Source organism: Vulcanisaeta sp. JCM 16161 (genome assembly GCF_001316285.1).
The window spans coordinates 57672-112752 of sequence record NZ_BBDO01000006.1; the positions used below are offsets into that span (position 1 = coordinate 57672).

A 55081-nucleotide genomic window follows, 5' to 3' on the forward strand; every position below is an offset into this window, starting at 1 on the left:
ATGAGGTAATAATCGAGAGAATAGGCGGACCTGAGGGTAGGGCTTATGGAGATCTACCGGGTGTTAGGTTTAGGGTTATAATGGTTAATGGGGTCAGCCTGAAGGCAATATTGCAAGGAAAGAAGCAGAAACCCGTTAGGTAATTTTTAACTTAGGATTAAGAGATCAGTATATTAACCCTCAGATCCTTGATTATCGTCATTACCCTGATCATCAGATCCTGTGTAATTGCCTCCATGCTTCTCCTCATGTTCACCTACGGGCTTTATCGTTATTAATGGCCTATTGATAACGTTAGGTGGTCCCTTGGGATTAGGCTTAACTGTGTAGTAGACGGTTATTGATACCGTGTAATTACCAGGCATTAAGTAAATGGTATGTTCATCCCTATGTAGGTTAAGAACCACCGTCTGATTGCCTATGGTTACGACAACCGTGAAATTACTAAACACATCATCTAAGCCTTCATGGTGAAGCTGAACCTTGAAATATCCGGAGGAATTAACGTATAAATATGCCGTGACTTTAGCCACGCCGCTCATCCCTGGTGTTAGGTTACCAAGGTTTATGTAGGCAGCAACGGTGCTATATGTTGGGGGTGGCGGTAAGAGTAAGTGGTAGCTTAGGTAAGCGAGTACGCCATTCATGTTGGCGGCAACGGCCATTCCGCTAAGGCCTGCTAGGAAGGCCAGCGCTATTAGTAACCAGGTCTTCATATTAAAAAGAGGAATTGATTGCAATTTAATAAAGGTTGCGCAATATAAGTATTTAAAGAGTCCTGCTATAATTGTTTGAGTGATGTTAAGGTTTCCGGGCTGATATTGATGAGATCACCCCTTACTGAGGTTTGAATTCTTTCAGTTCATCACTAAATACCCTACTAAATACGTTAAATGCCTCATCACCATAGAGACAAATGATTATCCTCTTAACACTCCTAAGGTTTGAAGCCTCCCTCTTGATCGCACGTGCCATTATCCTCGCCGCATCCTCATACGGACATCCAAATATACCTGTACTAATTGCTGGGAAGGCAATGCTCGTTAGGTTAAGTTCCTCAGCCTTCCTAAGGGAGTTTGTGACCGCGTCATCAAGCTTCTCAATGGGTTCAATACCACATCTAGGACCAACGGCGTGTATAACGTACTTAGCTTCAACCTACCCGCACTGGTCACAGCAACTCCGCCCACAGGAACTGGACCATACTTCCTAACCCACTCCCTGGACTCCTCCTGAATAACCCAACCGCCCTTCCTAACGATGGCTCCGGCAACACCGCCGCCATGTTCGAGATACGAATTAGCGGCATTAACAATAGCGTCAGCCTCAATTTCTGTTATATCGCCCTTAATCAACTCCACAGTGACTTCATTAGGGAACCTGAAACTGGGCATATACAATATTTAGTTTAATAAGGCGTCCTTATATGCATTAAAGTGTAAACTTATAACTGGCTACCTACAGTAACTGTAGGTAGCCAGTGCTCTTTGATCCAAAGCCTAAGGAAAGAAGAGAGGATTTGTTTGATCGAGATGATGAATTGAACAAGCTTAGGACCGGGCTTGGTTATCCAATCACTTTATTGCTTGGCATAAGGAGGAGTGGTAAGTCGTCATTAGTTAAGGTGCTTATGAGTGAGGAGAAAGACGCAATATGGATATACCTTGACCTGAGGAAGTATGAGGGCTATACGTACATAACCTATAGGCATCTATTGAACGAATTCGAGAGGGCATTAAATACTTGGCCGAGATTCCTGAGGGAATTACTGCGTGGAATTCGTGGGGTGATTATTTCGGGGTCTGGGTTCGAGATTAGATTAAGTTGGGGTAAAGATAGAGTTGAGCTTGCTGATTTATTTGATAGGTTGTCTAGCATTAGTGAGCGTGAAGGCCGTAGAATCGTAATTGTGTTTGATGAATCCCAGGAACTTAGGAAGCTGAAGGGATTTAATATATTGTATTCACTTGCCTATGCTTACGATAATCTTAAATTGAGCTTCATATTTACTGGGTCTCAAATCGGCATGGTTTATAGATTTTTAAGACTTAAGGATCCAGGTTCGCCATTGTTTGGGAGAGCAATGTTTGAAGTTCGCGTAAATCCATTTACGAGAGAGCAATCGATTGAGTTCCTTAAGACCGGGTTTAGGGAGGTTGGTATTTCCGTAAGTAATAGCGTAATTGAAAGTGCATATGATGAGCTGGGTGGTATACCTGGTTGGTTAACGTACTACGGCTTTAATTACCTGCAATTCGGCAATCATGAGGAGGCGATAAAGAGGACGCTAGAGTATGCAGTGCAGCTTGTTAGGCAGGAATTTGAGAACTTCCTTAGGGGTAGGGAGGAGCTAGAGAACGTTATTACGCCATAATGGTCTATGCAAGAACGGATGTAGGTGGAGCGATGTTAAGAGAATGCTAGAGGCTAGGGAGGGCTATCGCATCGATGATAAGAAAGTGACAGAGTTATTACAAAACCTGGTGGATTCATCATTTCTGGTTAAGGATGGTGACATCTATAAGCCAAGTGACCCATTGATAACTAGGGCATTCTAAATGCAATTCATCCAAATAGAGGTACCTTAGTACGCTTCGGCGGCTTGGGTACGGCAATCCATAAGGCACCTGATATAAATGCCAGTATAAGCACTATTAGCAATGCGTGTTCAAGGGCGCCGACTTCGCCGTAAATCGGCACGTAATATTGCGCGAGCAAACCCGTTATTAATGATCCAAGCACATTACCGCCGGTAACAGCGCCATTCCAAACAATCGATGTTGCCCAACTAACCTGCTCCCTTGGGAATAAGTCGCCGAGGACAGCCATTATTAGTGGGAAGTTGCTTAATACGAAGAGTATGGCGAAGAATGCGAAGATCAAGTTACCCGTGTATATGAAGGCTATGAATAGTATGGCAAAGGCGAATGTTGAGAAGGAGGCCATGAACCTCCTACCAACCCTATCACTTAACCAGCCGAGTATTGGTTGACCTATTATGGCTGAGGCAAGCAATATCGATAGGACCTCACCGTAGGTTATACTAAGTTTTATGCCAAGCACCTTATTTATGTATATGCCAAGGAATGTCTGTATACCCTGCCCAGCGGTATTCCTAAGCAATGTTATTAAGAATAGTAATATTATTAGCATTATTGATGCCTTAAGGGACCTGGAATTACTAGGTGGGTCTCTCCCGCCGTCCTTTCTTTCGTAAGCCTTAATATCGAATTTGTAAATACCATATAATAATACTACGAGACCCACAATAAAGGTTGTCAGGCGAGTAGCCATAAGTTATAAACGGCACTTACAGTACCTGCAAACACAAGTATTGACCCAATTAATGGGTATAGCGTCCTACCAAGACTCCCAAATGCGCCATTTATGCCCAGGCAGAGCCGGCGGTTCCACCATAGGTGGCCGATAATAATGCACTACCTATTGGGTGATAGTAGCGGCGCCTACACCGGCTATAACAACGCCTATATACACGAGGTATAGATTATGTATCAAGAAGCCTATTGCCGATAGCCCGATGGCGAATGCCCATAGGAACATGCCTAATGCCATGGCCCTCATGTGGCCACCAAGCCACTTAATGCTAAGAGGTACCAATGGACTCGCTATTGCTGATACTGCGGCATAGAGTGCTGATAATAATCCAATTATTGCATAGTTAATGCCCATTTGATTTAGGACAGGAAGTATTATGCCAGGTATTAGCCACATGTTTCCATCATTAATGAAGTGCCCTATTGATGTTAATCCAAGTATTGTCAACCTATCTCTGCCCTTCTCTCCTTGGATCATCAACGTTAGGGCTACCCTAATCCTTATTTAAACCAATCGCGTCTAGCGAGAATTCATGAAACGGGTAATGAACCACTAACAGGCGCGTAATGCACATAAATTAATCAATGCAGTGGAACACGATGGCGAAGGTAGTCTTCCTAATAATGAGTGATGACGTTAAGATGGATCTAGCACTAACGATGGCCGCAAATACGGTCGATACGAATAGGTATGAGGACTTCAAGGTTATCTTTTGGGGCCCTGCCCAGGAAAGGCTTCTGAGACTTGAGGGTCCTGCTAAGGATAATTTTGAGAAGTTGTTAAGGCTGGTGCAATTGATAGTGCATGCATTAATTATGCGAGGAATAAGGGAATAGACCAGCAGCTAACTAAGATGGGCATTAAATTGCACCCTGCCGGTGATAGGGTGGCGTATTACATAAACAATGGGTATCAGGTATTGGTATTTTAAGTTAAGTATATACTGAGGTTTCAATTAAACCCTCCTTAATTTCTCGATGTTCTCTAGATTTATTGCACCAAGCCTATTGCCACTCTGATCATATGCATAGACCTTATTATCCTCCTCATCACGCACAAGCTTATGCTTACCACTGCATATTGGGTATGTATCACTCAAACCACACATGCATATCCACACTGACTCACCACTTGATGTTTTATATTCGTAGGGTCCCTTTGCTGTGTGAAGTATTATACTCACGAAATTCGTACTGGGTAGTGCGCCATTAAAAGGGTTGTTACTAAGTTCGGGAATAATGATGAATTATTATTGATATAAAATAACCAATTCTTTACCAATTATTAACGAATACAATGCTTACTTAATCAAGTAATTCTCAAGATTAGGCAATTCCAATGGGGTTAGGTACTGAATTCTTAGTGCGGCGACCCTATTGCCTAGGTTACATGAATCTTCAGGCTTAGACCTCGTAATATACCAGCTATGTAGCTGCGTTAAATGCATCACCAGCGCCTATTGTAGTCACCACATTACCCACATTATGAGCTTGGCAATGCCTAATTAAGTCATTATGCACTAAAACGGCACCCTTACTACCCAACTTTACTACAGCAATAGCGTCAGAACCATGCATAGCGCTAACAAGCCCCGTTATATCACCAAATAACCTTCTCATCTCCTCCTCATTCATAAAGACAGTATTTACTGATTTAATTAGATCAATTATGAGGTCTTCATTGTTAATGGAGGGTCCCGTATCGAGGAAAACAGGTATTGGGCGTTCATGGGCGATTCTGGCGACTTCCACGAATGCATTAATAATGTTCCTCGTAAATGCTGCGTAAAAACCATTGATAAAAATGGTTCTTGAGACCCTAATAATATTCTCATTAATATCGCTGATTGTTAAGTCCTTACCCACTCCTAGGTAGCCCACGAATGCGTGCCCGCCAGTACCAATAATGTTATTGGATATTGTTGTGAAACCATGCACCCTTTTCATGAATCCTGTATACACACCATTATTACTAAGGTAATTAATGAGTATGTCTGAGAAGGGGTCATCACCAACCCTATCAATAACAGCGACTTTAAGACCGAGTTTACGCGCAACCAAGGCCGTTGTGCATGCACCACCTGGTGATAACGCGATTATATCGGATACAGAAACGTCACCAGCCCTAATTGGTAATTCCCTAACCCTATAATAAATATCCAAAACACAGTCAGAGATTATTACTAGATCAAATTTATCCTCATTACTTCTCATGTTCCCACGCACTAATGCTAATTCCCTTACCAGTCTCAACACCGATTAAGTACCAGACGAGGGAAGCTACGAAACCAACACCGAATATCGTAACCGCCAATGCTAGATACAAACTCACTGGCAGGTAAGACGACAGGAATATCACTGGTATCGAACCACCCAACGACATAACCCTAACAGCCGCAGTGTAGGAACCCCTGCGCCTCGTAATCCAATACTCAGATTTTAGCGTATCTTCAGTTAGGAAATACATATTTACGAGTATTGAGAATAATATGAAGAGCACCCAGAAGATGTATTGGTCATTTACGAGACCACTAATTAGCGATAGTATAAGTACTGAGGTAACTAGGGATCCTAACGATGAAATGAGTAACAGTAATTTCCTGCTAGTCCTGTCAGCGAACATACTTACTGGTATTCCAGAGATGAAGGATGCTGCCGAGAAGGCGAAGATAAGCCAATTAGTGAGACTGGGGAAGTAGTAGGGCCCGAAGGTTAACACCATTAATGTGAAACCAGCAGTATATGACCAACCGATTAAGCCCCCAATCACTACCCTAACTGGTAATGGTGGTAACCTTATGGATGTTCGATTACCCTCCTCTAAATTAAGCCCCTGATCCTCAGCAATTGGTCTCCTAGCCTGAGCCAGTATGGTGATTCGGGAATTAATGACCTAAGTAGGTAAAGCACTGGGATTATTACGAGTATTGTCAATCCAAGCGCAAGTTTTTGAAGCGTCACTGACGTTATGTTGGCCAGGGCCAAGGCCGCGGCCAAAGCGCCGCCGAAGTTCGTGAAGTTAAGTATTAAGTAGACGGCACGACTCCTAACACTGCTTGGGAAGTATTCATGGGATGAAATCATAACTGTATTATACTCACCACCAACGGCGAGCATTAATATGGCTATGGAAAATAGCAAGAATGCATAATTAATACTAAGTATTAGACTCAGGGAGCCCACTACGTACATAATCAACGATAAGTAAAGACTCCTTCTCCTACCAATGGCGTCTGAGATGGGCCCCATTATAGCACCGCCAATTAGTAACCATAGAGGTGGCCAGACGGATAGTAGGGCAATTAGAGTCCTCGGTACCGAGACCCAGTTGGAGGCTATGTAGGCTATGGAGTATACGTAAGCCTCAATTGTGGTGCTTATGGAAAATACCGTGAAAATTAACGCACGCACTTCATTCCATTTTTCGCTAATCATCATGATAGGATATCTATCCTATTTATAAATACTTCCCGGCATAAATCCACGAATGAATTAAAACATGATTTGCGCAAGGAATATTAACTAATCACGATCATTAATAAATGATGGATTTATCGTTAATTTTGGGTATTGTTGGGCCTATAGTTACTATAGTTACGATTTTGGGTACGACGCTTTATTGGCTTGGTGGTAAGTTTAGGGAGGTTGACATGAGGTTTCAGCAAATTAATGAGAGGTTTAAGCAGATCGATGAAAGATTCAAACAAATAGATGAGAGGTTTAGGCAGGTCGACGAGAGGTTCAGGCAAATCGACAAAAGGTTCGAGGAAATAGATAAGAGATTCGAAAAGATAGATGAACGCTTTAATGAAATAGATAAGAGGTTTGACGTACTCGAGAGAGATTTAAAGGGTTACGTGGACGCCAGGTTTAGTGAACTCAAGGGTTATGTCGATTTAAGGATTAATGAGTTGAAGGGTTATGTTGACTCAAAACTTAGTGAGTTTAGGAATTACATGGATGGAAGATTTAATAGGCTCATTAATGTTATTTCTGGCCAGAACGAGTTCATCACCGAGTTTCTCGGTTTTAGGGGTGTTCTTGATAGTAAGGATGTGAATTTTGTTAAGGCTACGCTGCGCAGTATGATTACAATGGCTACTAATCCACTTACAGAGGCTGAGAAGAGGAGATTACTTGAGCTCATTGATAAGGATGAGTTAACGCTTGAGGAGGCCGATGAATTGCTGCAGTTGGCTAGGAAGTTCGTCATGGAGTATGGTGATAAAGGACCTGATGTTTGGAAGTTGTTATGGTATGCGGCGGCAATGCACGGTATAACGCTTAGGAAACTTGAAGAGAAGAAGGCAAGGGAGGGTCAAGGGATGGGTTCCAGTGAATAGTTAGGGTTTTAATTGCTTAGGTTCGTTGGTTTTCTCGTGAAGATTAATCTTGGTAAGGATTGGGTTGACTTCGTGGTCGAGGGTGAGGATGATCTATACGTAATTTACCTGCTGATTGATCCAGGTGATGTCATTTATGGTTGGACTGTTAGGGAGTTTAGGGGTAGGGAGGGTTCCAGGGGTGAGAGGATTAGGATATATGTTGGCCTTAGGGTTGAGGAACTTGAGTACCACGCATTCAGGGGCACGCTTAGGGTTAGGGGCGTACTGATAGAGGTTCCTGAGTGGTTTGAAGGTGCCAGGGGTAGTCACCACACGATGGAGTTGACCTATGGACTTGAGTATAGGTTGGTTAAACCCAGCGGTATTGATAGGGAGTTCATAAGCAAGGTCCTGGAGATGTTCAGTGGCTCATCAATAAGTGTTTTATTGGTTTCCGTATCCATGGAGGAGGTCGCTGTTGCCCATATTCGTAGGTTTGGTAGGGAGTTGCTCGGGACAATATCAATACAGGGCGGTGGTAAGGAGGGCGAGGATTCACTTGATAGGTTTAGGAGGACACTTAGGAATGCGCTTACTCAGGTTAAGCAGTGGGTTCAGAGTAGGAGACCGACGCATATTGTGGTTGTCGGTAATCACATGACTTTGTCGATTGCTAGGGATGTAATTAATGAGGAGTTAGGCAGATTAGGATTACCGATCATTTATCATGAGCAGGGCGAGGGTGGTTTAGCAGGTGTTTATGAGTTTGAGAGGGTTGGTGTTGATGTTCTTAGGAAGCTGAATATAAGCCTTGGGCAGGAGTACGTGAACGAGGTATTTAATAGACTAGGTGCGGGTAATGGATTGGTTGCCGTGGGCTTCGACGAGGTTAGGAAGCGCTCGAGTTTGGCGCCGTTGAAACAATGATAGTCCTTGATGAGACATACAAGGAGAGGGGTGGTGAAATGAGGGATTTAATAAGCATGGTGCTTAAGACGAGAGCAAACCTTGTAATAATACCGCTAAGTACAGAGGGTGGTGAGAAGTTGAGAAGCATTGGTGGTATCGCCGCACTACTTAGGTTCCCTATTTCTTCTCAGCCTTAGTGCTTGTTCCGGGCAGTCCCTGGTTTATTATCTGCGTTATCTTATCATAAGCCTCCAGGATAAGTACCATGGATTTGACGAGTTCATTTATCCTATCGATATCCTTAGTCTCCTTAAGCTCGTTATTTATCATTACTAACCTCTCATAGAGTGTATCCCTAATGTCCATGAGACCGTACTTAATCATGACCTCCTTCTCCTCAGCGTCAGACCTAACAATAACTACAGGCCTATCACAGTTGGCGCAGTAATACTCACCAGTCTTAAGCCTAAGCAGTGGGGTTCCGCAGACTGGGCATGTGTAGCTGGTCAGCGTTGCCCCGGCTCTAATTAACTGAGCCATCTTCTTGGCGACCAAGTCCCTGCTACTAACACTCACGTTGCTAAAGCTAATGCAACCTGCTTATAAACCCAACGAAGCAATGCCCAAGTTAAGTATTTTAAGACCCTGATTGAGCTCTTCGCTAGTGATGAGTGACATGCCATGTGACTGGTGATCGATCCTGGGGTACCTGATTACACTTATAACTAAGGAATTAAGGTTAATAGGGCCTGTTTATATACGGCATCCGTGGAATATAGGGTATTTGGTAAGACTGGCGTTAAAGTATCCATAATAGGCATGGGCACGTACTACGACCCAGGCTGGATAATACTATCAAGACTCGGTATAAGGCCTGGCTACGGGAGAAAATTCAGGCTTTAAGGGTTGGCCTAGAGGGAGGCATTAACTTCATAGATACGGCTGAGATTTACGGCTCAGAACCACTGGTTGGTGAAGCCACAAAGGATTTCAATAGGGAGGAATTGTTCATAGCCACTAAGGTATGGCCGACACATCTTAAGTATGACGCCGTTATTAAGGCTGCGAAAAGAAGCCTTGAGAGACTGGGTGTTAAGTACATAGATTTATACCAAATACATTTCCCGAACAGGAGGATTCCGATCACGGAGACCATGAGAGCGATGGAGTACCTGGTCGATGCCGGATTAATAAGGTTCATAGGACTTAGCAACTTCAGTCTTAATCAAATTATTGAAGCCCAGAACGCGCTGAAGAAGTACGAGGTCGTTTCCATCCAAATGCCCTATAGCCTAATGGATAGGAGGATTGAGAGTGATATAATACCGTACGCAAGGAAGAACGGCATGGCTGTGATAGCCTACTACCCGCTTGGTCATGGTAAGCTCATCACTAGGTTTCCGAGGGATGCCCTGGAAATCATAACTAAGACTCATGGTCCAAAGACCGTGGCCCAAATAGTACTTAATTGGATTATTAGTAAGCATGAGCATGTATTCCCCATACCTAGGGCATCAAACCCTGACCATGTCAGGGAGAACCTGGGCGTTGCCGGTTGGAGGTTAACTGAGGAGGAAATTAGGTATCTTGAGGGTATTAGGTTCGTTTAGGTTAGGCGTCATTAATTCAAGCGCTTCAATTACGGCGTGTTAATACGTCTAATTAATTCAATAGGTAATGTCCTGAAATGGGTATGGCCGAGGCTGGTCGGTATTTACGGTAATAACTTATGACTTCATATGCTTCATAATGATGCAATGATGCGAAGAATATTGAAAATACTTAATGCGGAGATTAGGGAGGCTGTGTAGCTGGATGATGGTAATTATAGGATAGTCGTTGTTAAGTCCAATAAAGGTGCTTAATAGTCCATTGGCTTTGGCTGTGATCGGCGCTGATTTTAATACCTAGTTATATACGTAACACTCAATGCCGGCGATGGCATTTAAGGTGTTCTATGATGGATCATTATTTGGTGGGTTCACGGGTAGTTCCAACTCCATTGAGTATTACCTGAGGAGGTCCATTAAGTATTTTATTAAGGACTTTAAATTAAGTAAGGCTTCGAGGACCGATCCTGGCGTTAGTGCCGTTGGCAATGTGATTTCGGTAAAGTATGGCAATAATGTTAAGTTGATGCCGGGCATGATAAATTCTAGGCTACCAAGTGGAATAAGAGTGTGGGCTTGGGCTGAGGTTGATGATGATTTCCGTGCGAGGATTGCCGTGTCTAGGACCTACGTTTATGTGATGCCCTGGCTTTATGAGGATGTTGATCTAATGAGAAGTGCGGCGGAATTATTCGTGGGTGTTCATGATCTGTCCAACTTCCAGGTTAGGGAGAGGGGTGTGCCGACCACGGTAATGATTAACAACGTTAATATTGAGAGACTTAATGATTACATAGTATTTACTATTGTTGGTCGTGGGTTTAGGAATAAGATGATTAGGAAGATTGTTAATGCCCTTAGGATGGTTGGTTCTGGCATATTAACTATTGATGAGCTACGGGACTTGATAGAGTTGAGGATTAGAAAGCCAATACCACCCGCACCGCCCTACGGATTATTACTGCTGGGTGTGAGTTACGGCGATAGGGAGCCGGCCTGGACCTTGAGTAGTGATGATGTTTCCTACGTAATTAATTACTTGGTAAGTAGGTGGTATAATTCATTACCTAGTCCCTTTGTTATTTCAAAAATTCTTCATGATTTTATGGATATAAATAAATTATTTAGTCGTATTTAAGCATAACATGGACCAAATGTTTAAATAATAAATAAAATAATATGCATACGGGAGTTTTGTGGCGTATTTCGACATTGACATAGCATGCAGGGAGGGTTTTGGTGAGCGTAAGCTAGTCTCCATGATTCAGCAACGGATTAACTCCCTGCCCTGGGACTTGGAACCTAACGAGCAGGATTTCCTAACAGATTATGCCTATCAAGACCTGAGGTATTACTTATTGTATAAGTTTGGATTGCTTAACCTGAGTAATGAGGATGCATCATATGAATTGTGCAAGAGGATTTTGAGGAATGAGGATCAAGTGACGAGGATTGTTGATGAGTGGTTTAATTGGTGGGTTATTAAGTGGAGACAGAGGGTTAAGCTTGTCTTTAGTGAGAATGAGCAATTGAGCAGTGAGGATAATAATAATGCAAATCCTCAGCTAACGCCGATGAAATACTTAAGAGCATTCCCAAGAACTTAGTTGATAAGTTACGTAGGGAGATAATCGTGGAATTAATAAGGCAGAATGAGGTTTGTAGCCTTGATGTGGTTTCAGACTTCATATTAAGGACAACGCTTAGCGAGCTCGTGAATGAGTATGGGAAGGATGGTACGTTGAAATTAATGTCAACGAACATGACAAGCATACGCTTAAGGCTATTAAAGAAGATAATGGAAATAAGAGATTCCAATCAACCACTCGTGATTCTCAGGGTTAGAATTAGCCCGTCACAGCCATACCAGGGAATTTCATAACGACAATGAACGCATACCAAAAGTCCTACAGGAAGGGAATGATTAGGGTAGCCATTGCCTATCCATCAAATGCTAGGGTTGCCCTTCAATCATTATCAATACACATAATCAGGAAACTACTAAATGAGCACCCCAACGTGTATTCAGACTTCGTATTTATAAGCGATGACGGCAAATCCTTAACCAGGTCACTTAGGGATTTCGACATAGTGATATTCTCAGTACATTATGAACTTGACTATCCACGTATACTAAAGATGATGGAAATGAGTGGCATAAGTCCATATAGCTCTCGGAGAGCTGTTGACGATCCACTAATTGTAATGGGTGGACCAACATTAATGGCCAACCCCGAACCCATGGCGCCATTCACAGACATAATGCTTATTGGCGATGCTGAGGTACTAATTCCAACACTTATCAATTATTACCCAGAATACGGTAAGAATATTGAGGAATATGCAAACTTAGTGGGTTTTTACGTACCATCACTTGGCAAGCATGTTGTAACTAAGGCATTCGTAAGGGACTTGTCATACTCAATCAAGCTCATCCATGATACAGCAATTGAGCTAAGTCTCGGTAATGTTAAGTCCATATTTAGTAACCCAGCCATTCTTGAGGTTATGAGGGGTTGTCCAAGAGGTTGCTTATTCTGTATGGAGGGCTTTGTTGGAAGGCCCGTCAGGTTTGCGGACATAATTCCATTAAGGAATTAATCCTCAGGGATTTGGGTAGGGATGAAAGGTTAGTTAGTGGGGTATCCCTGATAGGTCTTTCCGTAACTGATCACCCAGGTTTTAAAGAGCTAATGAGTTTCTTAGTTAATGAGTTAGGTCTTAATGTTTCTGTCCCTTCACTACGCGTTGACTCATTAGATATGGACATCATTAAATTAATTGCGAAGGGCGGTCAAAGAGTCCTCACGGTAGCTCCAGAGTCAAGTGAAAGATTGAGAAGGGCATTGGGTAAGGGTTTTTCGGATGATGATATTGTTAGGGCGGCCATGGAAGCGGTTAATGCGGGTATTGATCACCTGAAGCTATACTTCATGCTGGATTGCCAGGTGAGAATGACGACGATGTGAAGTCAATAATTAACCTGCTATTGAGACTTAAGAGGTTGGGCATTAAGCATGCACTTTCTGTTAATCCATGGATACCCAAGCCCCATACTCCATTACAATGGTTACCAATGGCCAATGATGACATCATCAATAGCAGGATTAAGGCCTTAAGAAGTGCGCGGACATATACCGAGTTCTCAACATATAATGTACTTGATGCAAAGGTTCAAGCGTTACTATCACTTGGCGATAGGGATGTGAGTAACTTAGTATTTGAGGCTTCATTAACAGGGCTCGATAGAGGTTCCTGGAGAAGACTGCTTAGGAAGTATGAGGACCTGCTCAATAAGTATGTATACTCATGGAAACCACTTAACAGCGAATTGCCCTGGAGTCACATAAGGATTCCAGGTGCTGAGGAGGAAAGCCTTAAGTCGCTATTGTTTAAATACGTTAGCGAGGTTAATATCAGCCTTCCTACTTAATTTCATGTAATTTGCAAATTATTATGCTTTTGATATTTTTCAAATAATACCTAAGGTATATAATTCTTTAGATAATATAATTACATTATTTACGTAAATCTTTTTAAATAAGGTCATCAATACCTTTTGGTGAATATATGGTTTGGAATGGTGTGCACTTTAACTTGAACACAATAATACCCTGGTATGTCATACTCATATGGACAGTACTCTACTTCGCATTACTTGCATGGGCATGGAGGCCAAAGGAGGGAAGGCCCTTCGGTAATTTTAAGACCATTGACTTCGTTTATATAGCATTAATAGCCGCATTACTTATTGTTTATAACTTCTTTATATCACCGCTAATACCCAAGGTTGGTACAGTAACAACGTACTTCTACTACCCAATCATTGGGGAGACCTTCCTGGTAATGTTAGCAGCCGCCCTAGTCGGTAAGCCTGGCTCGGCTGGGTTAACAATGGTCATATACACACTCCTCGCTGATATTATTCATTACGGCTTTGGTGGAGAGCCTTCTGGTTTATTTATGAGGTTACATCATACGCCGCAATAATAGATCTATGGCTTATTTATAGGGGTAAGTACTACATGATACCATTCAGGGGTGTCTTTAAGGGCGTGACTGACTCTAAGGTATCAAGTGGTGAATCCGTAACCGCTGAGGAGTTTGAGGAGGAGTTAAAGCCCGCTAAGGCATTATTCGTAGTTGATGCGTTGTTAGGCGGCATTACAATTTCAGCTGCATACCCATTTTGGTGGAGGGGCTTTTGGGGACCATTTGTACTTGGGATTTCGTTTACGCCAAGCTTTTGGTTAATAACGAGTATAGCTAGCATAGGAGCGGGTGCTGTGCTTGGTCTTGTGGTTGCCCCATTCATTTACTATATTAAGAAGGTATTGACCTAGGGGGGTGTATGTCGAAGATAATAAAAATTAATAATCTCTTTGTTCGTTATTTCGGTTCTGACAAGCCCGTTCTCAGGGGTTTATCACTCGAGATTGAGGAGGGTGAGTTTGTCCTTCTCGTTGGTAAGACGGGTTCTGGGAAGTCAACATTGCTTAATGTAATTAATGGTGTTATACCGAATATAATAAGTGCGACTGTTAGGGGTTCAATAAATGTTGCTGGTCATGATCCTAGGAAGACCCCTGTTCATGAAATGGCCATGATTGTTGGTACTGTCTATCAAATACCGGAGAGCCAAATATTCTCGTTGATTGTTGATGACGACGTTGCCTTTGGGCTTGAGAATAGGGCTGTTGAGCCTGAGGAAATGAGAAAGAGGGTTATTGAATCGCTTAAGTTAGTTAATCTACTTCATAAGATGAAGCATCCAACATTCCTTCTCAGCGGTGGTGAGAAGCAGAGGCTTGTTATTGCGGGTGTTCTTGCGGTTAAACCAAGGATTTTAATACTTGATGAACCCACATCAATGCTTGACTCGATTGGTGCTGAGCAGGTTTTTAACCTTGTTAAGAGGTTGAATGATGAGGGATTGACGATAATAATGAGCGAACACAGGGTTGAGAGGGTTATAGGCATGGTGGATAGGATTATCGGCCTTAAGGATGGGACGATATACATCGATGATGAGCCTCATAAAGCCGTGGCTAAGGACCTAACAAAGCTAGGTGTTGAAGAGCCTCAGGTAACCACGTTATATAGAATGATTAATAAGAATGCCGATTACTACCCAATATCTGTTGATGAATTCCTTGAAATGAGCGTTGCCGATAAGCTAAATGTCGTCGAGAGACGCAGGGAGGATGATGGTGAGGTTGCTGTGGCAGTAAGTAACGTGAGGTTTACCTACGGGTAGTACGCAGGAGGTTCTGAAGGGCGTTAACTTGGTTATTCATGATGGTGATGTTGTTAGTGTGATAGGACCTAATGGTAGTGGTAAGTCAACGTTGATGTATCTTCTTGCGGGTATTTATAAACCAAGTAGTGGTCGTATTCAAATATTTAATTATGATTCAACGAAACTAGTTGGTAGGGATAGGATTAGGTTAATTGGTTATGTATTTCAGGATCCCGACCAAATGCTCTTTTCGAGCACTGTTAGGGGTGAGTTGGAATTTACGCTTAAGTTGGCTGGTGTTCATGGTAGGGAGGCTGAGGATAGGATTAAGAGGATTGTTAATTATCTAGCATTGGTGATTTACTGAACCAGAGCCGCATAAATTATCCGTGGGCCAAAGAAGACTTGTTAGCGTTGCTTCCGTACTTGTGGCTGAGCCGAGGATACTGATTCTTGATGAGCCAACGAGGGGGCTTGATAATGAGGCGAGTACGGCTTTAATGGACCTAATACTAACAATTAAGGAGGAGAGAGGGATGACGCTAATCATGGTTACCCATAATATGAGACAGGTTGGGGAATACAGTGATAAGGCATTTATTATGTACGATGGCGCTGTGGCATTTAGTGGGACTCCAGAGGAGGTTTTTGAAGAGTCGCATAGGCATCCTGAGTGGGGCATTTCACCACCACAGGTCTTTGAGGTCACGAGAAACATAGGCAAGCCAACGGCAAGCATTAGGAGGGTGAGGGTGAATGCTGCTTAACCAATTATTGTATAACCCAGTCATTAATTGGATAATAACGTTAGTAATACTGTTTTACGGGCCTGTATTGGTTGTTTACCTGATATTTAAGCTCATTGGCTTCCAGGGCTATATGTCATTGTTTAGGTTTATTGAGGGTAAGTCAATAATATATAGAATGGACCCAAGGACTAAGATCTTGCTCTCGATAATAGTTACCACCGTTGCCGCAATAACAATCTGGTGGATATCGGCAATAATGTTCATAGCGGTCATGGCGCTATACGCATTACTAAGCAATATTAAGGAGAAGCTCAGGGTGGCACTGCCATTAATACTGGCCTCATTCATAGGAACAGCGTGGACCGAGTCCATATTTGCACCATACTCATACCTACAGGTAATATTCCATCATGTGACGTTCCTTTACGTATTTCCACAATCACTAGCGGTTTTGGGAATAACGCAGGGGTCGGGTACGTTCTACGTACCATACCTAGGCTATGTTAATAACCCAGTTGGTTTAACGTGGGAGGGCATAATATACGGCTTACAAATAACGTTCAGGGCCGTGGCAGCAATAGCCTCCGGCTTATTACTCATATTTAGTACACCGCCATCAGACATACTTAGATCCCTCGAGAAGAGTGGGTTGCCTATTGAGCTTGGGTTCACGTTGCTGCTGGCCGTTAGTTCCGTGCCCAAGGTTCTTGAGAATTCGATGGTGGTCCTTAACTCATTAAAGGCAAGGGGAGTTGACTTTAGACCCAGGAGTAGGAACCCAATAAGGTTCATTGTCGAGTCCCTGTTCATAATTAGGGTTGTGGTTATGGCTCTCGTTAGCATCGTAATACTGACCTCAGGGATGCAAGGCAGATAGCGATTGCGGCGGACATGAGGGCATTCAGGGCTTATAGGAGGAGGACGTATTATAAGGACATTAGGATGAGTAAAGTCGATTACATAACCGTTGCATTACTATTAGCGTTGCTCATCGCCGGCATCTATATATCGGGGTTACCTGGGATGGGGGCAGTACCGTATAACCCATAATAATTATTTAAATAGTTGTTAAGTTGTCTGTAGATTCGATAGGGATGAGTAGGCGTAGGTTTGAGGTGGCGCCATTAAGCATTTATGGAACATCAACAATAGGTGTTTACCTATTTACAAATAATACCTTGACTGTGGTACCAATGGACGTTCCAGATAAGGTCATTAACTCGATAAGGGATACCCTTAGTACGAGCGTCATTAAGGCATCACTTGCTAAATCACCATTAATAGGCATATTCATGGTTGGTAATGACAATGGCGTACTCGTGCCGAGCATAGTCACGGAGGATGAGGTAAATGAATTGAGGAGGAACGGCCTCAATGTATCGATAATACGCACAAGGTATACCGCTATCGCCAACCTAATACTTACGAATAATAGGAAGACCGTTGTATCGCCAATAATCGAGAAGGAATACGTGGGATTAATAAGGGATACATTGGGCACCGAAGTAATTGTTGACGAGATTTGCGGCACTTACCTGGTGGGCTCGATTGCGGTAGCTAATGATAGAGGCGTCCTGCTAAGCCCTGAGGCCAAGGATGAGGATGTAAAGAAGGTAAAGGATTACTTCGGCTTACCGGTTAATGTCGGCACGGTTAATAGGGGTAGGAGCTTCCTCAGGGGTGGACTGGTCGTTAATGACAATGGTGGCTTAGTCGGTAGCGACACAACAGGATTCGAGATAGTGAGGATCATGCAGGTATTCGGTGGTGTATGAAGCTACTCAGCAAGCTCCCTGGCCTTGTTAAGGCACTCCTCACCAAGCCTATGGCACTTGCCAATAAATCACCTACCAGCTTCTCAACCCTAACCCTTAACCTATTCGGTATTACACCCATGCTCACGTATGACACGTACTCATCATAGTCAATAACCCTAGCCTCATTTGAATCCCACCTCTTGATAACATCGACTGCGAGGTCAATGTATAGTATGTTACCGCCCGTAAACTCAATGGGTGTGTTAATATTGATGTAAATGCCCTTGGGTCTCCAGGCATGGTCAACATAGACGTGGATCAAGTACTCATTACCAATTGCAGAGCAGGATATTGCCATGTCACCCTCCTCCTTAGGAAGACCAAGGCCATCTAGGTGTCCACCGCCCCTCAACCTACGCATTAAAACAATGTCGTTAGGATCAGGCTTAAGCACATCCGCATTACCAAGCCTAATAACCTCACCATTGGGCTTAACATGCACAATACCAACCCTATATCTTCTACTCATTAACTGCCTCATGAACTCAGCGCTAAAACCGGCCCTATCGTTACAATGACCAAGTAATGCCTCAACGAGATCCAATAACGCGGTATTCCTCCTTAAGGTCTTATACGTGTGATGGCCAATTATTGTTGGCATGACGTTATTCCTGACATTATCAAGAAGGAGCTTGGCCCTGCCATTAAGCATGACCTCAGTGATGCATTCACCGTCCTGTAGTACCGTGTGAGGGGCTGACGACTTACTAGCCAATTCAACTTCATTAAGCATATTTATAGCTCTCTCAATTTCCTTAACAGCTTCGCTCTCATTCAGGAATTGAGCACTACTCCTCCACTTAATGCTATAACCACTTAACCTACCAACGTACTTAAGACCAACCTTAAGCAGTGCCTGCCTAACCTCATAATCCTTAATATGCCTGCTAAATAACACCGTACCGCTGCCCGGTACTATAGAGACGTACTCAGTATCAACTAACGCCAGGCACAGCCACCAACTCATCGCCTGGATAAACCCTAGTCCTGCTAATGACGACAGGGATCACATCACCATCATTATACGCGCCGCCCGGCGCCTTAAGTATGGCCTTAACACCATTACCAACATCAACGAAATAATTACTATCAACAACATTGACGATACCCATGACGACCCTATGAAGAGGAACGACAGACCTCCAGACCAGTGCCTCCTCCTCAACAACCCTGAGCAGGTTAGTAACAACATCATTAACTGCACCACACTTGCCCATGATGGTTAATGCCCCAGGAACCCTCTCAGAGTCCTTGATAGTGACGTCAGGCGCAGAATTATTAACGTTAATATTAAACCTATTGATTATCACGTCAGATGCCTGAACAATGGTGTAACCAAGATCAAGCGCTAACTTACTAATGGCGGTTGCGTACTTACCCCTAATCCTAACCCTATAGCTATATTTACTCACAGAAAATTAGCTTACCAAGGGCTAAAATAATTTACGACCATGTAATTAACGGCAAATACCATACTTAATGTACGAGGCGATTATTAAGCCAAGAAACAACACCGAGATCGCTAATGGGAATGTAAGTATAAGCGTTGAGCCAATGACCGGCTGCCTAACGGCCATATAGACAGATAGTGGTAAGCAAACTATGAAAAATAGAACCATAAGTACACTAAATATGATACTCCATTTACGCTCCTCAGCACTTGGTATCCTCGGTGGCTTAACGGCAACAAAGGAAAACATTAGGAATACTAAAAAGGCCACCAACCTTATGAAATTAGACGTGTTAATTATCCACGTAATTAAAAAGAACACAGCAACAACTAAGTAAACAATCATAAACCTCCTACTCATTATGGCATTACCGCAATTAAACTCTTGACTACTCATGCATAAAGTAATGAACAACATCTAATTAAATGTTTCCCATTAGCTGATTCCAGAAATACTCCTTGCAAGGTTCACGAGAGCCTCAATGTCGGGTAGGTCCCTCCTGACTTGGTCAGGCCTTAACCTTGCCTCATGAAACCCCTCAACATGTAAGAACCATGCACTTTTCCACCACCTGACCTCCCTCCTGCCAAGCCTGTCGGTGGTATTATCCACAGCATCAAATAGCAGTTGTGCTGTCCACCTACCAATCTCAGAGGCCTTTTTCGCCTCGTCTAGGCCTAGGGTTATGGCTAAAGCTTAATGGCCTCCTCAGCAGCCTTGTATAGCTTCTCGCTGGCCTGCTCGGGGTCCCTATCAATCAATGACTCACCCTCGTTAAGGGACTTCTCGGCAAGCTCGAGGTGGGCCTTGGTCGTTGTTGATGGGTCAAGCGATAGTGCCCTGGCTATTAGATCGATGATGTCAATCCCCCTCTTCTCAGCTTCGTCGAGTATTAACCGTGGTATCTCCACAACCTATATTGTGCATGCTGGGTTAAAAATGCTTGTTCATGCTAATGTTAGTGCCTTATTAACTGAGATGTTATTGTATTAACGTGGGCATTAAATGCATGGCCTCCGGTCAAAAGGGTGGTGTTGGCAAGAGCACGCTAACAATACTGACTGCCAGGGCGGCGCCCGCGCTCGGTATTAAGCTAGCCATCATTGACTTGGCCATGGGTAATCCAAGCACGTCACTTAGTCTACTTGGTACTATGCCGGGGCATACGTTGGCTACCTACGTGATAAATGCGTCTAAGATTAGTGAGGTTGTCCATGTAGTTCCAACGGAGCATGGCCCTGTTTACCTAATACCCTCCGGTCACGGTGATTTGGCGCTTATTAATGAGTATGGGGATTTTAGGGAGAAGTTGGGTTTGCTGATTAAGTACTTGGTTGATAGGGTTGGTGTTGATCACGTGATTATTGACTTCCCATCATTTGAGCCTAACCTGGATAACGTGTTTAGTGGTGCATTGGGTGAATGTGATGTTGTTTACCCGGTGGGTATTCAGGACCTTGGCTCGGTGGTTGCCCTGAGGAACCTAGTGCATTTTGTTAGGAGGCTTTCGATTAGTATTGGTCGCCCTGTGATTAATATGTTTAGGGAGTCCCTGGGTAGGCAGTGGGTTGCCGTTGTTGGTAAGCTCAGTGGTTTAGAGCCCAGTATTATTCATTATGATCCCTGGGTCATTCGGTGGGTTCATGATGGCGCTGGTCAATATGGGGTTGGTGTTAGGGAGGCTTTGACATACGTAATTAGGGAGGTTTTAAGTTAGTGGTTGTTACGCAAAATGGTTTTAAGGCAGTAATTGCTGATTACTAATGCGGTGTCCGTTGAGGAGTTTCGAGGCATTACAGTGGATTCTGATGATGGTGAGAGGTGGCTACTTATTGCCGATACTCACGTCGGCCTGGAGGTTGAGCTTGGTAAGAAGGGTGTTAGGATACCGAGCCAGTCTACTAGGATTGCCCAGTTGGTCCTGGACTTCGCCGAGAGGACTGGTGCAACATCGCTAGCGATACTCGGTGATGTTAAGCATGAAATAGCCAGTATAGTCGAGAGTGCCAGGGAGATTAGGGAATTCCTAAACAGGGTCAGTGGTAGGTTCAATAAGGTGGTCCTTGTTAAGGGCAACCATGATGGTAACCTCGACCTAATATTGAGTAGTGACGTGAAGCCTAACGTGTACCTAATCGACTCGAGGGGTTTCATAATGAGGAGTAAGGACGGGAAAAACCTACTACTGCTTCACGGTAACTCGAAGCCTAGGATTGAGGATTTCATGAATGCCGACGTAATAATAATGGGGCACACCCACCCAGCCATACTCATACAGGACGTGACTGGTTATGTAATGAGGGCACCAGTCATTGTAAAGATACGCGTTGATAAGTCCGTGTTCGGTAAAAACATGTACAACACCGAGATAGGAACCACAGGCACAATGAACATAGTAGTATTACCCACATTCAACCCACTGACCGTGGGCATGGACGTATTTGAAATATTCCCAAAGGACCTGGTTGAGGTCGAGACAATACTCCACTACGCACGCACCTGGGAAATACTAGGTAACATTGAGGTTTACCTAACGGACATGACGTATCTCGGCACAATGGATGTACTCGCCAGGATAAGGGAGGACATGGGCGAGGGGAGTTACGACATTGATTGGCTATAAAATAATTATTACATTATTCCCTATGCACTGAAGTGTCTTGCTTTTTTTGATTCACTATTTAAGAACAGCCTGAGTAAAAAGCTTGCTTAGGTGGGATTATTATTCCCATTAAACCCTAGTAATTTAATAAACATTAGCCCTGCTTATAGCGCGTATGAGGTTGCCAGTACTTATCATAAACATGAAGGTGTACCCTGAGGTACTTGGTAAGAGGCTCTTGAGCTGGCCAAAGTCGCAGAGGCCGTGTCTAGGGAATTGGGCGTATCAATTGCGGTTGCCCCACCAGTCACTGAGCTTAGGCTTGTGGCTGAGGGCGTGGGGATACCCGTTTATGCACAGGGCGCTGACCCGGTCGAGCCTGGGGCTAGGACAGGTCATGTACCACTTGAGTTCGTTAAGGAGGCTGGGGCTTCGGGAGTAATACTTAACCATAGCGAGAATAGGTTGTTACTTAACGACCTTGGCTGGCTCGTTAACAGGGCGAAGAGCCTCGGCCTAGAGACCCTCGTGTGCGCGCCCGACCCATACACAAGTGCTGCTGCCGCCGCCCTGGAGCCAACGGCCGTGGCTGTTGAGCCGCCTGAGCTCATTGGTACGGGTAAGGCCGTGAGTAGGGAGAAGCCTGACGTCATTGTGAAGACGGTGGAGCTCGCGAAGAGGGTTAACCCAGACATTCCCGTGATCACGGGAGCAGGTATTGAGAGTTACGAAGACGTTAAGAAGGCCCTAGAGCTTGGCACGCAGGGTGTTTTGGTTGCGAGCGCGATTGTTAAGGCTAGGGATTGGAGACAGAAGATTATGGAGCTTGCTGGGGCTTTACGTTAATGTGATCTACTCACCGCCTATTCCTGGTTAACCTACGTGGAAATCTTAACCTACTAACGTAGTTAATTACCCACTGAACCAGTGTTGTGTATGTTTCCTCATCCTTCCTCGTCAATCTGACATACCCATTGTCATCAATGATTATCAATTCCCTACTACTCATCCAGGCGAGGTACTTCATTGCCCTATCGTAGGATAAACCAATTGCCGTGGCTAGGTTTGTGCGATTCATGGGCCCTGCTCGTGAAGTACGGTTATTATCCTCACAATGACGTATAGATCTGGTTTAAATTCCTAGAATCTTCTGAGATCATGTTCAATCCACCTTAATTCCCACATCGCGGAGTCAATCATCCATAAAGTCCTTACACTATTACTTACCCTGCCCCAACTAACCCTCATGACTATTATGAAGCCCAGCACCAGGCTAATGGGTATTGAATATTGCATTAACTGCGTTGGTATTGGGAATATGAACATGGGGAGCAGCACCAAGAATATTAATCCGTATAGTGCGAAGCCTGCGATTAACGTGAATATGGCGATATAAACCAACACGGCCACTAAGTAACCAAGCCTTGCTCTGTGAATCTTAATGGATAGTTCATCGTAATTTATAGATTCAAGTATGGCAATAATGCCTGGTAAACCTCATTCAATAGCCTATCCCAATGCGCATATCTAACTGCAGCATCTTTGCCCGCATTTCGTATTTTCCTAGGTACCTTCACTGCGATTATGTAGATTACGTATGCCGAAATTAATGAATATGCTATAGCCATTATCACATTCATTATCACTGAGACATTATAGAGAAATACGTACATGAATTCATAAAGTATTAAAGCACTTGATAGAATTATAGTGATTAAGAGTATATTAATTGCTATATTAGGTAGTGCGTCAGCCATGGCATTAGCCTATCAATATTGATTAGGAAGTCCCTGAACTCAAGTATCTTAGCCCTAGCCTCCTCAATACTCATAACCTAATCACCCAATAAGTAATGTACACAAACACATTGCCGCTAATACGTATAATCACGGCATTCACATAGGCATTACCAACCATACCCTGTACTGCGCCGCCCTGAATAACCTCCACGAGACTCCCATTGGCGATTGATGAGCACAGCGTGTACGATTTTGATAATAGCAATAGCGATATACCTTTAACTTGACCTGGGCTTAGCGTTATAATGGTGCCATTTTGCATATGAATCATTGCCAATGACGATCCTAAATTCGTAAATTCAACATCGATTCTGACCATGGTCCCACATGGAACATTGACCACGATTAAGCCGCTACCGTTTATTAGCTCGCCAATATAGTGCCCAGTTGGTGGTTGATTAGTAGGAATATTATTTCGAGACATATGATTATTGCGAGAATTAGGATAATGTCCCCGTTACTAACCTTCGTGTTAAAAATCATATATATATATATCGGTTTAAAACGGCATTATCGTCTTAAAAACTAAACTCATTGGGAATGAGTACGCTTGAGCTTGGTATGGGCTATGTTTTGTTGGCGTTAGGTTTATAGTTCCTAGGCGGAACTTAGTTCCGGTGCGGAACTTATTCGATCCAAGACCTAAAAGTTCTAGGAGTGAACTCTTTGATAGAGTAGATGAGCTGGAGATTCTCGATAAATCCGTTGGTAGGCCTCTTATCGTTGTTCTTGGTATTAGGCGTATCGGTAAGACATCCCTTGTTAAGTCCTTTCTTGAGCCGTATAATGGCATTTACATCGACCTACGTGGTGCGGCTACGCACTTAGATCTTTATGAGAGGTTATCTGAGGGTTTAAGCAACGGTCTTAGTAAGTTGAGGAGAATTATCGAGGGTATTAGGGGTATTAGGATCATGGAGTTTGGCGTTGAGATTAGGTGGAGGGGTACGGATTCCATAAGCTTATTGGGGCTTCTTGAGGAGTTGAATCGTAGAGGGCAATTCATTGTTGTACTTGATGAGGTACAGGATGCAAAACCACCCATATCTGCTGAGCTTAGGAGGGTCTTGGCATATACCTATGATCATTTAAGCAATATAACGGTTGTTCTCAGTGGTTCTGAGGTTAGGTTGTTGAGCGATTTCATCGGTGTTGATAATCCAGAGTCTCCACTATATGGTAGGTACTTTATTGAGGTTGATGTTCGTAGATTCTCAAGGGATGAGTCACTGGATTTCCTGAGACTCGGCTTTAGGCAGGAGGTATTGAGCCTCCCGAGAATCTGCTTAAAGACGCCGTCGACATCTTTGATGGTATACCTGGGTGGCTCGTCCAGTTTGGTAGAAATTATATAGATGGAATACGCGACATAAATGCCATTAGGGAGCAGGCAATTTCCATAGCGCTTAGTGAATTAATGAGGTTATCCAGGAGAGAGAGGGCTGTGCTTAAGGCCATTGCCGAGGGTGCAAGGACGTGGGGGCAGGTTAGAAGAATAGTTGAGGAGAGGCTTGGTGAGACAATCCCCAAGTCTAGCCTGACGAGGATAATTAATAAGTTGGAGTCCCTTAGTATAATTAAAGATTATGAATTTTTAGATAATGTTTATCGAGATGCCGCCCAACGATTATGATTATCCACCTCCTTGTCTGTATTTCCTTATTATTTGCCTAAGTACGTACTGTAGTATGCCTCCGTTCAGGAAGTACTGAACCTCCATTGGCGTATCAAGTCTCACAAGCAACTTTGTCTTTATGACCCTGCCATCGGCTTATGCACGACTAATTCAACGGTTTGCCTAGGCTTTAATCCCTGGGATAGCCCTATTATGTCGAATGTCTCGTCGCCCGTTATGCCAAGCTTATCCGCATCCTCACCCTCCATGAACTGAAGCGGTAGTATGCCCATCTCAACAAGGTTACTCCTGTGTATTCTCTCGAAGCTCTTTGCAATGACCGCCTTTATGCCCAGGAGCTTCGGCCCTTAGCCGCCCAGTCCCTTGAGCTGCCGGCACCGTATGTTTGACCGGCAAGTATTATTAATGGTACGCCTCCTCCTTATACTTCATGGCCGCGTCAAACACGGTCATTAATTGACCATCAGGCCAGTGTATTGTGTATCCGCCTCAATGACCTTACCACCCATCTTATTCTTGACACCCCTACTCCAGAATGCACCCCTAACCATTACCTCCCAATTACCCCTCCTCGTGCCGAAGGTGTTGAATTCGCTTGGCTTCACGCCAAGTGACATTAAGTACTTACCTGCAGGTGAGTCTGCGGGTATCGAACCTGCCGGCGATATGTGTCCGTGGTTATGTTATCGCCAAGTACCAGCAATGCCCTGGCGCCAATTATGTCCTTAACCTCAACGAGCCTGTCTGGGTCGAAGTCGTCGAAGAACGGCGGCCTCCTTATGTACGTATTCTTCGGGTTCCACTGGTATAGATCACCACTTGGTGCCTTTAGCATGTTCCACTCGTCTGGCACCAGGTCACCTATTTTCGTGTACTTCTCCGTGAATTCATCAGGTGTTACGTACTTCTCGACGTAATTCCTTACCTCATCATCACTGGGCCACAGGTCCTTTAGGTAAACGGGCCTTCCATCACTTGTATACGTAACCGGTTCCTTGGTTAAGTCCTTATTGACAGTGCCGGCTAGTGCGTAGACCACGACCATGGGTGGTGAGGCCAGGTAATTAGCCCTGACGTCCGGGTGTATCCTACCCTCAAAGTTCCTATTTCCTGAGAGTACGGCTGCTGCCACCAAATCATTCTCCCTAATAGCCCTAACAACGGCTCGGGAAGTGGGCCGGTATTGCCTATACAGACCATGCAGCCAAAACCAGTTATGTAAAAGCCAATCTTCTCAAGATACTGAAGCAGGCCTGACCTCCTTAGGTATTCCTCAACAACCCTAGAACCTGGTGCTAAGACGGTCTTAACGTATGGTGGCGGTGATATGCCGAGCTCAACAGCCCTCTTGGCAACGAGACCGGACGCCATTAATAGGTATGGGTTGCTCGTGTTTGTACAGCTTGTGATTGCTGCAATGGCTACAAAGCCATCCTCTAGCTCCACCTTCTTACCATCAATCTCTATGATTACCTTCCTCCTACCACTCATGCCCCTCTTCTTATTCCTATCCTCAATGACTGGCTCAAGGCTCTTAGGCACCTCGCCTAGGGACCTCCTCTGCCATGGGAGTGATGGTCCAGCCAGGCTTGGCTCTATGCTGATAGGTCAATGCTTATTACCTGGCTATACTCGACATCACCCTCCTTAGGCGAGCCAAAGACCCCCTGCTCCATGAAGTACTTCTCAATGAGTGATATCAACCACTCATCCCTACCAGTGAGCCTTAGGTAAGCCAGTGTTTGCTCATCCACTGGGAATAATCCAGTGGTTGCGCCGTACTCAGGGGCCATGTTAGCTATCGTTGCCCTATCAGGGACGGGTAATTCCCTAACGCCCTCACCAAAGAACTCGACGAACTTATCAACGACGTTATACTTCCTAAGGGTCTCGGTAACGTAGAGCACTATGTCCGTCGCCGTAACACCAGGTCTTGGCTTGCCATAGAGGTGAACACCAACAACCTGTGGCGGCAGTACAGCTATTGGTTGACCAAGTAATGCGGCCTCGGCCTCAACACCACCAACGCCCCAACCAACAACGCCAAGCCCATTAATCATTGTTGTGTGGGAGTCCATGCCGACTACGGTATCGAAGTACGCAAGTCTCTCATTGGGCCCAAGGTCCTCGGTCATTACAACCCTCGCAATATGCTCAAGGTGCACCTGGTGAATAATACCAGTGCCCGGTGGGAAGACCCTGAAGTTCCTGAAGGCGTTCTGAGCCCACTTAAGGAACTCATACCTCTCTGCGTTCCTCTCAACCTCAAGCTTAATGTTTAGCCTAACGGAGTCAGGCCTGCCCCAGTAGTCGGCCTGTACGCTGTGGTCTATGATTAAGTCCGTCGGTACCTGCGGATTAATGACCTTTGGGTCAATGCCGTACTTAGCCACTATTTCCCTCATCACGGCTAGGTCAACTAGGGCGGGTACTCCCGTGTAGTCCTGCATTAAGACCCTGGCAACCTTTATTGGGACCTCCTTAGTGCCTGGATTCTTCGGGTTCCAATGCAGTAGGTTCTCAATATCCTCCTCCGTGATTGCCTGCCCATCGTAATTCCTGAGCAGGTTCTCTATGAAGACCTTAATCGTGTATGGGAACCTGGCAATGTCAAAGCCCTCCCTCTCAAGCGCCTTCAATGAGTAATAGCGAACCTTGATGCCACCAACATCCATTACGCTTAAAGTATTCCATAAATTGGGTAGGTTCTTGGCCACGGGGGTATAATTAATTCATGTGATTTTTAATATTTGCCCTTTAATTAACGGGATTACCTTGCGAATTGGTTATAGCCGGAGGCATTAACGTTGTAGTAGGTTAGGTCCCAGGTAGGTGGCGCACTTAGTTCAAAGGGTATCATGTAGCTTGCGGGTAATGTCGCAGTGGTTCCATTCAAGAATGTGACCTCTATGTCGAACATCGTACCATTAAACACATAATCATATATCGGGTACTTAGTATATGCATACTGAAACTCAAGTTGCGTGTATGTTGCGTAGAATGGCGTTCCACTATATGGTATTGCATGTATCCATAATTGGCTCGTATTATAGTCGTAAATCTCGAAGACTATCTCCTTAGAGGACATGTTGTAGTAAATCATTAGTTTAAGCAGTGTATTATTGGGTGTTGGTACGCCGGGTAGCACCGCTGGATTCATCGTAGTCTCATTGAAGTAGTAATGGGCTATGCAGTTCTTGCCAGGTACGTACCAAGGGGCAATTGTGCCATTTGGGTCCAGGTCAATACCAATCTGGAAGAAACCAACGCAGGATGACCTGGTGGCTCCGTAATAATTCATGGCGTTTATCTGGAAGCTCAGTATACCGACCTGTGGTGTATTCCAATACCTAAGTAGTACGAGTGCGGTTAGGTTATAGAATGGCGGTAGTAGGGTGACGAGAAGGCCTGATCCCTGTCCATAACCCTCCATGTTATCGTACTTCTGCAGGTATATGGGTATTTCGAGACTGGTGACTATTATGTCCGTGTAATAGACAGTCCCGTTCGTCGTGATTATGGCTACCGTGTAGTAATTACCCGCGTTTGGCACGGAAACTTATTGTATGGGGTGCTCGCATTAAACACATTAACCATTATGAAGACCCAACCAGGTGGGTAAAGCGCATTTGAAAGTTTTGACAGGGGAACCACGGGCTTTAGGTCCGTTAGGTTTGGGCCAGCCCATACATAACCATTAGCAACACCGACAATGGCAACCGCTCATAATTACTATTTACTAAGCCGAAGAACCCACTACCACCATCACCGTAATAAATCGCCACCTGGAAGGATAGGAATTGATCACCCCTAACTATTAATGATGAATTAACAATATCAATTTGAGGTTCGCCATTTAAGGCAGTAGACTCCAACGCGGGTTCACCCCAGTAATTAGGTTGCGTAACTATTACCGGCGTCTGCCCGCTAATGGGTATCCACCCATAATAACTGAGTGGCTCATTAACGTATTCAAAGTTAGACACGTAAGCAAAGGCGCCAACAAAGGACGCCGCTGGCGCCATTCTTGGCAGTGGTTGGTGCGCACGTACATACACATGGTTAGGTGAATAGGCGTGTATAATCAACGTCATTATGAGTATTACCGCTATTATAATCGTAATTTTTATTGCGTTCCGGTTATTCTTTGTCATAAATTAAGTAATTAATTGATCATTGTTTTAAATTTTACTACTAATGCCTAATCACCAATCATTGACCTCTCCTCGGCTGTGACCTCCTCCTCCGAGTCAACATGCAGTCTCCTTGTTTGTATGCCATCAGGCGTTAGCAATACCATCTTTACTGATGCGCCATCCTCACCAAACCTCGTTAGGTACCTAAGTAATACCTTGTTTGCAAGGACTATGCCTATGTGCTGTGTCTTACCGTTCAACGAGACACTTTGGTGATAGTGCCAAATCTCCTTCTTCGTTACTATATTGAATTGCTTGACTATGGAGTCTTATAATCATCAAGGACCAGGTTATAAATACTTAGGACCCTCCATATCCTCTTCGTCGGGTTTATCTCGCCGTAAATCACCACCACGGGTCTCTCGGTCTTCTTCTCCTTAACCCTCGACTGGTAGATGGCTGTTATCACGGGCTTTGAGTCAAGCATTAGTAAGTCCTTGATTGGCTGCCTATACCTAATCACGGCGGCCATGAATGGCATTAATAGCCTAAACCTGAACTCGACACCATTCGGTATTTTTACACTGTCGAAATTACAGTTATAGCAATGAATTCTCACGATGGCTGGTGATGGTTCTATTAACCTCCTTATGAAATCCTGACCTTCCTCAATGAGTTCCTCGTTGTTCACCTTCTTGGATTCATCATTAATAGCCATCAATATTCTATCACCTTTAGAATTTATTAAATTTATGGTTCATAGTGATAATATTGTTCTATGGAAAATATGCAGATTTTGCGCCTTACAAACTACTTTTTAATTGGCTCACGAAGCAATAGATGTATGGCGGAGTATGAATTAAGGAAGTACATAACCTATGGACAATTAATAATGTGGCCGAGGTTAATCATAAGCATTAAGAATCACGTGAAGGTAATACTCATGACCAGCCTATCAAATAAGAGTGAGATTAGGAGTATTAGGTGCTCAAGGATTGAATTCATGATGAAACAAGGACCTACTGCCCAGTGGACTTTAGGGAGTAAACAATAACCTCCTTATTACCCCTAATGATTACCTGCCTCTGAATCAAGCCCTTCCTAATCAAAATACTCAATGCATTCCTAACAGTCCTACTCGGAAGCATAGTCTTCTCAATGATCTCCTTCTGCGTTAATTGACCCTCATACTCAAGTATCTTGAGTATGAACTTAGCACTTGGTGGTAAATCCATGTTTGCCAGTAGACTTATTTTCTTCTCATAACGCCCAATGGCACTCGAGACCTCACCAATCCTAACAAGCTTAAGTGGTTTTCCAGGCGTTATCCTGACCTCATTACCGACGAATGTCCTGATACTACCATCTATTATTACTTCAACCCTAGATCTAGAGATTAAATCCCTTATTGTAATTATAGAGTCACTGGGTACGATGACAGGCACGCGTGCTAGGTTCGTACTATTAACAGGCACGATCTCGAAGACCTGGGCCCTCGAATGTATTAATGGGCCGCCAGCCGACATTGCGTATGCCGTGGAACCCGTGGGTGTTGATATTATTAAGCCATCGGCAACGTCATGCCATAGGTACTCATTATTCACGTATAGGCTATACTCAAGGGTTATCGCGCTCTTGGCAGGGAAGATTGCGACCTCATTTATTGCATATGGTAATTTCTTACCCTTAACATTAACAGAAAGTCTTTGTATGTCCTCAATATCGTAATTGCCGCTCATTATTATCGATAATGCCTTATCCAGGTTGGTTATATCCACGGAATTCAGAAAACTCAGGCCAAACCCCACGGTGAGGACCGGCCCATCCCATGAATCCAACTTATGGAGGTTCATTATTATGAATTTATCGGTCCCCACAATGCCTATGATATCATAACCATTAAGGTTCTCGTTCAATTCCGTAGTCACAGCAAAGTATGGATAATTATTAATTAACTTCTTAACCTCATCAATAACACTGGGCATAGCTATCAATAATCCCTTCATCTTTGTTAATTATAGAATGTTATAAGAATTTATTTTTTTACTATGGCGATCTCGATAATGTATGCCTTAAAAATGCGGGCAATTACTCGCAGGGTGATGATAACAATAATTGTTGGAGTGCTCGGACTACTATTCATTGCGGTTGGTTGGGTGCTCGCACTAGGTGATGTGCCACCGCTCAGGTTAACAATACCATACCTAATAGGCAGTGCCCTACTCACGGCATACTCAGCACTTAATTGGAACCTCATCTTTCTAATACTAAATGGTGCCGCAACAATACTCTCAGCCATTAATCTAGTAAGGAGGATTAGAATGAATAAGGTTAATACCAAAGATCATGGATAAAGCCATAAGCTCAAGCACCAGATCACCCCTCGCAATACGCACATCACCACCATTACTTAATAACCAACTTATTGACGAGTCAAGGATCAAAGTCCCCCTAGCAGTACCCCTACCTAGCGTTACCACGCATTTACCCCCGTCCTCATTAAGTACGATTACCGTGTATATCGACCCAGGAATCACCTGGTCCCTAATCACAACCTCGGCCACACCAAATGCATTAATTACCTGGGTCTTAATGAAACCCAGCGATGACAATGCATCGTCAATACCCTTCGCATTACCAATTCTTCGAGTTAAGTTAATCACGGTTGAGAGTATGCCCCTTGCAGTGTTCCTCTGAATTGGTATAACCCCTCCGTAAGGCATTAGGGACAGGGCAACAAAGCCTTTAGCCGCGCACTCGCTATTTACTGAAATCACGATGCTACGTGGCGGTGCATTGCAATCATTAATCCTAACAATCTCCTCCCCCAACTCCCTAACCGCATCAATTAACCATTGAGGTGGTTCACCGAATACGTATATCAAGGATAGATCACCATACCCAGGGACTTAACGTATTTTGTTAAATTTATGACGAGCCTAAAAATCCCTTCTCCAGCTCCTCAACATCCCTCAATATCTCATTCACAGTCTCCTTAATAACATCAAGAGGCGGCTTACCCCTTGTCTTTATCCTAAACCGAACATTTTGGGTCAATGGGTGGTCGACATCGTACATCGCATACTCAACATCAGGTCTCTTCAGTAGGTACTCAATCAACGGCGCAAATAATGTGTATGTCTCCCCCTGAATTATAGCCTCTAGGTAATTGTCCTCGGCCTTAACAATACTTATCCTAATCACGAAATCAATGTGGAATAGGTAGTTAAATAAAAGCTTTAGCTCTAGCTTAAAAATAATACATTGAGCATATAATTAGTGATGACAACCCCCGGAGCGGACAGCGCATGAAGAATTCACGTACCGGCTGATCATATTCGTTAATTTAGCATCAAAAATTATTGTAAATAAATGGATTGATCTCTCTTCAGTCGTTAGCGAAGTAATCATCGGTCATTAAAGGGTGCGTTCATCATCAACAAATCATTTACTCGCTGGGTGGTCCTCCACGTAATCTACCCTTTCTCCTTATATCCCTTGTCCTATTTATCTCTCTTTCAATTCTCTTGATTAAGGTCTCGAAGGCATACCTGACGGCGTTTACTGGGTCCCAATCAACCTCGTTTACTGTGTATGTGTTAGTGTTGTCCTTAAGCATTATGTGGACTGAGTACTTATTCCTCTTTTCCTCGCCTCCTCTCTCGTACTTCTTAATGTTTATCTTCATGTCGATGACGTTGGTCATCCTATTTATCTTGGCAATATAATTCGAGATCACCTTCTCAACTAATGGCTTAGCATCCTCATCAATTTCAGTAAGCTTAGCCTCAACTGGTATCTCCTCGTACGGCTTGATGACGGCCCTTATAATGTCGTAACTCGAGACGACCCCAACCACGGACTCCCCAGAAATAACGGGCATACCTGAGATGCCCTTATCAAGCATTAAATTAACTGTGGTGTAGATATCATCACCTTCACCAACGGTTATTACTGGCGTAGTTGCTATTGCCTTCACGGGAGCCGCGAGTATGTCATCCTCAGTACCAACAACATCGCCCCTCCTACTACGCCGCGGTATTGATGCGTAGTACAGTCGCTCAACTATGTCGCGCATTGAAACTATGCCGTAGAGCTTGCCTGAATCGAGAACCGGCAGGCGTGTTATTCCATGCCTAATCATGAGCCACTTAGCCCTTGCCACGGCTTCATTCGCGTCGATAGTAATTGCGGGCTTGGACATTACCGATGAGACCGATGTACGGGGCAGCATCTTATTATCGAGTAAGTACCTCAGTATCTTCTCCCTAGTTAAAATGCCGACAAGCCCCATGCTAGAGTCAACCACAGGCAGTGCTCTAACCCTCAGGGTTAATATTTTGGACATGGCCTTAACAAGGTCTGAGTCCTGGCTTATTGAGTATGGCGGTGACATGGCGCTCGAGACCTTGGATCTAAGGCTAATCCTTCGCTCGAGCAAATCCCTATAACTCAGCACACCCACTAATTTGCCGTTCTCGTTGATGACGGGGACAACCCATGCCCTGTAATCCCTCATGTCCGAAATTATCTTAGAAATAATATCCCTGGGCTTTGCAATTACTACTGCGTTGTCCATGAGTTCGTTGACCCTGGGTGTACTCATCAGGAAATTGATTTGTGAAGCCCTTTAATAATTTTAATTAGGTTATAGTTTTATAAATGGAGCGCTATATTTCGTCCTCAATGGACTGCCAACAAGCCATAAACAATGTAATACCCGTAATACATAACCCTGCCAGCGTACAGAAACTGCTGGATGCGGTAAAGGTCTCGCTTGGTTTTGGTATAAAGACGATAATCGTCACAAAGGCCGTGGGTACAGCAGCACAGCAGGGCGTGCCGGAGGCCTTTAGGCTTGTGCTCAGGTCTGGAGCCACGTTGATTGTGCTGCCCGACATTAAGGACGCCATTGAACTTCTTCATCCAGACTCAATACTCTTCTTAAGCACCAGGGTGATTCCATGGGGAATGAGGTTAAGGGCAGGACATTACTAGTAATACAGGCATCCGACCAACCATTTATGCAGAGCGAGTTGAGCCTGGGGCGGCAGGTTAAGGTAGTTGGTAGGGACGTGGGTAGTACGGCATTACTAACGCTAGCGCTTAATAAGTTGCTTGGGCAGTGTATTGAATGAGGTTATTACTTAAAAATGCCCAATTGCTAATTCCTTCGGTCACGATGTCGGCCTTCATCGACGCATTAGCAATATTGATAGTAATCGTGGTGGTAGCCTAATAACCGACGCTGCGATAATGTACGTAGCAAAGAGGCTTGCTGCTAAGAATCCGAATGTATCGAAGCTCCAAAGGTATGAGGCTGGCAACCCACCAGTTGGTGAGGCTAGGTATGTTTTCCCAATACAGTACGTGGGCTTCCTACTCATGTTCCTTGGTATGGAGCCCATAATAGTAATATTATTGATACTGTCATCAGCCGCCATTATCGCATTACCAATAACCTACATAATACTTGCAATACTCGTAATAACCCTACCAAGCATCTATGTTGGTTATAAATACGCACTGAAAATAGCGTATCCCAAAGAATTTATAAGAAGGCCAAGTGGTGGGTGACGTGAATGTCGCTTGACAAATATTTAGAACCCTACAAGAAGTGGGGTACGAAATACTCCCTATGGCCTATTCACCTCGTAACGGCATGCTGCGGTGTTGAGATGGCGCATACCTGGAACCCAACATATGACGCTGAAAGGCTTGGCTCACTGCCATGGCATGCACCCAGGCAGACAAACCTAATCCTAATTGAGGGTACAATAACCTTCAAGATGGCTAGGGTCCTCAGGTATATCTGGGAGCAAATGAGCGATCCTAAGTACGTGATTGCCATGGGCTCCTGCGCCGCTGAGGGTGGTATATTCTGGAATAGTTACCACACTGTACCGGTCAGTAAAATAGTGCCAATTGACGCATACGCCATTGGTTGCCCACCAACACCTGAGGCAGTTATTCAAATGATTAAGATAGTCCAGAGGAAAATAGAGACGGGCGAGGCTAGCTAATGTTAAGCCAAAGACCATCGATCTAACGAAGATATTAACACCATCCCCAACCAAGCAACCTGCGCCAAACCCACCGCACAGGATAACCCCCAACCCACACGTACCGGTTTGCCAGGAGAAGAAGGTTGAGTGGCCCTTTGGCTATGAATTAATAACTAATCAACTAATGCCCGCACTCAAGGAATCGGCTAAGAGGATTGTTGTAACTGACGTTAATAGAATATGCGTAGATACAGAGCCCAATAAGTTAAGGGATGCTGCATCATCATTGTTAAAGCTTGGTTTTGACCATGTTAAATCGGTTAATGTCATTGATGTACCGCACGAAAACAAATTCTACGTTGAGTACTGGGTCTCAAGCTATAGCAGGAAGGAGTTGATGCCCATACTCGTATCATTAACTACGGAGATTCCTAGGGATAATCCTAAGGTGCCAAGTTTAATCGATATTTGGCCTAGTGCGGATTACATGGAGCGTGAAATGTATGACTTCTTCGGTGTTTGGTTTGAGGGTAACCCATGGATGGGCAGGAACTTCCTACTCGACCCAGACACGCCTGTTAAGTTCCCGCTTAGGAAGGACGTACCAATAGTCAGGGAGTTCTACATAGTTGATAGGGAGTTCCCTGGACTACCCGTGGCACCGCCACAGCCGAAGCCGGCGGCAGCACCGCAGAAGCCAGCTCAAGTGCCGGCTCAACCAAAACCCGCACAGCAGGCCCCACAACCAAAGCCTGCAGAGACTACGCAACCACAGGCAAAACCAGCACAGGAAAAACCAGGTGAGGGCAAGCAGGAGGTGAGTGGCACAGGGTGATGAGTATGAGCGGTAATGAGAGGTATGCAGAGTTGCCCGTTAGGATGGAGGTACCTGAGGAGTTCGTTAGGAACTTCGTACCAATACCAAAGGAGTACGTTGAGGAGGCCTACAGGAGTGACGAGTACTTGGTATTCATTGGGCCTCAACATCCAGGTAGTGGGCACATGAGGATAATACTTAGGCTCAAGGGTGATTACATTGTCGATGCAATACCGGATCCGGGTTATGTCCATAGGGGTGTGGAGAAGCTCGCCGAGACCAGGCTATACATACACATATTGCCACTTATCGAGAGACCTACTATACAGGATTCGGCTAACTTTGACCTTGGCTACTCACGTGCAGTGGAGAAGCTGGCTGACTTAGACGTGCCCAAGAGGGCCCAGTACATTAGGGTAATTCTGGCCGAGTTAAGTAGGATGCTACGCATCTATACGATACTGGAATCCTCGCCGTATTCATTGGTCATAGCACGGGCTACATGTGGGCCTTTGGACTTAGGGATGTAATCAACGAGGCTTCATAAGAATAACAGGCACAAGAACAACGCTTAGCTATACCGTGCCGGGCGGTGTCAGGTGGGATGTTAAGCCCGATGTCCTCAACTTTGTTTATGAATTAACGAACTACCTGGAGAGGAAGATGAAGGATATGGAGTCCATATTCGTTAAGAACCCGGTCACAATACATAGGCTTAAGGAGGTCGGCGTGTTAACGAAGGACGAGGCGATTAAGTATGGATTAGTCGGCCCATTCCTAAGGGCCTCCGGTGTTGAGTATGATGTTAGGAAGGTGGAACCTTACGAGGTCTATAACGAGTTTGAGTGGGATATACCGGTGGCTGATGAGGGTGATTCATACTCGAGGTTCCTTGTTAGGGTTGAGGAGATTAGGCAGAGCATTAAGATAATTAGGCAGGCAGTTAAGAACATACCAGACACACCAATACTAAGTGAGAAAATACTATCAAGAATACCACCAAAGGACAGACCGCAGGCAGCCAAGGATGTAAGGACATTCCTAACAAAGACCCACGTGGGATTAACGCCAGGCGCTGGCGAGGTAACAACATTAACGGAGGCCTCAAGAGGACTATTACTATTCACATTAATATCCGATGGACACAGCAACGTGCCATATAGGTTAAGGATGGTCACACCATCATGGCTACTGCTCAGGGGATTCATGGAGGCATTGAAGGGCTATAGGTTGGCCGACGTACCGGCCATATATGGAAGCTTCGGCTACTTCCCACCGGAGGCTGACCGTTGAATTTTATCAATCTATGTTTAATACTTGCTGAAAATTATTAAGATTCTAATATGTAGAGATCTAAAATGTTAGGCCAGCCTATGTAAGATTTAGGATTAAGCATAGGAGACTTAAGGAATATTAGGGTGATTCAGGAAAGGTTCAGGAACATGGATTACAATACCGGAATAAGATATGTAACGGGTAAATCATAGTGAGATTAAAAGTCGCTAAGACCCTGCTTGGGACTTATGGATTTAAGTGCGTCCTTAGTATCATTAAATTTTGCTGAGCAGGACACCTTAGATATTTACTGTAATTAATTAAATTCGATATATTTTGATATATAGTTGATTGCAAAGAGGAGATTAATGTTACGGTAACGAAATATAACTTTATTTAGGTATTTAATGATGTAATTAGTGACGTTGTATGGAGGAATTGATGAGGATTGCTAAGGAGCGTGGTATTGATGTTGAGGATTTAATAATAGGTGCATTATCAAGGATTGATCCTCAGGAGGGATTGAAGGTAAGGATGGAACTCGCCGAGAGATATTTAGCCGAGATGGATGAGTATTTAAGAAAGGGTGATGCTGTTCAGGCCTCGGAGAAGGCTTACAAGGCCGCCGAGGAAGTCATTAAGGCTTTGGCTGAGAAATTCAATATACCTGAGTATCAAGAGGCCGTGAGGGAGGGCAGGTGGTTCACCTACTTATTGACCAGGGCTGCAGGTACCTTTCTGTGAGATTGGGTGATTGGGTGTCTAATGGATGGGGTAGCGCATATATATTACATGTATGGGGTTTTCATGAAGCTAGATTGAGTGTGAATGACTTAATGCCGTACATCAATAAAGTTAGGGTATTGATTAAAGAGGCCGAGAATATATTGAAGCAGTATCTTTAAGTCATTTTATATAAAACCGTGAGTGATTCTCCAACAATTAGGTAGGGTTAATTGTAATGTCAAGAACTTAATTTTTAATCGTTAATGTTAATGCCTATGGAGTAATTACTCAATAGTGCTTTATATACCTCCCTGTGGTCATTATTTTGAATGTTGCCCAGTGATTATGGACCTGGAGATATTGAATTTTGGATTGAGCCTCCATTACTACTCTCCATACAATCCGATGTTAAGAGGATGTTGGATGAAGGTGTTGATTCTCAAATACTTACCCTGATCCGTGGGTTAAGGAAGATTATCGAGGATAAGGGTTTAATTAGGAATATTAGTTCATCGGCAAAGGCCTTTAATGCCTATGCAATTGATTCGAGCTATCCAGCACCACCTCTTGAGTTAATTGGCGGTGTTATGACCGTGCTTTCCTATGGCTATGTTGGTTACCTCAATGGCTCCTACGATAGGTACATGACCGGTGAGGTTGTTTTTGAGGATGTTGGTGAGTTTGAGAGGGTGATTACGAGGAGGGCTCAGGTTAGGGAGAGGGAGTTGGCGATTAAGCTTCTTCGTAATAAGGCCAGGGGGAGGAAGGAGGTTGACCTAATAATTCTTGATGGTGAAATACCAATACACCCACTACCATACAACTTGCCGGTTGAGGGTGGCGTGCTTGCCCGCGTGACTAACGTAATTGGTGACCTGATGGATCTGGCCGTGAGGACAATACACCGGTTATTGGTGTTGTTAAGAGGGTTAGGTCGAGGTTCCTATCGATACTAACTAATGAATGCCTGCCAATGAATGATAAACTCATCGCAAGCCTGGTACTCAATAATGGTGAGTATATGGTACTCGGTAGCTATGGTGATATCCTGCCCCAGTGGATTAAGGTAAACTATAGCGACTGCGAGTTAAGGAAAAGGTGTAAGGGTACGAATTGTAATGATGTCAGGGACTTAATGAGTAGGAGACTCAGCGAGGGTCTGGCAAACCTTGAGGGGGTATTTAGCGGTTCCAAACATCCAGGTTTGAGGATGCTTAGAGATATATACGTGGTATTTTATAAACCGCGTAATGGCGCACCCGCGGTCAAACTCGAGGTCTTCAATCCAAATGATAGGGTGAGTATTGAGGAGTTGGTGGCGTATCTTGAGTCACAGACGACAGATACTGGTTACCCATTCCTGCTTGACAGGGTTGATGAGTACGTGAGGCTTGATCCCAAAATACTGGATTACGTGAGGAATTTAATAATCAAGGGTTCGAAGGATTTAAACCCAGCCCTATTAACAATGCTTCAATTGACAAATCCACAGAAGGCTTACCTGGTGAGGAGGCTTGAGGCGTGATTGAGTGATTAATAAGGTGAGCTATCTTTAATAATTTGTAGGGAAGAACCGCTTTGTAATGAGGATTGGTGTTAGGATGATGGGCTTAATAATTAAGGTTTTCGTATTCCTATCACTGGCAATAGCCGCAGTTGTGGGTATAAGGTTTGTCGACCCGATCTTCGCGCCAGTAATAATATTGACCCTACTTGTGCTTATCATTCTTCTTAATAGGATAATAAATAGAAGGCTGTTGAGCATGTGGGGTTCGCAGTTATTGAGCATTGATAATTACGCGGTTTATGAGAGGGGTATATACGTAAAGCCCATGGACATATTTTACCCATGGGATGAATTAATCACCATACGTAATGAGCAATCGATAATAACGTTCGTGTTTAACGATGGTACTGAAATCTCACTATCGAGGAGCGTTATTGAGAATTTACGGGGTTGTCCCTGTATTAACAAGATTGATGGTGTAGTGGGTAAATAATAAATAGTACTGGTTTATAACTAGGGAACGGTGATTCCTCATTGCGGAGGGTAATAATACTGGGCGCGGGCGGTCGAGACCTGCACGTATTTAACATGTACTATAGGCATAACCCAGAGTATAAGGTTGTGGCTGTCGCCCAGGTTCAAATACCGGGTATTGGTGGCAAGCGGTATATAAAGGGTGCTGGAGACCTATATCAACCAGGTGGTATACCGCTTATTGGGCTTAAGGATCTTGAGGACCTCGGGCGCTTAATAAGGGATTTGGGCGCTGACGAGGTTGTCTTAGCCTATAGTGACCTGCTCTATAATGATGTGGGTAGGATAATAAGTATTGTGCTGGCAAATGGCGCCAGCTTCAGTATTCTTGGTCCTAGGGATACCATGATAAAGTCATCGAAGCCCATGATCGGCGTAGTGGCTACGAGGACCGGCGCCGGCAAGTCAACGGTCTCTCATGAGGTAACGCTCGAACTCGTTAGGAGGGGATTGAAGGTCGCGGCGATTAGGCATCCAATGATATACATGAACCCGGACGAAATGATGGTGCAGGTATTTAGGACTAGGCAGGACCTAATGAAGATCACCTTTGAGGAGAGGGAGGAGTATGAGCACTACGTAGACATTGGTGTACCTGTACTTGCCGGCGTTGATTATGAGATGATACTCAATGAGGCTGAGTCCATAGCAGACGTGTTATTGTGGGATGGCGGAAACAATGACTTTCCATTCTACTACACAGACTACCTAATAACGGTTACTGACGCTAGAAGACCAGGGCATGAGGTCGGCAGCTTCCCAGGTGAGGTGAATACCAGGCTTGCCGATGCCGTGATCGTGACCAAGGTCTCCGACTCAACCCCTGAGAATGTTAGGACTATAATTAATAATATAAAGGCCGTTAACCCGAGGGCTTCAATAACGCAGGCAGACCTTGAGGTATATCTAGAGGACCCAAATGCCGTGGCCGGGAAGAGGGTGGTGATAATTGAGGACGCGCCAACAGTAACGCATGGAGCCTACCATACGCGGCGGGGTACATAGCCGCTAAGAAGTACAATGCCGAGATAATCGATCCAAAGCCGTACGCCGTGGGCATAATAAAGGAGACATACGCAAAGTACACACACATGGGACCAGTGCTACCAAGCCTAGGCTACACACCTGAGCAGATAAGGGATTTGGAGGAGACGATAAGGAGGATCCCCGCCGACGTAGTCATCATGGGCACGCCAGCCCATATAGAGGATGTGGTTAAGATCGATAAGCCAATCGTTAGGGCTAAATGGAGACTTAAGGTTATCGAGGGACCAACAATTAGCCAATTAATTGATGAGTTCCTCGAACGTGCAAGGCTTAAGTAGGTTTACGAGATGTGACGAGATCCATTAAATATTTCGGCATTGGTTTATTATTCGTACTTATGGGTATACCATAGGCCATAATTATTGGGATTATGCCTCCCAATGCCTATCACTACTAATGGTGGGTCCACCCTCTCTCCTCTTAATTGCAAAGTCCTCAATTTTAATCCTAACAACGGCTACCGATTCCAACTCATTAGTTGTTGGTAACTCAGTATCACCTATCCTGCCAGGTACTAATCTATTAATCATTAATTGGAATACACGAAGTTTTTCGTTTAAGTCATCAATGAGGAATCCCCTGCCGTATATAATGGCTGATTCGTAATTTATCGAGTTATTGCATAAATTGCTCGAGAGCACTATGCCGCGAACCTCAGTAATGGCTATCACGATTGGGGATCCACCACCAATTATCTTAATTAACCTACTATCTGGTGAGCCATGCATGTATATATATTGATCATCATTTACGTAAAGCATTGGTATTATATACGGTTCACCCTCATCCACAAACCCGACATGGCATATGAAATTTCTATTCAGCAATCTTATGAGCTCATCCCTATCATAGGAGGCCCTTTCACTATACCTCACGACCTTAACCTTACGAGTGCACATACCTCAATCATAATTAATATTGATAAAATTAAGTGTTGTTGCTTTACGATGGTAAATCTGTCTCATCCTTAATTACAACCGGTTTCACATGGGCACTTCCTCCCAGGTACCTGGTTGCTAAGTCGATAATGAACTGCGCGGAATTAAGTAATCTATCATCATCTATTCCGGGAACGCCCGCCGTCACTATTAATACATTCCTCGTCTCAGGCCTGATTTTCGTGGTTTCAGAATCCCTATATGGGTATACGTGAAGTATTAGGCCGTCTATTGTTGATAAAATAATTTGATTGCTACTCAAGGTCTTTTTTTTGGTGATCCGATAGGATTGAAGATCTCGCCATCCCTGGCATAGCGAATTATGAGGTCCTTACCACCAAAGCTATCAAGGTCATAAAGTCCAATTGGTACTAAGTACCTTATGCTGGCTATGTTACCAATATCAACCATCGGGTTAATCCTTGGCAAGTCCTCACCCCTAAGAACCCTCCTAAGTAAGGCCTCCTGGGCAGGCCTTTGCTTGGTCGTCTATACCAAGCTCATGCCAATAGAAGTCTCTGTAATACCTAATGATTGGGTCATCCTTAAGCTTGTCGAGGCTATGCCTCGACCTAACCTCCTTAACGACGTCATTAATTATAGCCAATAACTCGCCTGGGTACTCCTCATTCCTAACATTGCGCACAATACCAACACCAACGAAGACCTTACCCCTGAGCCTATCATCTATTGAGAACTTCACATAATACGGAGTGATCCGCGGTATTAATGTTTTTACTCATGAATCAGCTCTGGTGCCACTCCTCATTGCTCAGAAATACCAGTCATCATCACTAGTGCAGATTAATCAAGGAAGTTTTTAATACCTACCCGACGCACTTATTGTTGGTGATGACCACCTCGACCCCTGAGCAATGAGGAGTGGTATTACGACTGACCTCATGCCCAATACTCAACAAGACTAACCTTACGCCTAACCATAGCGCCGCAATTAGGGCATTGAAGCAGTTCATTGCCCTTCCACCTAAGTGTATGGCCACACCTAGGGCATCTTGCGTAAACCACACCGAGCTGCGCATCCCTCAGTGTCAGTGTGTATGGTGGATCTTTCGATATTACCCTAGCCCTGACTATATCGCCAATGCCGAGAAGCTCGCTGGCATTACCTGGTTTACCATTTAGTAATTGTGATGGTGGTATTATGCCCGTTACATCATCTTTTAACACGATTTTATTGCCATTATTTTCAACGCCAATTATTTTCACAATAACAACCCTATCATTAGGTATGGCCACCACCTTACCATACACAATATCATTTACCCTTAATAGTGAGTTACTACTTCTTATAGGCTTAACACTAATTACGTGCTCCCTATCATTCCTAACAACGATACCCATGACCTGAGCCCTCAATTTACCATCCGCATCAACCTCAACATTCTCCCCCGGCAGGTATTCCTCAGCAACACCAACAATATCTCCTGGAGCAACAACCTCCTTATTCATGGCTCATCCACCACTAGGTCCTCTTGCAATCCTTGATTAGTGAGCACGAAACCCTTTATAAACCTATACCCTAAATGCCTTTGTGGTTAAGATACTCGTAACGAATGATGACGGCATATATAGCCAGGGCTTAGGATGCTGTATGAATACGTTAAGGACCTGGGCGAGGTCTATGTAGTAGCCCCAGAAACGCCAAAGTCGGCCTCCGGCTTGGTATAACCCTACATAAGCCCCTCAGGGTATCGGTGATGGACCTATGCGGCTTTAAGGTGTATGCAACCTCAGGAACACCGTCAGATACTATATACTTAGCTGCCCTGGAGATAACGGGGAATGTGGACCTCGTGCTCTCCGGCATAAATATTGGCGATAACACATCATTACAGGTAATACTATCATCAGGAACACTCGGCGCCGCATTCCAGGCAGCGCTACTTGGTATTCCTGCCATTGCATACTCAGTGGATGTTGAGAGCAGTGATGAGCTTGAGGATAATGAGGAACTTGAGCCTTTGCTTAAGGCTGTGATTAGGGAGTCGGCAATGTATGTACTTAGACATGGGATGCCCAGGGGGGTTGATGTAATTAGTATTAATTTCCCAAGGGTGGTCAGTAGGGGTGCTAGGGTTAAGCTTGTTAGGGCTCGAAGCTTAAGTTCTCGGAGAAGATCGATGTTAGGGTTGACCCACGTGGAGGTAAGTATTATTGGCTATTTGGTTCATTGCTTGAACCTGAACCAGACACTGATACGTACGTGGTTCATAGGGAGGGCAATATTGCGCTTACGCCATTGACCCTGGACATGAACGCCATAGGTCCACGGCAGGGGGTTGACATAGACAGCCTTAATAAGCTCGTTGATGTATTAAATACGGCGTTATTGCATTCCCGAGGTTATGGAAAATAGAACTTAAATACAACATGCGTTTGTTTTTGGCATGGTATGGAGAATCACCAGGCATTGTATATGGATGAGGTGAGGAAGGGTAATTACATGTTTTTCGTGAATCACATTCTTAATCAAATACCGGATGCCTTTAAGATGGGTTCATTGGATGTAAAGCTTCTTAGTGATTAAGGGATTACTTGTTGGGTATTGGTGATGAGTTGGCGGAGATTTATTGTACGATTATGTCGACAAGGGCATTGACTTCTTTAGGGGAGGTGAGTGTGTGGGATTGATTAATTAATTAATAAATATTTTTGCGTGATTTAATAACGGATGTTGATAAAAATGAGCATTGGGTTAGGATGGGAATTTACGTGCTTAAACTATTTAGTGCTAATGTTGGTGTCGCCGCATTGATAGCCTTACCAATACAACATACCTCATTGGCTACTTCAAGAATTGAGAAAGATAATAAACTTGAGGATCAAATAATAATTACGTTAGGTAAGCTCTCCACCTTAACTGCCTCATTCTACGCTGAGATGCTGGTCCATTTATTGACGGAGGGTGTTGGTACACCGATTAATGCATTCATGGTGTTAGCAGGGAGTATTGTTAATGAGTTAATGAGAGTTTACGGTAACCTCATTGCGTGAAATTTTTAAATACTCAATATGCCTTAGGATTGGGTGTCCGTTATTGATTCACGCTTTACCCTGGATGCTCAGTTCGATGTAAAAAGAATTGAGGAAGTAGTTAGGCAGTATTGGCGTGAGGCGAATATTGAGGGTAAGTGGCATGAAGGACCTAAGAACGCCACTAGGTGGTTCACATTCCTTGAGGGACCGCCAACAACTAATGCTTTCCACACGTTGGCCATATTAGGGGTAGGACGTACAAGGACGTTGTACTTAGGTACCATAGGCTACTTGGTTATAGGGTTTGGGCTCAGGGTGGTTGGGACGAGCAGGGACTTCCCGTGGAGATTGAGGTTGAGAAAAAGCTTGGCTTAAGACTAAGAAGGATATTGAGAAGGTTGGTTATGACAAGTTCAGCCTTGAGTGTAACTCACTTGTTGATTATTACCTCGAGAAGTGGAGGGAAGTTGGTACAAGGAGGCTTGGTCTATGGCTCGACCTTGAGAGGGCCTATGAGACCAGGAAGCCCTACTACATAGAGCATGTATGGTCATTCCTAAAGAATGCCTGGGAAAAGGGGCTTTTATTCGAGGATTACAGGGTATTACCATTCTGTCCAAGGTGTGAAACGGCATTAAGCGATGCGGAGGTTGACCAGGGCTATGAGGATAGGGAGGATCCATCAATATATGTTAAGTTCCCCGTTGAGGGTACAAGCAACACTTACCTGGTCATCTGGACCACGACACCCTGGACATTAATCGATAATGAGGCTGTTGCTGTCAATCCAAACTTTAACTACGCGTTGGTCAGGGTCAACATAAATAATAATACGGAGTACTTATGGCTTGCCGAACCGCTTGTGCCGAAGTTAATGGAGAAGTTCGGCATTAAGGATTACGAGATTGTTAGGGTTGTTAAGGGTTTAGAATTGGCTGGGACTAGGTATAGACATATATACATGGAGAGGGTGCCAATACATGCAACCCACATTGAGAAGGCTCACTACGTGGTTTTGGCGGATTTCGTGACGCTTGAGGAGGGTACTGGGCTTGTCCATATAGCCCCTGCCCATGGCCCCGAGGACTTTGAGGTTGCCAAGAAGTATGGTTTGCCTATTACGAATTCCGTGGAAATTAACGGCATATTTAATGAGAATGGCGGTGAATTCCGGGGTAAGTACTGGCTCGATGTCTCTCAGGAGGTAATCAAGGATTTGAAGGGAAGGGGCTTACTCCTTCATTATGAGACCATAGTACATGCATACCCACACTGCTGGAGGTGCGGTACACCATTGATTTACAGGTCTGATAGGCAGTGGTTCATCAGGGTGTCGGCCTATAGGGACAGGCTTGTTGAGGAGCTTAAGAAGGTGAAGATATACCCGGACTTCCTTAGGGATAGTTCGATAACTGGGTTGCGAATGCCAGGGATTGGACTATATCGAGGAGTAGGGTCTGGGGTACGCCATTACCTGTCTGGCGCTGTAAGGATGACCCGAGTAAGGTCTTGGTGATAGGTTCACTGGATGAGTTGAGGAAGTACGCTAAGTTCATACCTAACGTGCCGAGTGAGATGCTTGTTCATAGGCCGTGGATTGACATGGTGAGGATAGAGACTGAGGACTGCAGGGAGTGGGTTAGGGAGCCATTCGTTGTTGATGTTTGGATGGATAGTGGCGTTGCTGGATAGCCAGTGTTGATGGTCTTAGGAATAAGGAGTTATTCGATAGGTTATACCCCTATGATTGGGTAACGGAGGCTATAGACCAGACAAGGGGCTGGTTCTACTCATTACTCGTCACATCGGTCCTATGGATGGGCAGGGCGCCCTATAAATCCATACTAATTAGTGGTCATGTCGTTGATAAGTACGGTCAGAAGATGAGTAAGTCCAAGGGCAACGTTGTCTGGGCTGAGGACCTATTCAATAGGTGGGGTGCGGATCCAACGAGGCTCTACCTACTTACTAAGTCCGCTCCCTGGGACACCATGTCTGTTGACCCTGACGAGATTGCCGAAACCAGGAGCGTGCTTTCAATACTCTGGAATGTGGTTAAGTTTGCGGACACCTACATGACATTAGATAGGTTTGACCCAGCTACGCATAGGCTTGAGGGATTAATTGATAAGGGGTTGATCGAGGATAGGTGGTTACTCAGCAGGTTCAATAGTAGGTTGCGTAGATTCATTAACTACATGGATAATATGGAACTCCACATGGCTGCCAGGGAGTGGGTTAGCCTTATCGTTGATGATTTGAGCCATGGCTATATCAGGCTGATTAGGCGTAGGGTTTGGACTGAGGAGAGTAGGGAGGATAAGTATGCGGCTTATGCTGTGCTCTATCACGTGATTAAGGGAGCCTTGATAATGGGTTCAGCCTAGTACCCCACATAACTGAGTACTTGTGGAATGCATTCATAAGGAAGTTTGAGGGGAATGAGTCAGAGAGTGTTCACCTCACATTGATGCCTCAGGTCAATGAGAGGTATATAGATGAGAAATTGGAGGAGGCCTTTGGCCTATTATTTACGATGTTCTCAGACATTGCTGAGATGAGGAATAGGATAAAGGTCAAGTTGAGGTGGCCCTTGCTAAGGCCGTGATTAAGGTCGAGAATGCCAGTAGTCTAGATATGCTTAGGCAGATTAAGCACCTGCTTGAGTATTTGGCTAATGTTAAGGATGTTGAGTTCGTGAGCGAGCTTGGGCAGTGTAATGAGGATGAGTATGTTAGGGCTCAGGGAAGGGGTTATGAGATATGCCTTAGTAAGGTCATGGATAGGAAGTTGTACTACGAGGCGTTGGCCAGGGAGGTTGTTAGGCGTGTGCAGACTATGAGGGCTAAGGCTAACCTTAAGGTTGATGAGAAGATAAGGGTTTATGTGAGTACCGGAAGTGATGACTTATTATCAGCAATTAAGGAGTTCATGGGTTATATAATGAATGAGGTTAGGGCAATAGATATAGTGATTGGTAACGTACCAGCAAGCGCATTTGCCATGGATTGGGATATTGAGGACATGAAGATTAGGATAGGGGTAGAACGCGTAACTCAATAATCCGTTATAACGCCCATACGCATCAAATGCTTAAGCGCCCTCCTAACAACCCTCCTAATTACTACCCTACCCTTAAAGGAATTGAATAACTTAATCGCGGCCTTACGAACACTACCCTCATTAACCAACTCCTGCAATATCCTCCTCTCCTCATCACTCATTGGTACATTATATCTAAGCGCAAGCCTTGCAATATCGACAGGGCTAAGGCCAATGGAACCATCATCCCTACGCCCAATCGCCCTAGTAACCTCAAGCGTGAGTATTGTTACCCAGTCATCATTAGACACATTACCATAGATATCCCTTAACTCCCCAATTAATGCCTCCCGGCTGGTGAAACCATCGGCAATGGCATCTTCATCCGTTAACTCAGAAATTCTCTTGTAAAGTACATTTACTATGCGCGCTTGGCAACAACCATACCACCGCTATGAATAAAGACCTCCCTGTACTTCGGCCTAATTATACCGAGCCTAATCGTCGTGAATCTACCATTACCCAACTTATCCAGGTACTTCGACTTAAGCATTAGGTGCCTACCCAGGTAAACAACCCTACGCATTTCTACGGTTAATGAGGGGAGAGAGCGCTTTTAAAAGCGTTTATTCGCGGTATACGTGTATGAACCTTGAGAGCATTGTTAAGTATGCAAATGCGGCCTACGCAGGCCTAATGATAGGATTAGCCGCCTACTTCGTAATACTGATTAGGCATGGTTACACATTCGTTCCATCAAGCTCAATAAGCGTTGATCAGTTATTCTCATCAGGCGCACTGGGTCCATTAATGCTTGGCGTAGTTCCCTGGATTATCATGGTCATGATAATTGCGACAATATTCATCGTCCTAATAAATATGGCCTATGAAAATAGCCTAAAGCCTAAGAAAGTGGGGAAGGAGGTTGCGAAGAGGAGGGAGGAGAGGAGGAAGGGTAGGAAATGAGGTTTTAAAGAGTGATGGGTCGAAAAATCCTTACTCAAGCTCCTTCTCGGTTAATCTGCGCTTCACAGCCCTATCAAAGACTATCCAATTCCTATACCACTCCTCATTAACCTTCTTAAGCTCAGTTAATATGGCCTTGGTTAGGTCCTTAGCGGTGACCTTATCAACATCCATGAATTGGCACTCAATCTTCCTGGCAATCCTCCTAGCAACATCGATTGGCGCTCCCGTCTTAAGTATACTAACTATAACCTTCTCAATTATGAAGTCCTCCTCGGAGCCATCTCTCTTGACTACCTTATTCACCATATCAATTGATTATAATAAAATCTTACTAAAAATACCTTTCCTAAATAATCAACATTTGTCCCAATTATTGCTTCCTAGATATATTTTGCGAGGATAATAACGACTCAATCTTACCAATGTAAAGGGTCTTCTCAATCTCCTCATAATTATCATTAACCCTAATCATGCCGAGCCTAATATGATCAACCAAATCCTCATTATTGAAGGACTTGGGTATCGATATCACGGCCTTACCCGTGTTATAATATATCTTACGTAATACGCCCAGGGATAATAGGTAATTGTCCCTGTCCTCCAATGCCACGAGCAACCCCCTCTCCCAATTCACTGGCAATATCGCTATACTCACATCGCCAAGGTTCTTAACCTGAAATTCCTTAACATCGCCTATGGCTACGGCAACCCCTCCCCACTGCTCAATGTAATGTATTGGTACGTTAAGGCTCCTCCGAATTAACCTTGTAATATAATTGTCATACCTTAATCCATTGAATAACGGTAAGTTCACAATAGGTTTTTCCCTAAGGTTTATGCTCAATTCCCTGGAGGGCATTAAATACTTACTATAACCCATCTCCCTCCGTATCCTCCTATCATCCCTATCCCTAATCCTGGCATTGGATGGTGATGGTAATACAATAGTATTAATTGTAATGCTTGCCAACCCCTTAAGTAATTCGTTAACCTCATCACCACGCCTAATAACAATGACGTAGTTCGCACTTACGTGTTTAATCATTTCAAGTTTAAACTTAACAGCGGCTGGGTCGGAGATCCAACCATCCGTATTGATTACTACGGCATCAACATTATGACCATGTTTAAGTTCATTAACCAATTTCGAAATAGAATTCAATACATAATCCCACACGTGCTCTATGCTTGTGGTCTTCACGAATATTGACCTCAAATTCCTCAACTGCGTTAGATGGGTTATAAAATTCGTGGCTATTGACGCGGATACCGTTGTTGGTGGTCCAATATCGTTTTGGCCAGGGTCACCATCAATAACACCAACCTTAAGCCCGCCCATTACACCCTTATTAACGAGTATTGTGGTTACTGTTGTTTTTCCAACATCCATGGCACCGAGCACCACTATAACGGAATTCCTTAATTGTATAGTAGATAATGCCCTATCCCACGTATCGATTACCTCGTTGGTTCCATCAATCCTTTCTATTCTTCCCTCAGGTCCAAGCACAACATCTATCTTACCCTCACCGAGTGATTTCGCAACTATTCTTCTACCTCTCATGACCGTGAACGAGGATCCAGGCCCATACTCGGCGCCCAATACATAGAGTTTACCATCAATTATTCTAATACTTGCTGGACCATCAATACTCAGAAATTCATTGGGTCCTACTGACTGTACTTCCACGATATAATTATTAATTACGTAATTATTTAAGCTTGATTACTCAATAACTACCTTAATACAATGCTAAATCCCTGAAATCATAGGGTATCGGCTTGCCCCTCTTCTTGAGTTCATCATATCTCTCTGCCAGGAATGCCTCAAGTATTGGGCATCCCTCGTACCTGCCCTCCCTTGGGCATTTATGATCCTCCGTATTGAATAATATGAAGCAATCGCCGGACCTGGTATCGTAGTATGGGCACTTCTTATAATAATCCTTCATTGACCTAATTATCCTAACGATCCATCGCTGCTTTGGATCCTTTATTTCTCGCTTTAGCTCGTATTCATTTAAATCTTCCTCGTCTGAGTAGCCATACCTCACTAAAACCACCTTTTCGAAACGACTAAGGCGTTATTGAGTAAGGATATTAATACCTTTCTCCTCATGCAAAGGCAAATTAATTAAAACGATGTAGCACTAAAAATTTAAAGCTCAAGAACTGCGTTTGTACTGAATGGCAACAGGCAAGGAACTAATGGCATTACTACCACGATTGTCAGACCTGGTTAAGAGGGAGGAAATTCAGGTTAATAAATTGGTTGCGGATGCCATAAGGACAAAGGGCATTAAGAAAATACTGACTGAATTGGAGAGGGAGCTTAAGGGGCTTAATGATATAGCGATGGATGTGCTAAGTAGCCTTGCCGTGGGTAGGCACGTACTCATAATGGGGCCTGTGGGCATAGGAAAAACAACATTAGCAGAGACGTTGGCCGAGGTTCTTCATATTTCGGAACCTCCATACATCGAGGTCGCATGTCACAGCCACATGACGGCTACGGAATTGACCGGGGACATCGACATAGCCGTAGCACTACAAGCGGGGCTTGACCACCCACTGGCCTATATACCTGGCCCCCTGGTTATGGCTCATGGCGGCATACTAATACTTGATGAGGTGAATAGGTTGAATCCATATAGCCAGGCGGCGTTGCTCCAGGTTTTGCAGGAGCATTACGTATTCATAAGGGGCTTTAAAATAAGGAGTGACTTCCTCGTAATAGCCACGTCAAACCCAGCCGAGTACTCAGGCGTTTATGAACTCAGTGAGGCGTTGGCCGATAGGATGAAGGTCGTGGAAATACCATATCCAGACAAAGACCTCCTTAAGTCAATACTCTCCTGGAAGAGTGGCCTATACATGGAGCACCTAGGCCTTAAGGCTCCCGATGCGTTGACCGAGGTTACCGCTACGTTCATGACATTGGTCGCTCAGGACAGTAATATTGAGGTTGGCCCGAGCATTAGGTCGGCCATTTATGCCATAACCACGGCCATGTCCAGGGCCTGGCTTGAGGGTAGGGAGGTCTCACTTAATGACTTAAAGAGGGAAATCATCAGTAATATGGTTAATGTTGTGCGTGGGAACTTCGCAAATGAGATTGAGAAGAAGGATTACCTTGCACGTAAGTTTGATGAGGCTGTGATGATGTATAGGAGATATTCAAGGAGATGAGCATTAGTATGAACAGGCATAAGTAATTAGATGGGTAAGTTATTTAATACGGCGCACATTATCTATATTGGGGTTAGGGCTTGAGCGCAAGTGTTGACCCGGCGCAGATAATCACGAGGGTGCTTAGTAAGGTTTATGAGTATTTACAGGAGGATTCGAGGGTTGTTAGGCCTGGCTCGGTGAGGAGTTTTGAGGCTGCGGCTAATGATATAATGATGAGGATACTGATTGAGGGTGGTGTTGACTATGACAGGTTTAAGGAGACGGTCATTAGGGTTGGTATTGAGAACCTATACCTATCGGTAGAAACTTCGAACCCAGATGATAAGAAGAGGGTTCTTGAGGAGGCATTTGAGAGGGCCTTTGAGGATGTTGAGAAAAGGCAGGAGGAGGGTGAGGAGGGTTCGGCACAGCAGGTTGCTGGATTTAATGTTAGTAGTGGTGGTGAAATTAATGAGGGCGAGAACATGGAGAGGAGTGATTATGAGAGGGGTACGGGCAATGTTAGTGGCGGTTTTGGTGCTGAGTATAGTGCTGAGGAGAGCAGGAGTTATCAATGAGCAGGTCATTGATTGCCAACGTTGATGAGCATAGTAAAGATGCCAAGCTCGATTCAATAATATCTACAATATACGAAATTCTATATGGCGGTGTTGGTACGGTAAACTTCCTAAACCTCGCCCAATTAATAAACATGTTCATTGACCCATACGCGAACATTGTGGAGAAGGTTAAGGTCCTTAGGAAGATGGAGCCATACCTTAGGAACTACGGGCTTCTACCAACGGACTTCAGGAGGAGTAAGGATGGGGAGAGGGTGTTTGAGGCCTTGAGGAATGTGGTTAGGAATGCCATGAGTGGTATGGGGCAGGTTAAGATCGTTAGGTTTACGGACATTGACAAGTACCCAACGTATGTTGTTAGTGTTAGGGAGTATAAAATAGGCGATAATTACTTCGATGTTGACCTACAGAAGACGGCCATGAACCTGAGTAGGAAGTCCATGATGCATAAATTATTCACTAATAAGGACATCGTGGTTAAGGAATACGCGAATGTTAAGACCATAGACATAGTCCTATGCCTAGACGTGTCAGGTAGTATGAGGGAGCTTAGCAATGGAATGCCTAAGATAGAGATTGCCAAGGACGCGGTTGCTCAGTACATTCAATTCCTATCAAAAACCAATGATAGGTTGGCCATGGTGCTCTTTAACTTCAGGGCTGACGTACTGTGGGGGTTGCACCAGGTTAGGAGGTATTGGCAGCAGATGAATTACATACTTAAGTACGTGTATGCGGGTGGCGGTACAAACCTGGCGAATGCCCTCGAGAGGTCCAGGGAGGTGCTTACTAGGTCCAGGAGCAATTCTAAGCATGTATCTGCGTGACTGATGGTAGGACTGTGAACTCAAGCATGTGCATTAAGGAGGCTGTTAGGCTTAGGAGAAGTGGTACAACAATATCCACAATAGCCATTGGCGAGAATAGTGATGATGAATTACTAATGAGGCTTTCAAAGATTGGCGGTGGTTTATTCATAAAGATCAGCAGTATTCATGACCTGGGCAAGGCATTGATAATGGATAAGCTACACAGTATGTGATCCTGCCTCATAATACACCGGGCATTAGCTTGATTTCTTTATATACCTACATGCAATTATTAACTTGGTGAATTCAGTGCTTAGGTGCTTCAGCGATTACGTGAGCTTTATCGTGAAATACCCATTCAGCAAGGAGGGCCTTACCAGGTTCAGGGAAATAACGAGTGAGAGGGGGATATACATCAACGACCTTGCAAACTCAGTAATAGGCAGGCAACTGCTTCAGAGGCTTATGAAATACTCAGTGAGGCCATTACTAAGAATTCAATAACCGACGACCCAGACCTAGGTGAGGATGAGCTGCTGGCCCACTACGTCGCGGTGATACTCGCGGCGCACCTCGATAAGTCACTCTGGAGGAGGTTTGCGGATGTGGAGAGCAAGAGGTTCTCAGGCAAGTTGGCGCTTGAGGACCCTGACTGCGTGATATACATTGCTAAGGAGTTCGGCATTAATGCCGTGAGGCTCAGGGACCTGGACATCTACGATGAAAGCCTGGCATTGGCGTTTGACGTTGGCGTTAGGGTTTGGGATTACTTAAAGTTCATGCCCAGGAATGACCCTTACTGGAAGCTCGTTAATAGGTACCTACTTAAGGGTTGGGTGTTAATGACGTATAAGGACCTTGTTAGGCTAGTGGAGGAGGCTGTTGAGAAGAGGTGCTTGAGTTAATAAGTAAGGCGTCAGAGAACCTGGATGAGACCAAGCAATTAATTGATGCACTCGGCGGTATGAAGGAACTCATGGAGTATAGGGCTGGTTCCATGACCAGGGTTAAGGTTCAAATAACTGGGTTAATGCCACCATGCATGGAGGCTATAA

Annotated in this window: 71 protein-coding genes and 14 pseudogenes (2 of these 85 only partly in view); 50 read left to right on the top strand and 35 right to left on the bottom strand. The window is 44.3% G+C overall.

The features are described 5' to 3' along the window. A pseudogene (locus JCM16161_RS17285) lies at positions 1–143 on the top strand (intein-containing 30S ribosomal protein S12); it begins 1817 nt to the left of the window's first position. Positions 144–173: 30 nt separating this feature from the next. Here JCM16161_RS17285 and JCM16161_RS08615 read toward each other — a convergent pair. Together JCM16161_RS08615 and JCM16161_RS08620 are read right to left on the bottom strand one after the other, a co-directional pair. Then, the gene (locus tag JCM16161_RS08615) at positions 174–716 is read right to left on the bottom strand and encodes a hypothetical protein (RefSeq protein WP_054855597.1); all 543 of its coding nucleotides are present in this window, start codon (positions 714–716) and stop codon (positions 174–176) included. Positions 717–837: 121 nt separating this feature from the next. Beyond that, positions 838–1394: pseudogene (locus JCM16161_RS08620) on the bottom strand (ADP-ribose-binding protein). An 86-nt stretch (positions 1395–1480) separates the two neighbouring features. On the opposite strand from JCM16161_RS08620, the gene JCM16161_RS08625 reads away from it, so the two are divergent. Continuing rightward, the gene (locus JCM16161_RS08625; RefSeq protein WP_243670991.1) at positions 1481–2374 is read left to right on the top strand and encodes an ATP-binding protein; all 894 of its coding nucleotides are present in this window, start codon (positions 1481–1483) and stop codon (positions 2372–2374) included. A 43-nt stretch (positions 2375–2417) separates the two neighbouring features. Further along, positions 2418–2558, top strand: coding sequence for a hypothetical protein (locus JCM16161_RS17290; RefSeq protein WP_243670993.1), 141 nt, complete (start codon positions 2418–2420; stop codon positions 2556–2558). A 7-nt stretch (positions 2559–2565) separates the two neighbouring features. Here the strand turns inward: JCM16161_RS17290 and JCM16161_RS17295 are convergent, their stop codons facing one another. Continuing rightward, on the bottom strand, positions 2566–3267 hold the full coding sequence (locus JCM16161_RS17295) for an MFS transporter (RefSeq protein ID WP_243670994.1): 702 nt from the start codon (positions 3265–3267) through the stop codon (positions 2566–2568). 174 nt (positions 3268–3441) lie between these two features. Then, positions 3442–3813 (bottom strand): hypothetical protein, encoded by a 372-nt coding sequence (locus JCM16161_RS17300; RefSeq protein ID WP_243670996.1) that lies wholly within the window; start codon positions 3811–3813, stop codon positions 3442–3444. Between the two features lie 122 nt (positions 3814–3935). Here JCM16161_RS17300 and JCM16161_RS08635 point away from each other — a divergent pair, with 122 nt between their 5' ends. Next, a complete protein-coding gene (locus tag JCM16161_RS08635) occupies positions 3936–4172 on the top strand; it encodes a hypothetical protein (protein ID WP_243670998.1) in 237 nt (78 codons plus the stop codon). Between the two features lie 119 nt (positions 4173–4291). On the opposite strand, the gene JCM16161_RS08640 is transcribed toward JCM16161_RS08635, so the two are convergent. The 4 genes from JCM16161_RS08640 to JCM16161_RS17310 form a co-directional block, all read right to left on the bottom strand. Next, entirely contained in the window at positions 4292–4519 is a 228-nt protein-coding gene (locus JCM16161_RS08640) for a CDGSH iron-sulfur domain-containing protein (RefSeq protein WP_054855598.1), read from the bottom strand. Between the two features lie 241 nt (positions 4520–4760). Continuing rightward, positions 4761–5591: a carbohydrate kinase family protein gene (locus JCM16161_RS08645; RefSeq protein WP_243671000.1), complete on the bottom strand. Its 831-nt coding sequence runs from the start codon at positions 5589–5591 to the stop codon at positions 4761–4763. Further along, on the bottom strand, positions 5539–6105 hold the full coding sequence (locus tag JCM16161_RS17305; RefSeq protein WP_243671001.1) for a hypothetical protein: 567 nt from the start codon (positions 6103–6105) through the stop codon (positions 5539–5541). Before JCM16161_RS17305 ends, JCM16161_RS08645 begins: the two co-directional genes overlap by 53 nt. A gap of 50 nt (positions 6106–6155) precedes the next feature. Further along, on the bottom strand, positions 6156–6746 hold the full coding sequence (locus JCM16161_RS17310) for an MFS transporter (RefSeq protein ID WP_243671003.1): 591 nt from the start codon (positions 6744–6746) through the stop codon (positions 6156–6158). Positions 6747–6898: 152 nt separating this feature from the next. On the opposite strand from JCM16161_RS17310, the gene JCM16161_RS08655 reads away from it, so the two are divergent. From JCM16161_RS08655 to JCM16161_RS17315, 3 genes are read left to right on the top strand one after another with little or no spacing between them, the layout of a single operon-like run. Next, entirely contained in the window at positions 6899–7678 is a 780-nt protein-coding gene (locus JCM16161_RS08655; RefSeq protein WP_243671004.1) for a hypothetical protein, read from the top strand. Positions 7679–7690: 12 nt separating this feature from the next. Beyond that, positions 7691–8587, top strand: coding sequence for a single-stranded DNA-binding protein (locus JCM16161_RS08660; RefSeq protein WP_243671006.1), 897 nt, complete (start codon positions 7691–7693; stop codon positions 8585–8587). Then, positions 8584–8766 (top strand): hypothetical protein, encoded by a 183-nt coding sequence (locus JCM16161_RS17315; protein ID WP_243671007.1) that lies wholly within the window; start codon positions 8584–8586, stop codon positions 8764–8766. The genes JCM16161_RS08660 and JCM16161_RS17315 overlap by 4 nt, the downstream gene beginning before the upstream one ends. Here JCM16161_RS17315 and JCM16161_RS08665 read toward each other — a convergent pair. Then, positions 8747–9145 carry a hypothetical protein gene (locus JCM16161_RS08665; protein WP_054855600.1) on the bottom strand — a complete coding sequence of 133 codons (399 nt, stop codon included), beginning with the start codon at positions 9143–9145 and terminating at the stop codon, positions 8747–8749. The genes JCM16161_RS17315 and JCM16161_RS08665 overlap by 20 nt on opposite strands. Positions 9146–9501: 356 nt before the next feature. Here JCM16161_RS08665 and JCM16161_RS08670 point away from each other — a divergent pair, with 356 nt between their 5' ends. The 15 genes and pseudogenes from JCM16161_RS08670 (at position 9502) to JCM16161_RS08720 (ending at position 17942) form a co-directional block, all read left to right on the top strand. Next, positions 9502–10179: an aldo/keto reductase gene (locus JCM16161_RS08670; RefSeq protein WP_243671275.1), complete on the top strand. Its 678-nt coding sequence runs from the start codon at positions 9502–9504 to the stop codon at positions 10177–10179. 319 nt (positions 10180–10498) lie between these two features. Continuing rightward, a complete protein-coding gene (locus tag JCM16161_RS08675; RefSeq protein WP_054855601.1) occupies positions 10499–11317 on the top strand; it encodes a pseudouridine synthase in 819 nt (272 codons plus the stop codon). A gap of 58 nt (positions 11318–11375) precedes the next feature. Next, complete coding sequence (locus tag JCM16161_RS08680) at positions 11376–11786, top strand: hypothetical protein (protein WP_054855602.1); 411 nt, start codon at positions 11376–11378, stop codon at positions 11784–11786. A 26-nt stretch (positions 11787–11812) separates the two neighbouring features. Next, positions 11813–12061 (top strand): hypothetical protein, encoded by a 249-nt coding sequence (locus JCM16161_RS08685; protein ID WP_054855603.1) that lies wholly within the window; start codon positions 11813–11815, stop codon positions 12059–12061. A 5-nt stretch (positions 12062–12066) separates the two neighbouring features. Beyond that, positions 12067–12780, top strand: a complete 714-nt coding sequence (locus tag JCM16161_RS08690; RefSeq protein ID WP_054855604.1) for a hypothetical protein — start codon at positions 12067–12069, stop codon at positions 12778–12780. 11 nt (positions 12781–12791) lie between these two features. After that, positions 12792–13148: a hypothetical protein gene (locus tag JCM16161_RS08695; RefSeq protein WP_054855605.1), complete on the top strand. Its 357-nt coding sequence runs from the start codon at positions 12792–12794 to the stop codon at positions 13146–13148. Next, the gene (locus JCM16161_RS08700; RefSeq protein WP_054855606.1) at positions 13121–13612 is read left to right on the top strand and encodes a hypothetical protein; all 492 of its coding nucleotides are present in this window, start codon (positions 13121–13123) and stop codon (positions 13610–13612) included. The genes JCM16161_RS08695 and JCM16161_RS08700 overlap by 28 nt, the downstream gene beginning before the upstream one ends. A gap of 137 nt (positions 13613–13749) precedes the next feature. Then, complete coding sequence (locus JCM16161_RS17320) at positions 13750–14169, top strand: hypothetical protein (protein WP_243671009.1); 420 nt, start codon at positions 13750–13752, stop codon at positions 14167–14169. Between the two features lie 35 nt (positions 14170–14204). Continuing rightward, a complete protein-coding gene (locus tag JCM16161_RS17325) occupies positions 14205–14522 on the top strand; it encodes a hypothetical protein (protein ID WP_243671011.1) in 318 nt (105 codons plus the stop codon). 8 nt (positions 14523–14530) lie between these two features. Then, entirely contained in the window at positions 14531–15436 is a 906-nt protein-coding gene (locus JCM16161_RS17330; RefSeq protein ID WP_243671013.1) for an energy-coupling factor ABC transporter ATP-binding protein, read from the top strand. 58 nt (positions 15437–15494) lie between these two features. Next, a pseudogene (locus JCM16161_RS17335) lies at positions 15495–15825 on the top strand (ATP-binding cassette domain-containing protein); the annotation flags it as partial. Between the two features lie 21 nt (positions 15826–15846). Then, positions 15847–16185, top strand: coding sequence for a hypothetical protein (locus JCM16161_RS17340; protein WP_243671276.1), 339 nt, complete (start codon positions 15847–15849; stop codon positions 16183–16185). Then, the gene (locus tag JCM16161_RS08715) at positions 16175–17044 is read left to right on the top strand and encodes an energy-coupling factor transporter transmembrane protein EcfT (RefSeq protein ID WP_243671015.1); all 870 of its coding nucleotides are present in this window, start codon (positions 16175–16177) and stop codon (positions 17042–17044) included. The genes JCM16161_RS17340 and JCM16161_RS08715 overlap by 11 nt, the downstream gene beginning before the upstream one ends. A gap of 14 nt (positions 17045–17058) precedes the next feature. Then, on the top strand, positions 17059–17217 hold the full coding sequence (locus tag JCM16161_RS17345) for a hypothetical protein (protein WP_243671017.1): 159 nt from the start codon (positions 17059–17061) through the stop codon (positions 17215–17217). 44 nt (positions 17218–17261) lie between these two features. Continuing rightward, positions 17262–17942: a translation initiation factor IF-6 gene (locus tag JCM16161_RS08720; RefSeq protein ID WP_054855607.1), complete on the top strand. Its 681-nt coding sequence runs from the start codon at positions 17262–17264 to the stop codon at positions 17940–17942. On the opposite strand, the gene JCM16161_RS08725 is transcribed toward JCM16161_RS08720, so the two are convergent. The 4 genes and pseudogenes from JCM16161_RS08725 to JCM16161_RS08735 all read right to left on the bottom strand — a co-directional run bounded on the left by JCM16161_RS08725 (position 17917) and on the right by JCM16161_RS08735 (position 20346). Then, positions 17917–18951: a DUF402 domain-containing protein gene (locus JCM16161_RS08725; RefSeq protein ID WP_243671019.1), complete on the bottom strand. Its 1035-nt coding sequence runs from the start codon at positions 18949–18951 to the stop codon at positions 17917–17919. The two genes, JCM16161_RS08720 and JCM16161_RS08725, sit on opposite strands and share 26 nt — an antisense overlap. Beyond that, positions 18920–19396, bottom strand: a complete 477-nt coding sequence (locus JCM16161_RS17350) for a hypothetical protein (RefSeq protein ID WP_243671022.1) — start codon at positions 19394–19396, stop codon at positions 18920–18922. The genes JCM16161_RS08725 and JCM16161_RS17350 overlap by 32 nt, the downstream gene beginning before the upstream one ends. A 45-nt stretch (positions 19397–19441) precedes the next feature. After that, positions 19442–19831 carry a hypothetical protein gene (locus tag JCM16161_RS08730; protein ID WP_054855608.1) on the bottom strand — a complete coding sequence of 130 codons (390 nt, stop codon included), beginning with the start codon at positions 19829–19831 and terminating at the stop codon, positions 19442–19444. A 39-nt stretch (positions 19832–19870) separates the two neighbouring features. Next, positions 19871–20346: pseudogene (locus JCM16161_RS08735) on the bottom strand (PaREP1 family protein). Positions 20347–20429: 83 nt separating this feature from the next. On the opposite strand from JCM16161_RS08735, the gene JCM16161_RS08740 reads away from it, so the two are divergent. From JCM16161_RS08740 to tpiA, 3 genes and pseudogenes are all read left to right on the top strand, one after another. Then, positions 20430–21152, top strand: a complete 723-nt coding sequence (locus tag JCM16161_RS08740; protein ID WP_054855609.1) for a ParA family protein — start codon at positions 20430–20432, stop codon at positions 21150–21152. Between the two features lie 51 nt (positions 21153–21203). Next, complete coding sequence (locus JCM16161_RS08745) at positions 21204–22058, top strand: metallophosphoesterase family protein (RefSeq protein WP_054855610.1); 855 nt, start codon at positions 21204–21206, stop codon at positions 22056–22058. 154 nt (positions 22059–22212) lie between these two features. Continuing rightward, positions 22213–22883: pseudogene (gene tpiA, locus JCM16161_RS08750) on the top strand (triose-phosphate isomerase). Positions 22884–22893: 10 nt separating this feature from the next. Here the strand turns inward: tpiA and JCM16161_RS08755 are convergent. The 4 genes from JCM16161_RS08755 to JCM16161_RS08770 all read right to left on the bottom strand — a co-directional run bounded on the left by JCM16161_RS08755 (position 22894) and on the right by JCM16161_RS08770 (position 24260). Then, positions 22894–23115 (bottom strand): hypothetical protein, encoded by a 222-nt coding sequence (locus tag JCM16161_RS08755; RefSeq protein WP_054855611.1) that lies wholly within the window; start codon positions 23113–23115, stop codon positions 22894–22896. A gap of 62 nt (positions 23116–23177) precedes the next feature. Then, the gene (locus tag JCM16161_RS08760; RefSeq protein WP_054855612.1) at positions 23178–23447 is read right to left on the bottom strand and encodes a hypothetical protein; all 270 of its coding nucleotides are present in this window, start codon (positions 23445–23447) and stop codon (positions 23178–23180) included. A gap of 50 nt (positions 23448–23497) precedes the next feature. Further along, on the bottom strand, positions 23498–23794 hold the full coding sequence (locus tag JCM16161_RS08765; RefSeq protein WP_054855613.1) for a hypothetical protein: 297 nt from the start codon (positions 23792–23794) through the stop codon (positions 23498–23500). Positions 23795–23864: 70 nt separating this feature from the next. Continuing rightward, complete coding sequence (locus JCM16161_RS08770; protein WP_243671024.1) at positions 23865–24260, bottom strand: hypothetical protein; 396 nt, start codon at positions 24258–24260, stop codon at positions 23865–23867. Between the two features lie 193 nt (positions 24261–24453). On the opposite strand from JCM16161_RS08770, the gene JCM16161_RS08775 reads away from it, so the two are divergent. Then, positions 24454–25191, top strand: coding sequence for an ATP-binding protein (locus JCM16161_RS08775; RefSeq protein ID WP_243671026.1), 738 nt, complete (start codon positions 24454–24456; stop codon positions 25189–25191). A 62-nt stretch (positions 25192–25253) separates the two neighbouring features. Continuing rightward, positions 25254–25469 carry a hypothetical protein gene (locus tag JCM16161_RS17355; protein ID WP_243671028.1) on the top strand — a complete coding sequence of 72 codons (216 nt, stop codon included), beginning with the start codon at positions 25254–25256 and terminating at the stop codon, positions 25467–25469. On the opposite strand, the pseudogene acnA reads toward JCM16161_RS17355, so the two are convergent. The 5 genes and pseudogenes from acnA to JCM16161_RS17375 form a co-directional block, all read right to left on the bottom strand. Beyond that, positions 25470–28147 (bottom strand): annotated as a pseudogene (gene acnA / locus JCM16161_RS08780) (aconitate hydratase AcnA). Positions 28148–28242: 95 nt separating this feature from the next. Beyond that, positions 28243–29025, bottom strand: a complete 783-nt coding sequence (locus tag JCM16161_RS17360; protein WP_243671030.1) for a hypothetical protein — start codon at positions 29023–29025, stop codon at positions 28243–28245. Positions 29026–29140: 115 nt separating this feature from the next. Beyond that, positions 29141–29626: a hypothetical protein gene (locus JCM16161_RS17365; protein WP_243671032.1), complete on the bottom strand. Its 486-nt coding sequence runs from the start codon at positions 29624–29626 to the stop codon at positions 29141–29143. Positions 29627–29673: 47 nt separating this feature from the next. Beyond that, positions 29674–29868 (bottom strand): hypothetical protein, encoded by a 195-nt coding sequence (locus tag JCM16161_RS17370; protein WP_243671034.1) that lies wholly within the window; start codon positions 29866–29868, stop codon positions 29674–29676. A 59-nt stretch (positions 29869–29927) separates the two neighbouring features. Beyond that, positions 29928–30326: a hypothetical protein gene (locus JCM16161_RS17375; RefSeq protein WP_243671036.1), complete on the bottom strand. Its 399-nt coding sequence runs from the start codon at positions 30324–30326 to the stop codon at positions 29928–29930. A 126-nt stretch (positions 30327–30452) separates the two neighbouring features. Between JCM16161_RS17375 and JCM16161_RS08795 the strand changes: the two genes are divergently transcribed. Continuing rightward, a complete protein-coding gene (locus JCM16161_RS08795) occupies positions 30453–30662 on the top strand; it encodes a hypothetical protein (RefSeq protein WP_054855615.1) in 210 nt (69 codons plus the stop codon). On the opposite strand, the gene JCM16161_RS08800 is transcribed toward JCM16161_RS08795, so the two are convergent. Continuing rightward, positions 30628–31614 (bottom strand): winged helix-turn-helix transcriptional regulator, encoded by a 987-nt coding sequence (locus JCM16161_RS08800; protein WP_054855616.1) that lies wholly within the window; start codon positions 31612–31614, stop codon positions 30628–30630. The genes JCM16161_RS08795 and JCM16161_RS08800 overlap by 35 nt on opposite strands. A 93-nt stretch (positions 31615–31707) precedes the next feature. Between JCM16161_RS08800 and JCM16161_RS08805 the strand changes: the two genes are divergently transcribed. After that, entirely contained in the window at positions 31708–31962 is a 255-nt protein-coding gene (locus tag JCM16161_RS08805; protein ID WP_243671038.1) for a hypothetical protein, read from the top strand. On the opposite strand, the gene JCM16161_RS08810 is transcribed toward JCM16161_RS08805, so the two are convergent. The 3 genes from JCM16161_RS08810 to JCM16161_RS08820 all read right to left on the bottom strand — a co-directional run bounded on the left by JCM16161_RS08810 (position 31912) and on the right by JCM16161_RS08820 (position 34214). Next, positions 31912–32493: a hypothetical protein gene (locus tag JCM16161_RS08810; RefSeq protein ID WP_054855618.1), complete on the bottom strand. Its 582-nt coding sequence runs from the start codon at positions 32491–32493 to the stop codon at positions 31912–31914. The two genes, JCM16161_RS08805 and JCM16161_RS08810, sit on opposite strands and share 51 nt — an antisense overlap. 43 nt (positions 32494–32536) lie before the next feature. Continuing rightward, entirely contained in the window at positions 32537–32812 is a 276-nt protein-coding gene (locus JCM16161_RS08815; protein ID WP_054855619.1) for a DNA-directed RNA polymerase subunit L, read from the bottom strand. Positions 32813–33056: 244 nt separating this feature from the next. Continuing rightward, complete coding sequence (locus JCM16161_RS08820) at positions 33057–34214, bottom strand: CBS domain-containing protein (protein ID WP_054855620.1); 1158 nt, start codon at positions 34212–34214, stop codon at positions 33057–33059. Positions 34215–34294: 80 nt separating this feature from the next. On the opposite strand from JCM16161_RS08820, the pseudogene JCM16161_RS08825 reads away from it, so the two are divergent. The 10 genes and pseudogenes from JCM16161_RS08825 (at position 34295) to JCM16161_RS08860 (ending at position 41797) form a co-directional block, all read left to right on the top strand. Next, positions 34295–34746: pseudogene (locus JCM16161_RS08825) on the top strand (RecB-family nuclease). A 118-nt stretch (positions 34747–34864) separates the two neighbouring features. Beyond that, a complete protein-coding gene (gene ndhC / locus JCM16161_RS08830) occupies positions 34865–35185 on the top strand; it encodes an NADH-quinone oxidoreductase subunit A (RefSeq protein ID WP_243671040.1) in 321 nt (106 codons plus the stop codon). A gap of 5 nt (positions 35186–35190) precedes the next feature. Continuing rightward, entirely contained in the window at positions 35191–35631 is a 441-nt protein-coding gene (gene nuoB / locus JCM16161_RS17380) for an NADH-quinone oxidoreductase subunit NuoB (RefSeq protein ID WP_243671042.1), read from the top strand. A 166-nt stretch (positions 35632–35797) separates the two neighbouring features. After that, complete coding sequence (locus tag JCM16161_RS17385; RefSeq protein WP_243671045.1) at positions 35798–36448, top strand: NADH-quinone oxidoreductase subunit C; 651 nt, start codon at positions 35798–35800, stop codon at positions 36446–36448. A 5-nt stretch (positions 36449–36453) separates the two neighbouring features. Then, positions 36454–36960 (top strand): hypothetical protein, encoded by a 507-nt coding sequence (locus JCM16161_RS17390; protein ID WP_243671047.1) that lies wholly within the window; start codon positions 36454–36456, stop codon positions 36958–36960. A 52-nt stretch (positions 36961–37012) separates the two neighbouring features. Next, positions 37013–37723: a hypothetical protein gene (locus JCM16161_RS17395; protein WP_243671050.1), complete on the top strand. Its 711-nt coding sequence runs from the start codon at positions 37013–37015 to the stop codon at positions 37721–37723. 411 nt (positions 37724–38134) lie between these two features. Next, a pseudogene (locus tag JCM16161_RS08845) lies at positions 38135–38610 on the top strand (PaREP1 family protein). Positions 38611–39018: 408 nt separating this feature from the next. Next, a pseudogene (locus tag JCM16161_RS08850) lies at positions 39019–39956 on the top strand (DNA double-strand break repair nuclease NurA). A 58-nt stretch (positions 39957–40014) separates the two neighbouring features. After that, positions 40015–40431, top strand: a complete 417-nt coding sequence (locus tag JCM16161_RS08855; RefSeq protein WP_054855622.1) for a hypothetical protein — start codon at positions 40015–40017, stop codon at positions 40429–40431. Positions 40432–40472: 41 nt separating this feature from the next. Next, positions 40473–41797 (top strand): annotated as a pseudogene (locus tag JCM16161_RS08860) (cyclic 2,3-diphosphoglycerate synthase). A gap of 90 nt (positions 41798–41887) precedes the next feature. Here JCM16161_RS08860 and JCM16161_RS08865 read toward each other — a convergent pair. The 3 genes and pseudogenes from JCM16161_RS08865 to JCM16161_RS08875 form a co-directional block, all read right to left on the bottom strand. Further along, entirely contained in the window at positions 41888–42394 is a 507-nt protein-coding gene (locus JCM16161_RS08865; protein WP_243671052.1) for a pyridoxamine 5'-phosphate oxidase family protein, read from the bottom strand. 67 nt (positions 42395–42461) lie between these two features. Further along, positions 42462–43160: pseudogene (locus JCM16161_RS08870) on the bottom strand (hypothetical protein). A 197-nt stretch (positions 43161–43357) separates the two neighbouring features. Further along, positions 43358–43927: an exosome complex RNA-binding protein Csl4 gene (locus tag JCM16161_RS08875; protein WP_054855623.1), complete on the bottom strand. Its 570-nt coding sequence runs from the start codon at positions 43925–43927 to the stop codon at positions 43358–43360. 82 nt (positions 43928–44009) lie between these two features. Here JCM16161_RS08875 and surE point away from each other — a divergent pair. The 3 genes and pseudogenes from surE (at position 44010) to ileS (ending at position 48517) form a co-directional block, all read left to right on the top strand. After that, a pseudogene (surE, locus tag JCM16161_RS08880) lies at positions 44010–44834 on the top strand (5'/3'-nucleotidase SurE). A gap of 296 nt (positions 44835–45130) precedes the next feature. Then, on the top strand, positions 45131–45472 hold the full coding sequence (locus JCM16161_RS08885) for a hypothetical protein (RefSeq protein ID WP_054855624.1): 342 nt from the start codon (positions 45131–45133) through the stop codon (positions 45470–45472). Positions 45473–45505: 33 nt separating this feature from the next. Continuing rightward, positions 45506–48517 (top strand): annotated as a pseudogene (gene ileS / locus JCM16161_RS08890) (isoleucine--tRNA ligase). On the opposite strand, the gene JCM16161_RS17400 reads toward ileS, so the two are convergent. The 3 genes and pseudogenes from JCM16161_RS17400 to JCM16161_RS17410 all read right to left on the bottom strand — a co-directional run bounded on the left by JCM16161_RS17400 (position 48511) and on the right by JCM16161_RS17410 (position 49082). Then, positions 48511–48807 carry a hypothetical protein gene (locus tag JCM16161_RS17400; RefSeq protein ID WP_243671055.1) on the bottom strand — a complete coding sequence of 99 codons (297 nt, stop codon included), beginning with the start codon at positions 48805–48807 and terminating at the stop codon, positions 48511–48513. The pseudogene ileS and the gene JCM16161_RS17400 overlap by 7 nt on opposite strands. 18 nt (positions 48808–48825) lie before the next feature. After that, positions 48826–48897: pseudogene (locus JCM16161_RS17405) on the bottom strand (ASCH domain-containing protein); the annotation flags it as partial. Positions 48898–48917: 20 nt separating this feature from the next. Then, the gene (locus tag JCM16161_RS17410) at positions 48918–49082 is read right to left on the bottom strand and encodes a hypothetical protein (protein WP_243671057.1); all 165 of its coding nucleotides are present in this window, start codon (positions 49080–49082) and stop codon (positions 48918–48920) included. Between the two features lie 59 nt (positions 49083–49141). Between JCM16161_RS17410 and JCM16161_RS08900 the strand changes: the two genes are divergently transcribed. Further along, positions 49142–49462 carry a hypothetical protein gene (locus JCM16161_RS08900; protein ID WP_054855625.1) on the top strand — a complete coding sequence of 107 codons (321 nt, stop codon included), beginning with the start codon at positions 49142–49144 and terminating at the stop codon, positions 49460–49462. A 30-nt stretch (positions 49463–49492) separates the two neighbouring features. Here JCM16161_RS08900 and JCM16161_RS08905 read toward each other — a convergent pair whose 3' ends face one another. From JCM16161_RS08905 to JCM16161_RS08915, 3 genes are all read right to left on the bottom strand, one after another. Then, positions 49493–49768 carry an ATP cone domain-containing protein gene (locus JCM16161_RS08905; RefSeq protein ID WP_054855700.1) on the bottom strand — a complete coding sequence of 92 codons (276 nt, stop codon included), beginning with the start codon at positions 49766–49768 and terminating at the stop codon, positions 49493–49495. Between the two features lie 67 nt (positions 49769–49835). Continuing rightward, the gene (locus tag JCM16161_RS08910; protein ID WP_054855626.1) at positions 49836–51155 is read right to left on the bottom strand and encodes a GTPase; all 1320 of its coding nucleotides are present in this window, start codon (positions 51153–51155) and stop codon (positions 49836–49838) included. Between the two features lie 52 nt (positions 51156–51207). Next, on the bottom strand, positions 51208–51528 hold the full coding sequence (locus JCM16161_RS08915; protein ID WP_243671059.1) for a hypothetical protein: 321 nt from the start codon (positions 51526–51528) through the stop codon (positions 51208–51210). 124 nt (positions 51529–51652) lie between these two features. On the opposite strand from JCM16161_RS08915, the gene JCM16161_RS08920 reads away from it, so the two are divergent. The 7 genes from JCM16161_RS08920 to JCM16161_RS17440 all read left to right on the top strand — a co-directional run. Next, positions 51653–52654, top strand: a complete 1002-nt coding sequence (locus JCM16161_RS08920) for a MoxR family ATPase (protein ID WP_054855628.1) — start codon at positions 51653–51655, stop codon at positions 52652–52654. 80 nt (positions 52655–52734) lie between these two features. After that, a complete protein-coding gene (locus tag JCM16161_RS17415; protein WP_243671061.1) occupies positions 52735–53214 on the top strand; it encodes a hypothetical protein in 480 nt (159 codons plus the stop codon). Next, complete coding sequence (locus tag JCM16161_RS17420; RefSeq protein ID WP_243671063.1) at positions 53211–54044, top strand: VWA domain-containing protein; 834 nt, start codon at positions 53211–53213, stop codon at positions 54042–54044. Before JCM16161_RS17415 ends, JCM16161_RS17420 begins: the two co-directional genes overlap by 4 nt. After that, on the top strand, positions 54041–54259 hold the full coding sequence (locus tag JCM16161_RS17425) for a hypothetical protein (RefSeq protein ID WP_243671066.1): 219 nt from the start codon (positions 54041–54043) through the stop codon (positions 54257–54259). Before JCM16161_RS17420 ends, JCM16161_RS17425 begins: the two co-directional genes overlap by 4 nt. 67 nt (positions 54260–54326) lie before the next feature. Beyond that, positions 54327–54530, top strand: a complete 204-nt coding sequence (locus tag JCM16161_RS17430) for a hypothetical protein (protein WP_243671068.1) — start codon at positions 54327–54329, stop codon at positions 54528–54530. Between the two features lie 50 nt (positions 54531–54580). Next, positions 54581–54931: a hypothetical protein gene (locus JCM16161_RS17435; RefSeq protein WP_243671070.1), complete on the top strand. Its 351-nt coding sequence runs from the start codon at positions 54581–54583 to the stop codon at positions 54929–54931. Then, positions 54919–55081 carry the 5' end (the start) of a hypothetical protein gene (locus tag JCM16161_RS17440; RefSeq protein ID WP_243671072.1) on the top strand. 353 nt of this gene lie beyond the right edge of the window, so the window shows 163 of its 516 coding nt (coding positions 1–163); the start codon lies at positions 54919–54921; its stop codon lies off the right edge, out of view. Before JCM16161_RS17435 ends, JCM16161_RS17440 begins: the two co-directional genes overlap by 13 nt.

Bases quoted from the DNA above. Each gene is read 5' to 3' on its own strand.
- JCM16161_RS08615 (WP_054855597.1), bottom strand. From the start codon at position 716: ATGAAGACCTGGTTACTAATAGCGCTGGCCTTCCTAGCAGGCCTTAGC.
- JCM16161_RS17290 (WP_243670993.1), top strand. From the start codon at position 2,418: ATGCTAGAGGCTAGGGAGGGCTATCGCATCGATGATAAGAAAGTGACA.
- JCM16161_RS17300 (WP_243670996.1), bottom strand. From the start codon at position 3,813: ATGATCCAAGGAGAGAAGGGCAGAGATAGGTTGACAATACTTGGATTA.
- JCM16161_RS08635 (WP_243670998.1), top strand. From the start codon at position 3,936: ATGGCGAAGGTAGTCTTCCTAATAATGAGTGATGACGTTAAGATGGAT.
- JCM16161_RS17315 (WP_243671007.1), top strand. From the start codon at position 8,584: ATGATAGTCCTTGATGAGACATACAAGGAGAGGGGTGGTGAAATGAGG.
- JCM16161_RS08675 (WP_054855601.1), top strand. From the start codon at position 10,499: ATGCCGGCGATGGCATTTAAGGTGTTCTATGATGGATCATTATTTGGT.
- JCM16161_RS08690 (WP_054855604.1), top strand. From the start codon at position 12,067: ATGAACGCATACCAAAAGTCCTACAGGAAGGGAATGATTAGGGTAGCC.
- JCM16161_RS17320 (WP_243671009.1), top strand. From the start codon at position 13,750: ATGGTTTGGAATGGTGTGCACTTTAACTTGAACACAATAATACCCTGG.
- JCM16161_RS17325 (WP_243671011.1), top strand. From the start codon at position 14,205: ATGATACCATTCAGGGGTGTCTTTAAGGGCGTGACTGACTCTAAGGTA.
- JCM16161_RS17330 (WP_243671013.1), top strand. From the start codon at position 14,531: ATGTCGAAGATAATAAAAATTAATAATCTCTTTGTTCGTTATTTCGGT.
- JCM16161_RS08715 (WP_243671015.1), top strand. From the start codon at position 16,175: ATGCTGCTTAACCAATTATTGTATAACCCAGTCATTAATTGGATAATA.
- JCM16161_RS17345 (WP_243671017.1), top strand. From the start codon at position 17,059: ATGAGGGCATTCAGGGCTTATAGGAGGAGGACGTATTATAAGGACATT.
- JCM16161_RS08720 (WP_054855607.1), top strand. From the start codon at position 17,262: ATGAGTAGGCGTAGGTTTGAGGTGGCGCCATTAAGCATTTATGGAACA.
- JCM16161_RS08725 (WP_243671019.1), bottom strand. From the start codon at position 18,951: ATGAGTTGGTGGCTGTGCCTGGCGTTAGTTGATACTGAGTACGTCTCT.
- JCM16161_RS08730 (WP_054855608.1), bottom strand. From the start codon at position 19,831: ATGAGTAGTCAAGAGTTTAATTGCGGTAATGCCATAATGAGTAGGAGG.
- JCM16161_RS08755 (WP_054855611.1), bottom strand. From the start codon at position 23,115: ATGAATCGCACAAACCTAGCCACGGCAATTGGTTTATCCTACGATAGG.
- JCM16161_RS08765 (WP_054855613.1), bottom strand. From the start codon at position 23,794: ATGGCTGACGCACTACCTAATATAGCAATTAATATACTCTTAATCACT.
- JCM16161_RS08770 (WP_243671024.1), bottom strand. From the start codon at position 24,260: ATGTCTCGAAATAATATTCCTACTAATCAACCACCAACTGGGCACTAT.
- JCM16161_RS17355 (WP_243671028.1), top strand. From the start codon at position 25,254: ATGAGGTTATCCAGGAGAGAGAGGGCTGTGCTTAAGGCCATTGCCGAG.
- JCM16161_RS17365 (WP_243671032.1), bottom strand. From the start codon at position 29,626: ATGACAAAGAATAACCGGAACGCAATAAAAATTACGATTATAATAGCG.
- JCM16161_RS17375 (WP_243671036.1), bottom strand. From the start codon at position 30,326: ATGGCTATTAATGATGAATCCAAGAAGGTGAACAACGAGGAACTCATT.
- JCM16161_RS08795 (WP_054855615.1), top strand. From the start codon at position 30,453: ATGGCGGAGTATGAATTAAGGAAGTACATAACCTATGGACAATTAATA.
- JCM16161_RS08800 (WP_054855616.1), bottom strand. From the start codon at position 31,614: ATGAAGGGATTATTGATAGCTATGCCCAGTGTTATTGATGAGGTTAAG.
- JCM16161_RS08820 (WP_054855620.1), bottom strand. From the start codon at position 34,214: ATGAGTACACCCAGGGTCAACGAACTCATGGACAACGCAGTAGTAATT.
- ndhC (WP_243671040.1), top strand. From the start codon at position 34,865: ATGTACGTAGCAAAGAGGCTTGCTGCTAAGAATCCGAATGTATCGAAG.
- nuoB (WP_243671042.1), top strand. From the start codon at position 35,191: ATGTCGCTTGACAAATATTTAGAACCCTACAAGAAGTGGGGTACGAAA.
- JCM16161_RS17385 (WP_243671045.1), top strand. From the start codon at position 35,798: ATGCCCGCACTCAAGGAATCGGCTAAGAGGATTGTTGTAACTGACGTT.
- JCM16161_RS17390 (WP_243671047.1), top strand. From the start codon at position 36,454: ATGAGCGGTAATGAGAGGTATGCAGAGTTGCCCGTTAGGATGGAGGTA.
- JCM16161_RS08855 (WP_054855622.1), top strand. From the start codon at position 40,015: ATGAGGATTGGTGTTAGGATGATGGGCTTAATAATTAAGGTTTTCGTA.
- JCM16161_RS08875 (WP_054855623.1), bottom strand. From the start codon at position 43,927: ATGAATAAGGAGGTTGTTGCTCCAGGAGATATTGTTGGTGTTGCTGAG.
- JCM16161_RS17410 (WP_243671057.1), bottom strand. From the start codon at position 49,082: ATGCGTAGGGTTGTTTACCTGGGTAGGCACCTAATGCTTAAGTCGAAG.
- JCM16161_RS08900 (WP_054855625.1), top strand. From the start codon at position 49,142: ATGAACCTTGAGAGCATTGTTAAGTATGCAAATGCGGCCTACGCAGGC.
- JCM16161_RS08920 (WP_054855628.1), top strand. From the start codon at position 51,653: ATGGCAACAGGCAAGGAACTAATGGCATTACTACCACGATTGTCAGAC.
- JCM16161_RS17420 (WP_243671063.1), top strand. From the start codon at position 53,211: ATGAGCAGGTCATTGATTGCCAACGTTGATGAGCATAGTAAAGATGCC.